A 57,671-nucleotide genomic window follows, 5' to 3' on the forward strand; every position below is an offset into this window, starting at 1 on the left:
AAATTATTGCAGAGTCTTACGCTGATGGGTTTGATGAGAATTCATTGCATTTGGGTTGGTCTATGACCAAAAGTGTGATGAGTACGGTTTACGGTGTGCTAAATGCTCAAGGTAAAATGGATGTAGACCAAAGAGCACCTATTGCAGCATGGAAGAATGATGAACGTGCTGAAATAACCATTAGTAATTTACTTCAAATGAATAGTGGATTGGAATGGGAAGAGGATTATGGCAAAATATCTGATGTGACTAAAATGTTGTTTTTGGAAACAGATATGACAAAAACGGCAATTGATAAACCTTTGGTTGGAAAGCCGAATGAATCATGGTACTATTCTTCTGGTACAAGCAATTTACTTTCAGGCATACTCAGAAATCAGTTTGACTCGCATCAAGCTTATTTAGATTATTGGTATACAGATTTTATAGATAGAATTGGCATGCACTCTATGACTGTTGAAGCCGATTTGGCGGGGAATTATGTAGCATCTTCATATGCTTGGGCTACTGCAAGAGATTGGGCTAAATTTGGATTGTTGTATTTGCATAACGGTAACTGGAATGGTGATCAAGTTTTAACTCCAGAATGGATTACCTATGCTACTACGCCAACTAATGATTCTGATGGTGCCTATGGAGCGCAGTTTTGGTTGAATGATGGTGGTAGCTTACCAGATGCACCCAGAGGGATGTATTATGCTGATGGGTATCAAGGGCAACGGGTGTATGTTATTCCGTCTAAAGAGCTTGTAATTGTGCGCACAGGATTGGCTAATATTGATTTTAATACTGTATTAAAAGAAGTGCTGGCTTCGGTGAAATAAAATCAACTAAAAAAGCCTTAGTTCTCACTAAGGCTTTTTTAGTTGATGCTCTTTTATAGCGTTAAATTTCAAACCCGAGTTTTACACCCAGTTTATTTGCAATTAAATTGGTAATACGTGTTTTAAGCGCAGGAATTTTTATTTTTTCTACAACCTCATTACCAAAGGCATATAGTAAAAGCGCTTTCGCCTCTTTTTCTGGAATTCCTCTTGACTGCATATAGAACAATGCGCTATCGTCTAATTGACCAATAGTACAACCATGCGAACACTTTACATCATCTGCAAAAATTTCTAATTGCGGTTTCGCATTGATAGTAGCTTTCTCTCCAATTAAAATATTGTTGTTTTGTTGGAATGCATTCGTTTTCTGAGCTTCCTTCTCAACTATCACTTTTCCGTTAAATACGCCTGTAGCACTGTCGTCAAAAATACCTTTATACAATTCAAAACTTTCGCAATTTGGGTGCTTGTGATGAATTAAGGTGTGGTTGTCTACGTGCTGTTTTTTATCTAAGATAGAAATACCATTTACATGCGATTCGATATGCTCACCTTCGTGATAAAAATCAACATTGTTTCTTGTAAGTTTCCCACCAAAAGAAAAGGTATTAACCGAGGCAATACTGTTTTCTTTTTGTTGTACGAAAGTACTGTCTATTAACGAAGCTGTTTCAGCATCGTTTTGAATCTTGTAATAATCTACAATAGCTCTCTTGTTACAAAAGATTTCTGTTACTGCATTGGTTAATACTACATTCGATCCTAAACTTTGATGACGCTCAATAATTTGAACATGCGAGTTTTCGCCAACAACAACTAAATTTCTTGGTTGTAATAAAATTTCTTTTTCATTACCTGTATAGAAATTAACGATTTGTATTGGTTTAGGAAGCACCACATTTTTTGGAATGTTGATATAGGCACCTTCCATTGCAAAGGCCGTGTTTAAATTGGTAACACTACTCTTTTTATTGGCAATGGTATTAAAGTAATTGTCTAATACCATTTTGTATTTCGGCATTTTGAATGCTGCAGACATCAAGCAGATATCATATCCATCATGTGTAGTTTCCGACAAGAAAGAACTGTAAACACCATCGATAAATACAACTTTGTAAGACTCAATTTCGTGAATAAAATACTTTTTTACTTCTTTAAACTCAATGGCAGCTTCACTTTCTGGGAACACACTGTAATCGTGTTTTAAAACACTGTTTAACGATGTATATTTCCATTCTTCATCTTTTTTGGTAGGGAAACCTTGTTCTTCAAAAGCGTTTATTGCTTCTGAACGAATTTTATGGAAATTAGAATCTAAGTCTACTCTTCCACGGTTTTCCATCACCATAAATGACGATATTAAATTATCTTTTAAAGACATATATTACTCTTTAATCCAGTCGTAACCTTTTGCTTCTAATTCTAATGCCAATTCTTTTCCTCCAGATTTTACAATTTTACCATCGTGCAATACATGCACATAATCTGGTACAATATAATCTAGTAAACGTTGGTAGTGTGTAATAACAATTACTGCGTTGTCTTCACTGCGTAATTTGTTTACACCGTTGGCAACAATTTTTAATGCGTCAATATCTAAACCAGAATCAGTTTCATCTAAGATGGCTAATTTTGGCTCTAACATCGCCATTTGAAAAATTTCATTACGCTTTTTCTCACCTCCAGAAAACCCTTCGTTTAAAGAGCGTGATAAAAATTTGCGATCCATTTCTAACAAAGCAGACTTTTCACGAATTAATTTCAACATATCCTTTGCAGGAAGCTCTTCCAATCCGTTTGCTTTTCTTTTTTCGTTAATGGCTGTTTTTATAAAATTGGTAGTACTTACACCAGGAATTTCAACAGGATATTGAAAACTTAAAAACACGCCCTTGTGTGCGCGCTCATCTGGAGATAATTCAAGTACAGATTCATCTTCTAAAACAACATCACCTTCTGTAACTTCAAAAGCCTCGTTTCCTGCAATTACAGAAGATAGCGTACTTTTACCAGAACCATTTGGTCCCATAATGGCGTGTACTTCTCCAGCTTTTACATTAAGGTTAATTCCTTTTAGAATTCCCTTATCTTCTACTCCTGCATGTAAATTTTTAATCTCAAGCATTTGCTTATTTATTTATGAGTTGGTTATCCAACCGATCCTTCTAAACTAATTTCTAATAATTTCTGTGCTTCAACAGCAAATTCCATTGGTAATTTATTCAATACCTCTTTGCTAAACCCATTTACAATTAATGCGATTGCTCTTTCAGTATCTATACCGCGTTGGTTACAATAAAACAATTGATCTTCTCCAATTTTACTTGTAGTTGCCTCATGCTCAATTTGAGCTGATTTATTTTTAGACTCGATGTAAGGGAATGTATGTGCGCCACATTGATTTCCCATTAACAGTGAATCACATTGCGAAAAATTTCTCGCATTTTCAGCTCTGCTGTTAATTTGTACCAACCCTCGGTAAGAGTTTTGAGACTTACCAGCAGAAATACCTTTTGAAATAATAGTACTCTTAGTGTTTTTACCAAGGTGTATCATTTTAGTACCAGTATCTGCTTGTTGGTAATTATTTGTTACTGCAATTGAGTAAAATTCACCAACAGAGTTATCTCCTTTTAATACACAACTCGGGTATTTCCAAGTTACTGCACTTCCAGTTTCAACCTGAGTCCAAGAAATTTTTGAATTGGTATGACAAATTCCTCTTTTAGTTACAAAGTTGAATACACCACCTTTACCTTCTTTATCTCCAGGGAACCAATTTTGAACCGTAGAATATTTAATTTCAGCATCGTCTAATGCAATTAGCTCAACCACTGCTGCATGCAACTGATTTTCATCTCTACTTGGTGCTGTACATCCTTCTAGATAACTTACATAACTGCTTTCATCGGCAATTACCAGTGTGCGCTCAAATTGCCCGGTACCACCTTCATTAATTCTAAAGTAAGTAGACAATTCCATAGGACACTGCACTCCTTTTGGTATATAGCAAAAAGAACCATCTGTAAATACAGCTGAATTTAAGGCCGCATAAAAGTTGTCAGTTTTAGGAACCACAGTTCCCATATATTTTTTAACCAATTCTGGGTGCTCTTGAATTGCTTCAGAAATTGGCATAAAGATGATCCCTTTTTCTGCTAATGTCTCTTTAAAAGTAGTGGCTACAGAAACAGAATCTACTACAATATCAACAGCTACACCTTGCAGTCTTTTTTGCTCGTCTACAGAAATACCTAATTTCTTATACATTTCTAACAACTCAGGATCTATATCATCCAGAGATTTGTTAGGATCTGCTTTTTTTGGAGCAGAGTAGTACGAAATATCTTGAAAGTTGGGTTTTTCGTATTGTACGTTTGCCCATTCTGGTTCTTCCATTTGCTCCCAAATTCTAAAAGCATCTAATCGCCATTCTGTCATCCATTCTGGCTCGTTTTTCTTTTTAGAGATTTGGCGTATAATGTCTTCATTCAATCCTTTCGGGAATGTCTCTGCATCTAAATCAGTATAAAACCCATACTCATATTCTTGGGTTTCTAATTCTTCCCTTAAGTCATCTTCTGTATACTTAGACATATATTAAAAATTATAATGAAAATGATTCCCCACATCCACAAGTTCTATTTGCGTTGGGGTTATTGAAAACAAAACCAGTACCATTTAACCCACCTGAATACTCAAGTGTCGTACCTACCAAATACAAGAAGCTCTTTTTATCTACAACAATATTGATGCCGTTGTCTGCAAAAACTTTGTCTTCTTCAGATTTTGTTTTATCGAATTTTAAGTCATAAGAAAGTCCTGAACAACCACCGCTTTTAACACCTACACGAATAAAATCTGTGTTAGCGTCAAATCCGTCATCACTCATTAATTCAACTACTTTCTTCTTTGCTATGTCTGATACTTTGATCATATATTAAAGTATTAGATTAATTCTAAATTGGCTGCAAATATAGTGACAAAAAATGATATTTGTCTTATTTCAGCTATTGATAAAATAGATGTTTAAATAGACGTATTTAATTCTAGGCAACTTACTTAGTGAAACCTATTTTCCCCACTAAGGATTGGGGTTTTGGAAGTTAGGATTGTTTATAAAAGACTCGTCTGATAGCGATAGCAAAAAGGCTTTAAGGGCAGCTTTGTCATCTGGAGTTAACTGAACACCACCTTCATGAACAGATTTCATCAATGGGTCTATGGTTGGACTATTTTGTAAGCCTTCAGAATAGTGGTTGATTACTTCGTCTAATGTAGTAAACCTGCCATCGTGCATGTAAGGCGCTGTAAAAGCGAGATTTCTTAAAGAAGGAGTTCTAAATTTACCGTTATCTTCAGGATTGCCTGTGTGCTCACCTAGACCTAAATCGCTAAAATTACTGTCTAGTCCATTGTTGTGGAATAAGTTGTCAGTCCATAACGGATTGAATTGATTGCCATGGCAATGAAAACAATCGCCTCGAGTTTCATCCATAAAAACGTTGAAACCCTCCATTTCTTCAGCGGATAAATTTAAATCACCTAATAAGTATTGATCAAATCTTGAATTAGCAGAAATAAGTGTTCTTTGAAATTGTGCAAGGGCTTTTGTAACGAGAATAGAATCGATTTCAATTTCTCCAAAAACTTTTCTAAAGAGCTCTGGATATTCCGGGTGCCCGTTTAGTTTATCTGCATTTATTTGCCAATCACTGTGCATTTCTATTGGACTAACTACTGGCTCAAACGCTTGATTTTCTAGACTAAAAGCATGTCCATCCCAAAAGAATAGCTCATCGTAATTCCAAGCTAAATTAAAAATAGGCATAGAGTTTCGAGATCCTAAGAGACCGTCTATTCCTTCTGAGAATCGGTTTTGATCGGAAAAAGCGGCTTCTGGAGCATGACAATCCGAACAAGATTTGGTGTTGTCTCCGGATAATATAGGGTCAAAAAAAAGTTTTCTACCCAATGCAATTCCCTCAACGGTTTGAGGGTTGTCAAAAGGAATGACAGGGTCAATTATGTTGTCTGCAAATAATTGTGGAATTTCTAATGGAGCAGGAGTTGGAGCATACGGTACATAAGTATTTATTCCATTGTCTTCACAGGCAATGATAAAATAACTGAAGGAAACCAGTAAGCACCATTTTTTAATCATCTCCAAATAATCCAAAAACACTAACACCATTATCGTTCATCATTATTTGAGCATCGTAGTTTGGCATTAGGTTAGTATCGTAGGTATTTAAATCCCAAACATGCGGATTTTTGAACCACTCATCAATTCTCATATTAAATGCTAGAGTGCCAGGTCTATCAAAATTGAACTCTTCATTAAAACTAACTTCAAAATAATTTTGTTCAAATACACCATCGCTCACTTTTGCTGTACCCATATGCAGTGCATATGGTTTTTCTTCTGCACCTAATTGATATTTTCCTTCAAATTGCATAAAGTGATATCCACCTCCTAGGTCTACAGGCCAATTCCATAATTCGGCATTTAGAGCTGGATATTCACCATCAATATTATCTTCTTCATCAAAACCAAAGGTAAATTCTACTTTTACATAAGTGTCAAAAGGTATGTTTGCAACGCTTATAAATGTACGATCAAGTTCAATATCTACTAAAAAATAACCGCTAATTTCTATTTGCTCTTCAGCAGAATTGGTAAGTATGATATCTGATATTAAGTATTTTAATTTGGAAATACTCATTAACTCGCCATTAGCATTGGTATAATCAAACCTATTAAAGTCTTCAAAATTTACTTCTTCTCCATCCCAAGTATGGTAAAAAGCAAAACCCATTGCCCCTGAGGTAACTTCTGTGTTATCATTATTTACACAACTGATTAAAATTATGCTCAATAAAAAAAGCCAAACTATATTTTTCATTCTAAAATTATATTCGTGATTAATAAATCTGTAAATCCTCTATTTAAATCAATGTCGCCATCGGCACTATTTGTTTCGCCAATAGCCACAATTTGTCCATTTGCTAATTCAGTAATTCCGTAATAGAAATCTATTTGAGAACCGCCACAAGAAATTTGCCAAACTAAATTTCCATTCATGTCAACTTGCACTATCCAGCCGTCATTTTGCCCTTTATTTTCTGATACATCTAGATCTGAACTTCTAGAGCTTCCTGTTAAAAGAAATCCCTCAGTATTGCTAAGTATTTTTCTTCCAGCGTCAAAACTAGTGCCTCCAATTGATTTTTCCCAAATTAAATTACCTGAATCATCTATTTTAATGAGCCACATATCTGCAGCACCTCTCGGATTGGTAATGTCAAAGTCATTGCTTCTACTATCACCTAGAATTACATAATTTCCGTCATTTGACCGAACTATACTTCTTGCTTCGTCAATTTGGGAGCCACCAAAGTTTCGTTCCCAAACCAAATCGCCATTTGCATTTATTTTAACAATCCAATAATCGTAGTTTCCCTTATTTTCTGATACATCAACATCGGTAGAGTCTGATGATCCCGCAAGTATAAATCCTCCATCTATTGTTGGGGCTATTCCGTAAGGAGTATCAGTAAATGAACCTCCAAAGTATCTACGCCAAATCTTATTGCCATTTCCATCTAATTTTATGGCCCAGTAATCACCGCCTGCATGTCGTGCTGTAAAACGGTCGTTGCCATCACCACCTGAAGCTGTAACATCAAGAACACCAATAATTAACAATTGATTGTCTGAAGTTTCTAATAGACTTAAACCTTGATCGTTACCTGAAAAGCCATGACTCACTTCCCAAATAATATTTCCTTGGTTGTCTGTTTTAACTACCCAAACATCGTTTCCTCCAAAGTTTTCAGATACATCGCCATCGTTACTTTCTGAAAGACCAACGAGTGCAAAACCACCATCTTCGGTTTGTATGCAATCAAAACCTTTATCAGAGGAAGTGCCTCCAAATGTTTTACTCCATTGTAAATTGTGAAAACTGTCAAATTTTAAAAGCCAGTAGTCAAAATCATTCCCAAATCGCCCTGTTAAATCTCCATCCGCACTTTGCGAATAACCAAATACAGCATAGCCACCTTCATTCGTTGTTATTATACTTTGTGCTACTTCGTTACCGCTCCCTCCGTAGGTTGCAACAAGATTGATTTTAGGTTTTAATCCACTTGGTGGGCTATCATTGTCTTTACATTGCCAAAGAAGAAAGCACAATAATAGTACTCCTATTTTTTTGACCATTATTCTCCACTTTTTCTAACAACAAATAATCCTCCTTCTATATCATTAATAATGATGTTACCACTTTCAAAATATGGATATATGTTCCAAACTCCGTTAAACGAAGTGCCGTTATGATTTGGATAAGAATCAAAGAAACCAACTTCGGTAAGGTTGCCTGAGGCTATACCAGAGATGTCTATAAAACGAACACCAGCAGTGTAGTTGGCTAAGTAATAAATATCGTCTTTTACATAACCATTATGATCAATAGCTCCTGTTGGGCCTTCGTAAACCGTATGTAAGGTTGGATTGTCTATGTCTTCAAAATCGAAGACTAACGTTCTAGTATTTCCTCCAAAATCATATTCGTCTAATTCATCGCCAACGATAAAATATCGCATATCATCAGTAAACCAACCTTGATGCGTGTAGCCTTGCTGTGGGTAGGTAAGTCTTTCTATAACAAATGGATTTGATTTATCGGTAACATCTGCTATTACAACTTCGTTTGCTCCATTGCGCTCTCCGTTACTACCAATTAAAAGCTCTCTACCAGTATAGTCAGAATCTGGTCCAGTATAACTTACAACTTGTGCATCATGACTATATCCACCATCGCTCAAACCTCCTGCGGCTACAGGATTTAAAGGGTCTTGAATGTTTATAAAATGTGCGCCTCCTCCAAAGGTACTTGTTCCAACTGCATAGGCAAAGCCAGTATTTTCATTAATAACAATATTGTGCGCATTCCCAAAGCCACTATAGTGGGCGTCTGCAGTAAACGTTTGTGGTGGATTGCTAACATTTCGCAATCTAGTAAGATCAAATACTTGCATACCATGTCCTCCAGCTTCACTAACAATAAAGGCATAATTATTATAAACCTTTATATCTCTCCAAAGACTATTAGAAGTATGTGTTGGCAGGGTACCTAGTAGCACTAAATTTTCTGTATCGCTAATATCTACAAAAGCGGCACCAGTTGTAGTTCCAACTAAAGCATATTCAATACCTGTTTCAGGGTCTGTCCAACCCCAAGAATCATTACCTTCTGCACCAGCTCCACCTAAATCTTCAACAGGTATATGAGCCATTAAGTCATAGTCGTTACAAGGGTATGGACCTGCCATACCGCCTTCACATTTACTGAGAGGTTCCTTATAATCTTCATCACATTCATTACCAATTCCGTCATTGTCGTGGTCTTCTTGGTCTGGGTTTGGTATCAAAGGGCAATTATCATCGACATCTAAAATTCCATCATTGTCATCGTCATCATCGCAGGCATCACCGATTCCATCTAAATCATTATCTGATTGGTCTGGATTAGGTGTTTCTGGACAATTATCTTCAGGATATAAAACTCCATCTCTATCAGGATCTAAGTCTTCACAGGCATCACCTATACCATCACCATCTTCATCTTCTTGACCTGGATTAGGGTGTTCAGGGCAGTTATCTTCAGCATCAGGTATCCCATCATTATCATCATCGTCATCACAAATATCTCCTATACCATCATTATCCGTATCTATTTGATCAGGATTAGGAGTGTCTGGACAATTATCTGCAGTGCCCGTAATGCCGTCACCATCAGGATCTAAACTTATATTATCGTCAAAACAACCTTGATTAATTAGGCCAATAGTTAATATCAATAAAAGTGTGGTTAGCAGTTTTAAAGGGGATTTATAAATTTTCATATGCCATTTATTTGTAAATAAGGGACTCTTTCAAAAAAAATGCGGAATTTTGCATTTTGAACAAATGTATCAATTTCTACCGCAATAAAATATATTTCAGATGTTAAAAGACAAGAACGAACAACGTACCTCATTAGGTGAATTAGGAGAATTTGGGTTAATTAAACATTTAACGAAATATTTTCAAATTCATTGTGAATCAACCGAAAAGGGTGTTGGTGATGATGCAGCTGTATTAGATTTCAATTCTGAAGACCAAGTGTTGGTTACTACAGATTTACTGGTGGAAGGAGTACATTTTAACTTGAGTTATATGCCTCTAAAACATTTAGGATATAAGGCGGTTATGGTCAATTTATCTGACGTATATGCCATGAATGGTAAGGTATCTCAAATTACAGTTTCTATTGCTGTATCTAATAGGTTTCCGTTAGAGGCTTTAGAGGAATTTTATTCAGGAATTCAATTAGCTTGTAACACTTATAAAGTTGATTTAATAGGAGGTGATACGAGTTCTTCTACTAAAGGGATTTTGATTAGTGTGACTGCATTAGGAACTGCAAAAAAAGACAAGGTAGTTTATAGAAATGGAGCAAAACCAAATGATTTATTGATCGTTACAGGTGATCTAGGTGGTGCCTATTTAGGGTTACAAGTATTAGAGAGAGAAAAGCAGGTATTTGAAGTAAATCCAAATGCTCAGCCAGATTTAGAGCCTTATAGTTATATTGTTGAAAGGCAATTGAAACCAGAAGCTAGAAAAGATGTGGTTTCTTTACTAGAACAATTAGATGTTAAACCAACATCTATGATTGATATATCTGATGGTTTATCTTCTGAAATTTTACATTTAACGAGTCAGTCTGGAGTGGGATGTAACATTTTCGAAGATAAAATTCCTTTGGACCCTCAAGTAATTAATACTTGCGAAGAATTTAATATAGATTCTACTACAGTTGCTTTAAGTGGTGGCGAAGATTACGAATTGTTGTTCACTATTTCACAAGACGATTACGATAAGATTAAAGGGAATCCGAGCCTTACAGTTATTGGTCATATGACTGAGCAATCTGAAGGCGTGCACTTAGTAACAAGAGCAAATCAAAAAGTGCCAATTACTGCGCAAGGTTGGAATGCTATGCAGTCTTAATTTTCGGTATCTTTTTTAGGTAAAGGTTTTATTTTACCTTGATAGCTAATAAAGTTTCTATGGCTGCTACTTACGTCTAGATTTGCAGTGCCACTGGCAAAAACAGTAAGCTGAATATTAAATGTTTCTGGTGAATTATTTGCATTGAATTTTATAATTACACTGTGCTTTTTATCGTTGGTTTCAATGGTATAATTGGTTTTTTGCTTTTCAAAAGTTACACCAGTTCTATCGCCATAGCCAGCACTTTGCGAAACTCCAAAATAGGGAAGATCAGCCAAATTTTCGCCGTCTTCAAAAGTCAATGTTCCAGGATTGGTTGTCAAATCTATTCTTCTACCACTTTGCGTATACACAGCATTGGCATCAAAGAAAAAATTACCAGAAGCAATCAATTCTTGAATTTCGGTAAATTCTTTTTCTTTTTTCTGTTCTTTCAGCTCTTTCTTTGATTGAGCATTTGCAGTGATCATTCCAATGCATAAGATACTAAGTACTAAAACGATTCCTTTTTTCATGATATTTCAATTTTATAGATACAGTCGAAACCACATCGATTTTTGTGCAAGTTATAATTCTGCTTTGAAGATATTTATGACATCTTGAGCCGCCTCAATATGGCTCATATGCCCTAAAGGTAATTCATAAAATTTAGTATTGTTACCATCAGCTAATTTTTTGTGTTGTTTTATGGGTAAAATACCATCACCTTTACCTAAAATTAAAATTTTATTCAAATCATCTCTTTCTAAAATAGCGCTTCGATCAGGTCGAATTTTCATGCCTTCTAGAGCAGCAATCACCCCTTGTTGCGATGTTTGTAATGCATCTTTTACAACTTCTTTAATTTCTGATTTATGAATTTCATGACTTTTTATTGAAAATAAAGCAGGTACAGCAACCTTTATAAACGTTTTGTGATTTTCTTTTACAGCTGCAATTGCTCTGTCTCTATTTATTTTCTTTTCGTGCGTATCGGCAAAAGCAGTTGAGTTTAATAAACAAACACCTTTCGTGTTTTTTGGATATAAATCTGCATAAGCTAGCGCTATATATCCTCCCATTGAATGGCCAATTAAGGTGGCTTTGCGAATATCAATACTCTTTAAAAGAGCGCGAACTAAATGTGCCTGCTCTTCCATTGTATGCTTGTATCCAAGATTTTCAGTTTCGCCATGACCTAACAAATCAATACAAACTACCTTTCTTTTTTTTGATAGGTGTGGTATAATCTCATTCCACATAGTTAAGTTTTCTAAAAAACCATGTAAAAAGACCATAGCACTCCCTTTGCCTGAAACTGTGTAATTGATATTGCAATTTTTATAATTGAATGTTGGCATGCAGTATAATTCTAATTTATTGCAAGATACATTTTCGGTAGTTTTATAAGGTGTTTGAAAGGTGTCTTATTATTTATTTAACATCTTATATCTCAATTTTGAATTGATTGTTTATTTTTAATGCGTCATCAACTATGCATGAATAAGACCAAGCAAATTTTCATATTAGGCTTTGCCATCTTTTCACTTTTTTTTGGAGCAGGTAATCTAATCTTACCTCCTAATATGGGTTTTAAAGCAGGTGAAGATTGGTGGTTGGTTACTATTGGTTTTATCTGTACCGCTGTAATTGTGCCAATTCTAGGTATTGTTGCTCATGCAAAACTGCAAGGCACCATGTATGACTTTGGTAAAAAGGTGTCGCATAAATTTAGTTTGCTTTATTGTTTTTTAATGTATGCTATTGCTTTGGCTTTACCAGCACCACGAACTGCATCTGTAACACATGAAATGGCTATTGAACCTTGGTTTCAAACGCCATCTTGGGTAACAAGTAGTTTGTATTTTTTGTTGGTATTTGTTTTTGTAATGAACCGATCTAAAATTCTTGATCTAATTGGCAAATATTTAACGCCTCTTATAGGTATTATTCTTTTGGCAATTATTGGAGTAAGTTTAGCCTCATTTGATGGTTTAGGTGCTTCTGTTGTTTCAGAGGCATCACCCTTTGTTGGTGGTATATTAGAGGGGTACCAAACTTATGATGCAATAGGAGGTGTTGTAGTGGGAGCTGTAATTGTAATTTCTTTAAATATAAAGGGAATTGAATCATATCAGCTCAAAAGAGAGATGATATTAAAGGCAGGTCTTATAGCAGGAGGTGGTTTGTTATTAATTTACACTGGCCTTATTTTTAGTGGAGCTATTTTTTCAGAATCTTTTTTACCGGATAGTGATCGGACATCGGTCTTAATTCAATTAAGCAAATTTACTCTAGGTCTAAGTGGTACAAATTTTTTGAGTGTACTTGTTGCATTGGCTTGTTTTACTACTGCAGTTGGAATTGTAGCAGGGACTGCAGATTATTTTAAAGGTTTATTTCCAAGATCTAAATATGCATTTTTAATAACAACAGTTATAGGATGTGTTTTGGGTGTTGTGATGGGGCAATTAGATGTGCATGATATTATTGTTATTGCGATACCCATATTATTATTTATTTACCCTATAACTATTGTATTAGTATTATTAAATATTTTGCCTAATAAGTATGTTTCTCCAATGGTTTTTAGGGCGGTAACTTTTGTAACAGTTGTTTTTGCAGTATTTGAGCTTTGGTTTAGCTTAAAACCAAATGATACTGCACAAGTAGTATTATTTATTGGATCTTTAGGTACGGGAAATTTGTCTTGGGCAGCACCTGCTTTGTTAGCATTTATAATAGCCCAACTTATTCCTAATAGAGCTAACTCTTCAAACGTTTAATTACAGAAAAAGCTTTGTCAACCAAATAATCTTCTACCAGAATTGTAAACTCGTTGGTAGTAGAAACAACTTCGTATAATGAAATTCCTTCCCAAGCCAATCGTTTAAAAATTTGATAGTATAGGCCTGTGATTTTAGAGTTGCCACTTGGTAAGCTAATGCTAATAGCAGAAAGATTTTCTTGAAGACCAATACGTTGCTCGTTTTTGAAATTTTGATTGATAATCTCCTTTTCAGAACTCGAGACAATAATTGTGCTTTCGTGAATACCTCTTGTAAAGGCGTAAAAGATGTTAGATTTAGCTTTTAGTTGCTCTAATACTCCTGAATGACTATCAATTAATGAAACTGAATTTTGAAAAGTAAAGTCAGTAAGATTTGAACGCACGGTAATATCTCCTAGGTTTTGAAGTACCCGTTTTAGTTTGAGGGAGTTTCCTAAATCTTTTGGTGGGTTATATCTTCTTAAAGCCATCATAATAGCACCAGATTTCACAGGTTTTCTAAGCATCAAGCTCACGGGATCTTGCAATTCCTCTGCCAAAGCAGAGTAATTGATGATACTTCTTGAAAGCGCTTCTTCTAAAAATGGTTGAGCAACTAAAATCTCTTCTACACAAGATGCAATGGTACGCATTGTTAAATATTTAACAGTTTGTGCAAAAGTAGTGTAAATTTTTCATTTATCTGTGCAAACTGCTAAGTCGCTTTACATTTGCTCACAATTAAAATTATATACAATGCTTGTTTTAAAATTTGGAGGTACATCTGTAGGGTCTGTTGAAAATATGATGAATGTAAAAAACATCATTAAAAATGGAGGAAAGAAAATTGTAGTTCTTTCTGCAATGTCCGGAACCACAAATGCATTGGTTGCCCTTTCTGAGCAAATTCGTTTACAAGAAGTAGATGCGGCAAGTGCCGGATTGGATACGTTGTATCAAAAATATCAAGCTACAATTGATGAGTTGTTGAACCAGTCTGATTTAAAGCAAGAAGTTGCAAATTACATCGATCAGGTTTTCGAATTTTTAAGAAGTTGTATTTCTGAAGAACATTCAGTGTTGCTATATAATAAAATTGTATCGCAAGGCGAGCTATTATCTACGTATATTTTTAGCAGATACTTAACTCAAGAAGGCTTGAATGCACGTTTGTTACCTGCATTAGATTTTATGCGAATTGATAGGAATAACGAGCCAGATAATTTTTACATCCAACAAAATTTAAATAGAGTAATCGACGATATTTTACCAGCAGATATTTATATCACTCAAGGATTTATTTGTTTAGATGCAGACGGAAATGTTGCCAACTTGCAACGTGGAGGTTCTGATTACACTGCTACCATTATTGGTGCAGTAATGAATGCAGATGAGGTACAGATATGGACGGATATTGATGGGTTCCATAATAATGATCCTCGTTTTGTAGAAAACACACATGCCATCTCAAATTTATCTTTTGACGAAGCAGCTGAGTTGGCTTATTTTGGAGCAAAAATACTGCATCCACAAACAGTAATGCCAGTGCGTCAGTTTGATATACCTGTGCGCTTAAAAAACACAATGGCTCCTGATGCGCATGGTACTTTGATCAACAGTGAAATTCATGGTGATGGCATTAAAGCTATTGCTGCCAAAGACAATATTACGGCTATCAAAATAAAGTCTGCACGTATGTTATTGGCACATGGTTTCTTGAAGAAAGTCTTTGAAATTTTTGAGAAATACGAAACTGCTATTGATATGATTACAACATCAGAAATTGCAGTATCACTAACTATAGACGACACCACTCATTTAACTTCTATTATTAATGAGTTGGAGAAATTCTCAAATGTTGAGGTTGATAACAATCAGAGTATTGTTTGTTTAGTGGGGCATTCAATTGTATACCACGAAAAAACGCATAAGTTGTTTCAGGTATTGACCGATGTGAATGTTCGTATGATTTCTTATGGAGGAAGTAATAACAATATTTCGTTATTGGTGGCTACAGAAGATAAATTAGCAACTTTAAAGAATTTACATAACTATCTATTTTAGTTACTTATTGATATATTATTTGGTGAAAAAAAGAGGGCATAGCCCTCTTTTTTAGTTATTCATTAATGCTTCGATATCTTCAATTTCAATTGGTATGTTGGCCATTAAGTTTAAAGGCTCTCCTGATTCTTGAATTACATAGTCATCTTCTAATCGAATACCTAAATTTTCATCTGGTATGTAAATTCCTGGTTCAACGGTAAATACCATACCTGCTTGCATAGGTTCAGTTAATATACCATAATCATGGGTGTCAAGTCCCATATGATGTGATGTGCCATGCATAAAGTATTTTTTATATGCAGGCCAATCAGGATTTTCATTTTTTACATCTTCCTCAGTAATTAATCCCAGTCCAATTAATTCTTGAGTCATAATTTTACCGACTTCTACATGATAATCAGCCCAAATTGTTCCGGGTATCAACATTTTTGCTGCTGCATTTTTTACTCTTAAAACGGCGCTATACACTTCTTTTTGGCGTTCGGTAAATTTTCCCGAAACCGGAATACATCTAGTCATGTCGCTAGAATAGTTAGCGTAACTAGCGCCAACATCCATTAAAATAACCTCCCCAGCTTTACATTGCTGATTGTTCTCAATATAGTGCAATACATTGGCATTAAACCCACTGGCAATAATTGGTGTGTAGGCAAATCCACCAGAACGGTTTCTTAAAAACTCATGAGCGTATTCTGCTTCTATTTCATATTCCCAAACATTTGGTTTTGTAAAGCCTAAAACACGCTTGAATCCTTTTTCTGTGATATTGCATGCTTGCTGAATTAAAGCAATTTCCTCTGGTTCTTTTACAGAACGCAAACGCTGCATTATTGGTTGACTTCTCAAATAGGTATGAGCAGGGTATTTCTCTTGACACCATTTTATAAAGCGCGCCTCTCGAGTTTCAGTTTCTACAGATGCTCTATAATGTTCGTTAGTATTGATATAAACGTTTTCAGCTTGTGTGATCAATTCAAATAAAATCTTTTCAAAATCTTGTAACCAATACACCGTTTTAATTCCAGAGGTTTCAAATGCCTTTTCTTTGGTTAATTTTTCACCTTCCCAAATAGCAATATGTTCATTGGTTTCTCTTAAAAACAATATTTCTTTATGCGAGTCTTTTGGTGCATCTGGAAAAATGACTAAAATACTTTCTTCTTGGTCAACCCCACTTAAATAGAATATATCTCTGTGTTGCGCAAAAGGTAAGGTGCTATCTGCACTAACCGGATAAATATCGTTAGAGTTAAAAATCGCTAAAGATTTTGGTTTTAATTGCTTTTTAAATTTAGCTCTATTTTTTGTAAATAATTGATTATCAATAGGAAGGTATTTCATTTTTTAAAAAATTAATTGTACAAATTTATGAAATAAAGGATATACGAGTTAAAAATTATTAACTTTACCCTACTAATATTAAACCTTTTGTTATGTTGAATAAAACTACTTTTCTATTTGCTTTAATATTAATTGCTTTCTGCTGTAATGTTAATGCCCAAATGCATTTAATGTCTGAAGTATCATTAGATGATCAGGTTAGGAATTCGAAAATGATTGTTGAAGGAAAAGTACTTTCAAGTAAATCGATGTGGAACGAAGATCATACACAAATATATTCTGTTTCTGAAATAGACGTTTATAAAGTTTTTAAGGGAGAACCTATAGGGACTGTTGAAGTTGTTACACTTGGAGGAGTTGTTGATTTTGAAGCAGAAATTGTGCACCCAAGTTTAACCCCACATAAAAATGAAGTTGGAGTATTTATCTTAGAAGAAGAGAATGAATTGAGATTCGAAAGTAGTTCAAATAATTCTAAAAAATTTAAACCTTATGCGGGGTCACAAAGCTTTTATAAATACAATAGGTTTGATAAACTGGCAGCAAATGGGTTCTCGATAAAAAATGATATCAATGCATTTTATAATGAATTGAAAGGGTTGTCAGGTGAGACAATTATTGACTTAGGTAATTTTGATTTTGAAACATATTCCGATTTTTCGAATAATATAGCTGTAGCTATATCTAGTATTTCTCCAACCACAATTAGTGCTGGAACAGGGTCTATACTCACAATCTCTGGAAGTGGCTTTGGTACGACTACGGGAACTGTGAGTTTTAGAGATGCAGATACTGGTGGTGCTACATATATTGATGTATTAGATTCACATATTGTCTCATGGAACGATACTCAAATTCAAGTGGTAGTTCCTGCGAGCGCGACCGTGAATGGGGCTGGGAATGCTGGTACAGGAACAGTGAGAGTAACACATGCTTCAGATACAACATTTGCAACCTCTACTACATTAACAATTTCTTGGGCTGTAACTAATGTTCCTTATGATTGGGGTAATGGGTTGGGCTATCAAGACACACCTACACGTCATAGAGATATTGATGATAATGGTGGTTATACGTGGCAAATGTTTACTGATTTTGATGCTGCTTCTAGTCCAAAGGCAACATTTGAAACTGCTTTTGATTCTTGGCGATGCGAGACTGGAATTAATTGGACCTTTGGGGCCGTTACAACAACAGACGCTGTAGCGAGTGATGGCATCAATATTATTCGATTTGATAATGGAGAATTGCCATCAAATGTCTTGGGAAGATGTACAAGTTATTATTCTGCTAACTGTGGATTTACCGATGGCGATTTATATTGGTACGTTGCAGAAATGGATATTAATTTCAATGAAGATATAAGTTGGTACTACAGCAGTGATGGCGGAAGTATTGGGTTCACTGAATACGATTTTGAATCGGTAGCTGTTCATGAGTTAGGACATGGGCATCAATTACCTCATGTGATAAATTCAGGTGCTATAATGCATTATTCAATTGCTAATTCAATTGTAAGTAGGACATTGAGTGTAGGTGATATTGCTGCAGGTAATGATGTTCAAGGGAGAAGTGTTTTAGGTAATCCATGTATAGCAGAACCAGATATGACAGCCTATAATTGTACTGCAAGTTTAGAAGACCAATTGTTGGCATCTGGTTTAGAGATTTACCCTAATCCAACGCGAGGAATTTTACAAATTAGAAATAACTCCGATCAAACACTAAAATCTTATGAAGTCTATGATGTTTCAGGTAGACAGATATTAGAAGGGAAATTTGACGATTCTGTAAGAACTAAAGAGTTCAATATATCTTCATTAGCAACTGGAGTGTATTTCATTAAAATTAATAGTGATATAGCATCTGTAGCAAAACAGTTTGTAAAAGAATAGTTTAGCACTTGTATTATCTTTTTAAAGTCTGTTTTTTAAACTGAGTCTAAATAGTTTAAAAAGCAGACTTTTCATTTTTAGATAATTTCGTTTAGCAGTATATTTGCAGAAGTAAATAAACAACTATTTTAAGATGAGCGGAATATTATCTTCGTCAATTGCTAGAAAGGTTTCAATGGCTCTTTCTGCATTTTTTTTAATGATATTTTTACTCCAACATTTTGCCATCAATATCACTTCTGTATTTAGCGAATCTGCGTTTAATGAGATTTCTCATTTTATGGGTACCAATCCAGCAGTTCAGTTTGTATTGCAGCCAATTTTAATTTTTGGTGTGGTATTTCACTTTGTGATGGGCTTTATTTTGGAATTAAAAAATAAGAAAGCACAAGGTGTTGCATATGCTAAAAATAATGGTGCTGCTAATTCTACTTGGGTAAGTAGAAATATGATTTTATCAGGTTTGGTAATTCTTGCATTTGTTGTATTACACTTTATCGATTTTTGGTTTCCAGAAATTAACACGAAGTTTATTCAAGGTGATTGGACTGGAATGCACAATGGAGAATACAGATATTTTGAGGAGTTACAACATAAGTTTGTAAGTCCTATTCGTGTGGCTGCTTACAGTCTTGCATTTGTGTTTTTAGCTTTACATTTATTGCATGGTTTTAATTCGGCTTTTCAATCTGTTGGAGCAAACAATAAGTATACGAATGGAATAAAAACATTCGGAAAATTATACGCAATTCTAATTCCTTTAGGATTCATTTTTATAGCTATTTATCATCACTTTAATCATTAATATAGAGGTATGACAACATTAAATTCAAAAGTACCTAAAGGCGCTATAGGCGAAAAGTGGTCAAAATATAAAGAACATATTAACTTGGTAAATCCAGCAAATAAACGTCTTATAGATGTTATTGTTGTTGGTACAGGTTTAGCTGGTGGGTCTGCTGCGGCAACCTTAGCTGAGTTAGGGTATAATGTAAAGGCATTTTGCTATCAAGATTCTCCGCGTAGAGCGCACTCAATTGCCGCACAAGGAGGTATTAACGCAGCAAAAAATTATCAAGGAGATGGTGATTCTAACTACCGTTTATTTTATGATACGGTAAAAGGAGGTGATTACCGTTCTCGTGAAGCAAACGTACACCGTTTAGCAGAAGTATCTGGTAATATTATTGATCAATGTGTGGCACAAGGTGTGCCATTTGCACGTGATTATGGTGGATTGCTTGATAACCGTTCTTTTGGTGGGGTATTGGTTTCACGTACTTTTTATGCAAAAGGTCAGACTGGTCAGCAGTTATTGTTAGGAGCCTATTCTTCAATGAACCGTCAGATTGCTCGTGGGAAGATTCAGATGTTTAATAGACACGAAATGTTAGATGTTGTAAAAGTTGATGGTAAAGCCAGAGGAATTATTGCACGTAATTTGGTAACCGGAGAAATTGAACGCCACTCAGCACATGCAGTTGTAATTGCTTCTGGGGGGTATGGTAATGTTTATTTCTTATCTACCAACGCAATGGGTTCTAATGCTACTGCGGCTTGGAAAATTCATAAGAAAGGTGCCTATTTTGCAAACCCATGTTTCACGCAAATTCACCCAACGTGTATTCCGCGTTCTGGAGATTATCAATCGAAATTAACTTTGATGTCTGAGTCATTGCGTAATGATGGTAGAATTTGGGTACCTAAACATTTAGAAGATGTAAAGGCAATTAGAGAAGGGCAATTAAGACCGACTCAAATTGCAGAAGAAAATAGAGATTACTTTTTGGAAAGACGTTATCCTGCATTTGGTAACTTGGTGCCACGTGATGTTGCTTCTAGAGCAGCTAAAGAGCGTTGTGATGCTGGTTATGGTGTAAATGCAACAGGTGAAGCAGTGTATTTAGATTTTGCTTCTGCCATAGAAAGATATGGTAAAGAGCAAGCCTTAATTCACGGTGTTAACAATCCGTCTAAAGAAAAAATTACTGAATTAGGAAAAGGAATTGTAGAAGCTAAATACGGTAACTTATTTCAGATGTACGAAAAGATTGTTGACGACAATCCGTATGAAACTCCTATGATGATTTATCCAGCAACTCACTATACCATGGGAGGTGTTTGGGTAGACTATAACTTAATGACTACTGTAGAAGGTTTGTATTGTATTGGAGAGGCAAACTTCTCTGATCACGGTGCAAATAGATTAGGTGCGTCTGCCTTAATGCAAGGTTTAGCCGATGGTTATTTTGTATTGCCATACACAATTGGTGATTACTTATCAGACGATATTCGTACAGGGCCAATATCTACAGAGTCTCCAGAATTTGACGAGGCAGAGAAAGAAGTTAAGAAACAAATCGACTTCTTTATCAATAATAGCGGAACACATTCTGTAGACTACTACCACAAAAAGTTAGGTCAAATCATGTGGGATAAATGTGGTATGGCACGTAACAAAGAAGGTTTAGAAGAGGCCATGAAAGAAATTAAAGCATTAAGAGATGACTTTTGGAAAAACGTAAAAGTTCCTGGAGATGCCAACGAGCTGAATCCTGAGTTGGAAAAAGCCGGGAGAGTTGCAGATTTCTTAGAGCTTGGAGAGTTGTTTGCTAAAGACGCTTTAAATAGAGAAGAATCTTGTGGTGGTCACTTTAGAGAAGAGCACGTAACAGAAGATGGTGAAGCAAAACGTGACGATAAGAACTTTGCGTATGTGGCAGCTTGGGAATACAAAGGAGAGCCAAGTGATGCTGTATTGCACAAAGAGCAATTAGAATTTAATGATATTGAGTTAAAAACCAGAAGTTATAAATAAGATGAATTTAACACTAAAAATATGGCGTCAAAAAGATGCTAACGATAAAGGAAGAATGGTTGACTACAAGGTCAGCGATATTTCTGAACACATGTCATTTTTAGAAATGTTAGATGTGTTGAATGAGCAATTAGTAAATTCTGGTGATGAGCCTGTGGCTTTTGATCACGATTGTAGAGAAGGTATTTGTGGTATGTGTTCATTGTATATCAATGGTGAGGCACACGGCCCAGATAGACGTGTTACAACATGTCAATTGCACATGCGTATGTTTAACGATGGCGATACTATTTTTATAGAGCCATTTAGAGCGGCTGCATTCCCTGTAATAAAAGATTTAGTAGTAGATAGAACAGCCTTTGATAGAATTCAACAAGCGGGTGGATTTATCTCTGTAAATACTTCAGGTAATACACAAGATGCAAACGCATTGCCTATTGCTAAAGAAGCTGCAGACGAAGCTATGGATGCTGCTACTTGTATTGGTTGTGGTGCTTGTGTTGCTACTTGTAAAAACTCTAGTGCTATGTTATTTGTAGGTGCTAAAGTTTCTCAATACGCACTATTACCTCAAGGTCAAGTTGAGGCTGCAGAGCGTGTAACCAATATGGTAAATCAAATGGATTTAGAAGGATTTGGTAACTGTACAAATACAGGCGCTTGTGAGGTTGAATGTCCTAAAGGTATTTCACTTACAACCATTGCACGTATGAATCGTGAGTATATGAAAGCCGGCTTAAAAGGTTAAGACTATTTTACAAAGAAACATAAAAAGCCCGAACCATTGGTTCGGGCTTTTTATGTTTTTCGTACTTACAAATTAAAAATCTCCCAAATAAAAGCTGTTAATTTCAACTTCATCTCACGAATATCATTATCGGGAACGAACTATGAATGATTGAGTTTTGCATCCCATACATTACCAACAAGACAGTTGGCAACGCAAGATAAATATTAAGATTACTACCAAGACTTTCCAACGTCCTTTCGTAACCGCATACAGTAAGGCAATTTTATCCAAACGTAGTATTGTTTCCTACATATCTATGGCAATACTTTTATTTTTCCAATACTGCATTACGATAAACGAACAAATAATAGAAGAGGCGAGTCCTTCTATTAATAAGGCCACAGACATGAGTGGTGGAGTTAAAGAGGCACCCCATAGTGTAGAGCCTTCTAATACGGTTATAAAACTAGGATCAATATAAAACAAATACACGTTTAAAGATACACTGGTGAGCACCACTGCAATAAAAGAGGTAAAGAACCCTATAAATAGGTTGTGTAAATAGGTACTATTAAAATTTCGTGTAGCATTGTTTTTAATAGCAACATTGATACCCCAAAATACAATTAGAAAATTGAGTATTCTAAGTTCTGTAATTTGTTCTAAATTTAAAAATTTCATCAAAAAGAAGAAGGCTACAATACCTAAATAGATACGAGTAGCGTTGTACAGTACATTTTTTTCTATAGACATAACAAAAAGATTTTAAAATTTGATTGTGGTGTTGTAACAAATTAGACGTCAATAAATTAAAACCTATCAAACGCAACTGATATTTCTTTAAAAGCACCAAGTGAAACAAGGCTAAAGACCTTAATAATAGCGTGAATAATTGGTAATATTTAGATATAAATTTTTCAATTTATAAAAAAATATGAGCAGCACTCTGATGGGTCCTGCTCATATAAGGCAATTGGTTTAGGCTAATAATTAGTACGAGTAAGCTGAATAAGGCCTATTTACATTATTTTTTTATTCAGTTCTTTTGTTTAATTTGAAATACTCTGTACAAGGGCAATCAACTCTTCGGTTGTTCCGTAATCTATATCAACATTAAAGGTATCGTCTCCCATAACTGTAATAGGTAAACTTCCAAATTTTAAATAGCTATCTTCATCTATGGTAATAGCCAATAAAGTAGCACTTAAACCTGTTGGTATAGAATTATCATATGTTTTTAATGCTGTCATAGTATCATTTAAAGATGTAATCATAATTACAGATGGGAAATCGTCGATAACCATCCAAACAACAGTTGAAGAATAATCTGTAACACCAGAAACCATTACTTCAAACTGAGTTGGCGCTTCTCCTACCATATCATATAAAACATCACAATTTGCTAGACCTTGTTCTAAACCAAATATATTAAAGGTTCCTTGGTCTATCCACGATTCGTTGTTTCCGCCTAGATTCCAGTTTACAACTTCTCTACCATCTACTATGGTTGTTTCTCCAACAAAATAGCGCATATCGTTTTCAAAACCAGTAATATCTGTAGCCACTGGAAATTCTGCTTGTAGGCTCCATGGGTCTGCATTTACACTCCCGCCATTTTCATCTTCAAAAGTTAAATTAAAACTACCACCAGTAACTAACAGCTGATTGTTAGAACTTGTTTGTGCATTTGCTAAAAGCATGTCTTCAATCGTTAATTGTTCTCTTAATTTAACTGTTATTGGGGTAGTAATTAAATTACTACTATTATCTGTAAATGCATTTGCAGCAATTGAAATTATCGTTCCATCTTCCCCTGTAACTGTTTGAGCATTTGTGGGGTCTATTGTAAATAATTGGTTCGCAGGCTTTAATTCTTGTACTAAATCGTCAAGAGATTGATAAATGTCTGCATCGTTCATTGGTGGGGGGTTGTTGTTGTCATCGTCATCACAATTAATTGCTAAAAGTGCAAACGAGATACAAGCCATCAGGATTTTTAAGTTTGTTTTAGTCATGACTTTACTTTTTTATAAAGATACATAAATAGTAAAAAGGTTGCGTTTAATACATCGTATCTATTTTTTAGCCAATGAATTACATTGATTTTTTAGTTTCTAAAGTAATGTTTTCGCAGAATAACTCCAGAGTCTTGCATTGCGTACTACAGGAATAACAAGATAGCGATACTTTTTCACGGGTTTTGTTTTACGTTAAAAATGAATGCTAAAAAGTATTGTTGATTCTTAAAGAGATACATAAGAAGCGCAGTGTTAAAAAGGGTTAATAGTTTTGCGTTTTTACTTTATAAAATAACCGCATTACAACTAACAAACTCACCAACCCGATCAAACCGAAAAATAGTAGTATGACAATATCATAAAGATAGATGGGTCTGAGTGATTCTGTAGGCAAATTTTGCGCAATAGCATGGTTAAATTGCTTGTGACTGTATAGTAGCCAAAAAGCACCTATAGTAGACAAGACTATGCATAGTAGCCCAATGCCTAGTTGTATTTTTTGTTTTCTTGTCACAATGAAATAAGAATTTTATTGGTGCGTTTTTATGTATGATTTCGTTTTGTGTTTAAGTACCTGATTTAGCAAATAAAATACAGATAGAAAGTTCGCGAGTACCATGGTAAATTAGCTAATACTAGCAATTAAATTTATACGATGTTAACACTTGTTTTTCTTTTTAATACTTTAATCCCAAGTGATATTAAGATTACTATTAATGCAATAAAAAATATACTTGTTGAAATGCTTTTTATAACTGAAACTATATTAGTTGTATAAACCGCAGTCTCTTTCAATTCGGGATAGTTTTTAAGCATTATGATAATTCCGATATTTTCTAAATAATCCGTAATTCCGGCAATTATTGGTATTAAACAGAGATAAATAAATGGCGATTTTAATTTGTTCAGTTTTTTCAAGAAATACCCTAAAAGCAAACTGTAAGAAAGCCCAAATAGTAATGGGTAAATCATATCGACAGGTATTTGTTTGGTCAGATATGTCATTCGTCCATTTTCTCCAAGCGAAGTAAATAATTCATTTACATAATTAAAATCATATCCTGTAGGCATCATATCCAATAATTTCATTCCGTTAGAGAATTCCATTGTTTTAGGAATTGTAACAGTCAGCATAATGGTGTAAATAAGATTAGTCAAGATGAAAAGTCCTAAAACCTTTTTACCTGAAATATTCTTTTCTATCAATTTTTTTAATTGATTCATTATTTTTCTCAAATGTATTAAGTTCTTGTGAATGATTAGTTGTGGGAAAATCAGTAAGATTTTTCCGCTGTGGCACTAAAGTAATTAATTCTAGTCATACGAGCATTGCGATTTGGTGGAACAATTTCCGGTGAGGAAATTCCACCGCATTTAATTATACACGATGTTATATTGTGTATTTATTCTAGTACAGGTTTCATTTTTTTCTTTCAACTAAGATAACGAGCACTCCAAAAATTAACTCAATAATTCCACCGATGATTCCACCAAAATGAAAAGGTTGGTTTGAAATCAAGCAGAATATCCCAGGTATTATTAAAATTAGTCCTAAAATCCAATATAGCTTCATTCCATAGATTGATTGAAATACAAAATATCTTACGCCAATTATCATAAGCATAACTGGAAAAAACCAAAGTGTTTGTTTTAGGAAAATTGAATAGGCTATAAATAGTCCAATAAACAATATTGCGGTACTTTCAATAGCCAACTTTGCTAGAGGATTATTATTTTGATGTTTGCCACTTCTATTTAATAGCTTTGCAAAAAATACTCCCAAAGGATAAATTAGCATTCCGCCTATAAAAAAGATTAAAATACTAGTTTCTTTGGTAAAGTAAATTCCAGATAATCCCGAAATTAGCCAGATTAAACCTGAAACAAAAATTCCAGTACCTCCGCCTAAATAGGCAATTCGCATATCTTTTTGAAATTCCTTAAAGTTCATCCAATTTTAGTTTCAGTTCGTTTTCTTTGTTGATCTGCATATGGCAAAACGGTATCGTAAATCAGACGCAGCTGATTATTAAGCGCAAAATTTTCGGTTTAAAACAGGCTGTAAATTTACGAAAAAGCCAGAGAATAAGGACGAACTGAGCTATGGCTTATATACATTGTTAGCCACTGACTTTTTTATCTACAGAAATCGGATTGAGCTAATATAAGTCCAAGCAATAAACAGAAATTGTAACGGAATTCTAAACCAGAGGTAGGAAAGACCATTTCCGTCAAATGTTCCTTTTTGATAATCAATATTATGAAATGAAGCATAAATATTTGCAGGCAAAATCAATAAAAGGAAAACAATTAAAGTCCATCCGCTAATCATTTTCAATTTTGGAATAAGCAAACCAATTGCTAGAAGAATTTCAAAAAGTCCTGTTAGATAAACAAGATTTGTTTTGAATGGAATAAATTGTGGTATTATCATTGACATTCCTTTGGTAAATGCGAAATGTCCAATTGCCGTAAAACATAACATTACAGACATCGCAATTCTTGCAGATAATGCAAAATTATGATCCTTATTGATGATTTTTATTACAAAAGTTGCTATCACAAAACTTGATAAAAGTACTACTAATGGTTTCATGTTATTTTCTTTTAATTCTCTTACAAAACTCTTAAATGATTTTCGAGGAGACAATGAACCCAAGTTAAGTAATTCGTTTTCGTATCCTGCTTAAGGCTTGGGGTGTAACACCAATATAGGAGGCAATGTATTTTAATGGAATTTGTTTTAATAATTTGGGGCGTTCCGAGAATAAGTCTAAATAACGTTCTTCGGCTGTTTTGTTTAGTAGAGAAATTTCTCTTTTCGACTTTATTAAGAACATATTTTCCGCCATTCTTCGACCGATTAAATTTCCGTTTTCAGTTTCTTTATAAACCTCTTGAAGGTCTTTGACTGATATTCGCCACAAAGTTGTGTTTGTTAGCGTTTCTATTTGATAGCGAGAAGGGGTTTGTGTGATAAAGGAATCATAAGCAGTAACAAATTCATTTTCAAATAAAAATCCAAAGGTCAGTTCACCTTCTTCTTTTGGGATATAAAGTCTCACTATCCCTTCGGAAATAAAAGATAAGTAGCTCTCAATCTCTCCAATTTTTATTATAGTTGAGCTCTTATTTATTTCTTCCTTACGCAATTTTGAAGAAAAAAAATCCCAGTCAGAATCGCTTAATGGATAAATACTGTCAATAAACTTTTTAATTTCTTCCATCCTGCAGTTTTTCAGCTTCTGGCAAAAGTTTTTGTGTATGATTAGTTGCGAGAAAATCAGCACGATTTTTCCGCTATGGTACTAAGGTAATAATTCGAGTGACACGAGCATTGCGAATTGGTGAAACAATTTCTGCTGAGCAAATTTCTTAGCAATAAATTATACACGTTGTTTCTGTTTCTTTTTTAGTACGAAATTAATAATATTTAGTACATCTAAATATGGTAAATAAAGGAAAACAGAAAGAACTATAAAATAAAAAGTTTCGAACGATGCAGTTGAATGAAAATCAAGTCTATAGACTCTATAAACCAATTCTTCTTCATAAATATCAAATAAAATAATTGATATAGCGCCGACTGCTATTTTTAAACGTATCGACCGATTAATAAATAGACACTACTATTAAGGATTAACTCAAGCTGTTTTTTATTCAATAATGGTATAATAAGTATGGGTATTGCAAAGAGTAAGACAGCAAAAGTACTATTTCAGGGTAATTAAGATCCATTGCATGGTAGCGATCTAGTGTATGAAAAGTAGGCGATTAAAAATTCACAATAATCGGTTAAGCATAAGATCTGAGTTTAGGCAAAAAAAACAAAATGTGTGTATTACGTGTATTTTTATATATATAATTGGTGTTCGTTTTACTTTTGTTTACTTGGTAAGTGCTTCTAATTGCAATTCAACTATGATTTCATTTTTTCGATTAAAAACTTCATAAGGCGCATTATAGCCTAAGAAATAAAATCGGTTAGTATATGCTATTCCTTCAGCATCTAAAGCTGCTTTTAGTTTTTGTTTATGCTTTTCTATTTTTGTATCATTAGCCCAACCGCTAAAGCTTATTGCAGCAACAGTTTTTGCGGGCTCTTTCTTAAATTTTATAATTGATTGATTTGGTTTGGGAAGCATTTCCTTTTTCAAATCCTTTGGAACCATGAACATCATAGTTATAGAATCTTCTAATGTCATAGCTACCGGTGAGGTCATAGATATTTTTTCGTTCCTTTCATTCCCTCCAAAAATATATCCCGCTAAAATCGAGAATCCTTTACTTGAAGAATTTTTATATCCTGAAGTTGAGAGTTTGACTGAAGTAAATAAAGTTTCTTCATATTTTCTTATTTCAAATGTGCTATATTTTTTATTGATTACATAAGAGTAAGTTTCAATATTACTTTGACTCTTGAATGCAAAAAGTTGAATTACTACAAAAGCTATCAATACAACTCCAAGTAGAATTAATAGTATCTTCATTTTAATATTTAAGTGTTTAACTATTTTCATTTGTAACGAACACCAATGTATAGTGTATCATTTGTGGTTGATTCTAAAGTATGGTTAATGATTTAATGAATTAATGATTGCTTCGCGTTCTAGTTACTTAGTCACCTAGTCATTCTAGTTTTCAACTTCTAACTTCTGATCTCTTTGAGCTAATATAGCAATCTAGCTTTGGAGTATGGAGTGCGTATTTAGAGAAATGATTCTGTTGGTACGGGTGATGATCGTTTAATTTAATTTGCGATTTTCTTCCTGCAAAAGTCAACGGCTATAAGCCTCCTTCTTATTTGAACAAGAAGAAAATCGCAAATTGTAATTATTTCTGAATGGAAATGGTCACATGATCAATCGTACCATTGAAGGAATTGGATTTACCGGCCTTATAGTTCTTACTAACTGGACTAGAATCATCCCATCCTACCGAAGCACCCTCCGAAGTGGAGTATACAAAAGGCATAGTTTTCTCCACGCGTCCACTAGCAATAGCCTTATCATTGACTTTTAAGGTAATCATACCTCCTTTTCCAACACCATCTCCATCGTATTCAAATACTGCGGATAATTTTTGAGTACCTAGCGTTAGGGGAGTATTAGAATTAATTTCAAAATACTCACTGCCTAGGTAATTGTAAACAAAACGTAATTTTCCGTCCTTCATATATAAGCTATAACCTCCGAAACGTCCTCCCATAGCGAGCACGACACCTTCAGCTTGCTTATCAATCTGCACCATGGATTCAATGGTAAAGCTCGTGTTTTTGGTATTGATAAAGACATTTTCAAACAAGTGATCCATTCCAGGATATACGGTCAATTCTGTCCTACCAAACATTAAATCAGGTCGACCCGCAATCTCTGGATTAATTCTTTCCACCACCCTGTCATCCAAAGGGTATACATTATTTGCGATAGCTTCTCGATCGAAAAGTTTTTTCATTTCTTCTAACTTTTCTGGATTTTCCTCGGCAAGATCTTTACTCATCGAAAAATCTTCATCCCAATGGTATAACTCCCATATATCTTCCTGAAAAGTTCTTCTCGGTTTCTGTTCCCATGCGGCCTTGTGCACTACTTGTGCAAACCAACCATCATGATAAATCGCACGGTTTCCAAAACCTTCATAATACTGGGTTTTATGATTACTTTCCGCATCCGGATTATCAAAGGAATATGCCATGCTTTTTCCTTGTATCGGAATCTGCTCATACCCATTTACATGAGAGGGTTCTGGTAGCTTTGTAAGCTCTAAAATAGTTGGAGCGACATCGATTACGTGATGGTATTGATGACGCAATTCCCCTTTAGCCTTTATTCCATTTGGATAACTAACAATGGCTCCATCAAGCGTACCACCACCTGAAGCAACTTGCTTCGTCCATTTAAAAGGAGTACAGGCAGCAACAGCCCATCCAGAAGAATAAATTCCATAATATTCTTTACTTCCAAAATCATCTATTTCGTTCACATGTGAAGCGGTATTGTCTAAAACATTATTGTAATAGTAATTCACATTGGTAAGGCCCGTTATCGTACCTTCGGCACTAGCTCCATTATCTCCCATGATGTAGATGATAAATGTATTATCTAATTCCCCCATGGCATCGATAGCATCAATAACCTTCATCACTTGCGCATCGGCATGTTCAATAAATGCTGATCCAACCTCCATTTCTCTTTCGTGCACAATGCGCTCTTCTTCACTCAAGGTTTCCCAATCTACGATATATGGTTCTTTTTGGGCCAAAACGGTGTTTTGATCTACAATGCCTAGTTTCTTTTGATTTTCTAACGTCTTTAATCGCAAGGCATCCCAACCATCACTGAATTTACCTTTGTATTTATCTATATATTCCTTTGGAACATGATGTGGAGCATGGGCAGTTCCCGTAGAAAAATACATAAAGAAGGGCTTATCCGGATTCAATGACTTCTGACTTTGAACCCATTCTACCGCCTCTCGAGCAAAATCTTCTTGTAAATGAAAATTAGGGTCGTTGTAATCGATGTCAACTGTTGAAGTTCCGTCAAATATTGCAGGGTACCACATGTGTTGCTCATCTCCTATAAAGCCGTAGAATTTATCGAATCCGCTCTGAGTTGGCCATAAATCAAAAGGTCCGGCTGCACTAACGGTCCAAGCAGGAGTCTCATGATTTTTCCCAATGTAGGCCGTAGCATAGCCATTCATTTGAAGCATTTCTGCCAACAGTGCAACCGTTTTTGGGCGTTTACCATCATATCCCGGATAAGATGTAGCCACTTCTGATACTGCTCCTTGATGGGCGGTATGTGCATTTCTTCCGGTCATTAATGAAGCTCTTGTAGGCGAGCACATAGGATTCGTAGCAAATTTGGTATACTTGAGACCTTGGTCTGCAATACGTTCTGCTGCTGGCATTTTTACAGGCCCTCCAAAAGTGGAAGATTGACCGTAGCCAACATCGTCAAGCAGAACTATCAAGATATTTGGAGCACCTTCAGGAGCTCTAACATCAAAAGGATCCGGTTGCTTTGTGTTACGCGCATCCAATTCCGTGAATTTTTGAACTGGTGGAGGAGCAATAGGAAGTTTTGTCCTGTCCATTTTCCAATTTATATTGGATCCACCGTTGTCTGAACAGCTCGCAAAGAACAACAAACAACAAATTAATTTAAGTGAATAATACCTCATAATAAAAGAATTTAAGAGTATGTTGGGGTGGATCAGTAATATAATGAAAATTTAAAAAATTACAAAATATTGATTCAAAGCTTGTTAGTGCCCGTGCCTGCGGCAATAGTGTGTTACTTTTTAATAAAGAAGGAGAAATCACTACTTAGCTCAGAAGCTTAGCCTTTAAGGGTATCATCACTTAATTCTAATTGAAACAAAGCGTTAAGCGCAGTGATTACAAAGGTTCCATCGGTAGAACCACCGTCCAAACCAGTACCCATAAATATCTGTTTGTGTATAAAAGACATTAGAAGTTAAAAGTAAAATTGTAATTAAAAAATAAATTTGTTTCATTGTAGAAAATTGTAATTATTTAGTTTTATTGCTCGCTAACTGCCAGATAACAGTAATTGCCATAACTATTTATCTAGTAATTATTGTTAGTTGTTTACATTGGTTTTTTATGGCGGGAGCCATATACTAAAAATAGTAATAAAAAATAATTTTAAAATGGGGTGGCTGCACACAAGATGTGTATCTTTAATCTTTGTATGAAACAGCGTTCTAAATTGCCCTATATAGGTACCACTATTTTTACTACTATGAGTCAAATGGCCGCCGAATACCAAGCCATTAATTTATCACAAGGCTTTCCAGATTTTGCCTGTGATCCGGTGCTGATTGATTTGGTTACCAAGGCTATGAAACAGCAGTACAACCAATATGCGCCTATGCCTGGGGTATTGGCATTGCGAGAAGCGGTAGCTCAAAAAATTGAGGCGTGTTATGGGGCGCAGTACCACCCAGAAACTGAGGTGACCATTACCGCAGGTGCCTCGCAAGCTATTTATACAACCATCAGTACGTTTATTCAACCGGGTGATGAGGTGCTGTTGTTTAAACCCGCTTTTGATATTTACGAACCCGCTATAACAGTGGCAGGAGGTACACCCATAGCCATACAATTGGATGCGCCAAATTATACCATAGATTGGGAGGTAGTAAAAGTCAACATTTCTGCTAAGACCAAGATGATAATTATCAATACACCGCAGAACCCTACAGGAAGTATTTTAACAGCGGCAGATATGCAAATACTAGAGGCGCTTACTGAAAATACCGATATATTAGTGTTGAGTGATGAGGTGTATGAGCATATAATTTTTGACGGACACCAACACGAAAGTGCAAGTACCTATGCAGGTTTAAAAGAGCGCAGTATTGTAACGGCTTCTTTTGGTAAGACCTTTCATGTAACCGGTTGGAAAATGGGTTATTGTGTGGCGCCAGCATCGTTAATGGCAGAGATTAGAAAGGTACACCAGTACGATGTGTTTTGTGTGCACCATCCTACGCAAATTGCCTTGGCCGAATATTTAAAAGAGCCATCACATTACGAACAGCTAAATGCATTTTACCAAGAAAAGCGCGATCTGTTTTTAGATAGTATTAAAGGTTCGCGTTTTCGTTTTACACCTTCTGCGGGCACCTACTTTCAAAACTTAGATTATACGGCTATTTCAGACGAACACGATGTGGCTTTTGCAAAACGATTGGTAGAAGAATTTCGATTGGCAACCATTCCGATATCTGTATTTAATGTGGATGGTAGGAGTGATGGACTGCTGCGCTTTTGTTTTGCCAAAAAAGAGGATACGCTAAGACGTGCTGCTGAGGTGTTAAATAGGATATAGATTTTTATTCTGCATAAAAGGGTTTGCTCTTATTGGTAAACGAATTATAGTGAAGGGTGCTTAAAAAGAAAAAAGGTTAGCACCTTGCGTTTGCAATGCGCTAACCTTTTAATGTATTGTGACTTGTTGTTATTCTTTTTCTACAAAGTTTTCTTGCTTTGGTGTAACCAAAGTCATTTCGTCTATTAAATGTGAGGCACCAGCAAACTTGTCTATAACAAATAAGATGTAGCGAGCATCTACCATAATGTTTCTACAAATATCTGGATCGTAATTAATGTCGCTCATGGTACCTTCCCAAACACGATCAAAATTTAATCCGATTAAATTACCTTCGGCATCAATAGCAGGACTTCCTGAGTTACCACCAGTGGTATGATTGGTTCCGATAAAGCTTACAGGTAATTTACCATTTTTGTCGGCATAAGCTCCGTAGTCTTTAGCTTCGTATAACTCAATTAATTTAGCAGGAACATCAAACTCATAATCACCAGGAACGTATTTTTCTACCACACCATCTAAGTAAGTTACAGGGTTGTAATACACGCCATCTCTTGGGGCGTAACCTTGTACTTGTCCGTATGTTACTCTTAATGTACTATTGGCATCTGGATAATAACGCTCTTCTGGTAGCACCTCCATTAAGGCTTTCATATAGGTCTTTTGAACGGCCGCAATTTCGGTGTTCATTTCGCTATACTCTGGATTGATTTCGTTGTAAAACTCCTCAATAAACGGTTTTGCATACGCATAGGCTGCATCTTTGTTTAAGTATTTCAACACCTTGCCCATGCTATTATTTAATAGATTGAACGCTCCTTTTTTTGAGGTAAAAGCTGTGTTGTTGTAAATGCTTTCATCCACATTATCAGTATACATTGGCATAATGGCTTTGTATACATTACGATCTACAGTTATATTGTAGTTTTTATAGAACTTTTCAAGCGAGTGCATAAAGGCAACTTTGGCATTTTTAAATACTTTCTCGCCTTTGTCAGCAGCCAATTCTACTTTATACAATTTAAACATAAGATTGAGTAGCTCGTTGTTTCTATAGAACACTTCTAAAAAGCTGGCGCGTTTAATTGCTACAGGCTCATAGGCTGTATAGAACTCCTTAAAGTCTGTTAAGATGTTGCCATAGCTGTCTTGCAATTGCTGTCTTTCTACTTCAGCTAAGAACTTCTCTTCAAACTGTTGTTTTTTGGCAATGGCATGGCTCTTTTCGATCCCTTGATTTTCACCAATCCACTTTTTCCAAGAGTTGGCAATACGAGCTTGTTTAGATGCGTATTGAATTCTAATTTGATCGTCTTGCTTCATGTAATTGTTAATTACTTTTAAAGCAGCATCTCTATAAGCTATGTTATTCGGATTGATTTTTTGTGTGATTTGTGCTACGGCTACCGCAGGTAAATACTCGTTTGTTCTACCTGGAAAACCAAACACCATCGTAAAATCGCCTTCTTCTACACCATTTAAAGAAATAGGTAAGTGGTGTGCTGGCTTGTACGGCTTGTTATCTGTACTGTATTTTGCTGGTCGGTTTTGGCTATCTGCATAAATTCTGAATAATGAGAAATCACCAGTATGACGAGGCCATACCCAATTGTCTGTATCAGAACCAAACTTACCAATGCTACTTGGTGGCGCACCAACCAATCTAATGTCTTCAAAACGTTCGTATACAAATAAGAAGTATTGATTGCCTTTGTAAAAGGACTTTACTTTTGCTTTTTGCCAAGTAGGGATGTTAGCCATCTTAACTACCTTAGCCATATTTTGATCTACAATGATTTGTTTTTTCTTGGCAGATTTTACGTTTTCTGTACCTGCTAAAACTTGTGCCGTTACATCGTGAATGCTCTTGATGAAATCGATATACAATCCTTCATTCGGTAATTCTTCATCAAGACTCATAGCCCAAAAGCCATTTTTTAGATAATCATTTTCTAATGATGAATGTGATTGAATTTGACTAAATCCGCAATGGTGGTTGGTTAAAACCAAACCTTTAGGTGAAATAACTTCACTAGTACAGCCTCCGTTAAAATGGCCAATGGCATCTTTTAAACTCGAGTTATTCACATCATAAATGTCTTGGGCTGTTAATTTGCTGCCAAGGGCCTGCATTTCTTGTTCGTTCATCCCGCTTAAAAGCGAAGGAATCCACATACCGCCTTGTTGTGCAACCACTTGAAAAGAAATAAACAACAAAACAAATTTCAAAAACTTCATAAATCTCACTTTTTAAATCGGGCAAAGATAAAAAATTGTAATTTTAAATTATGAAAGAAGTACTCGAAATAGCTTGTATTCAGGCTGATATAGCTTGGGAGCAACCCGAAGCGAATCGAAATCATTACGAAACCTACTTTCAACAATTAGATAAAAACACCGATGTTGTGGTGTTACCCGAAATGTTTACCACTGGTTTTAGCATGAATCCATCGGCCAATGCAGAACCTATGTTTGGCACTACCATGCACTGGATGGAAACACACGCAACTGCTTTAGACGCTTTGATACTCGGTTCCTTAATCATAGAAGAAGAAGGACAGTATTATAACAGGTTGATTGCCATGTATCCGAATGGTACCGTGCGTTACTACGACAAGCGACATTTGTTTACTTTGGCAGGTGAGCATCTTGAATACACAAAAGGTGAGGAGCGATTGGAATTGAATTTTAGAGGGTGGAAAATTTGCCCATTAATCTGTTACGATTTGCGATTCCCAGTATGGTCTAGAAATACTCAAAATTTTGATGTGCTTTTGTATGTAGCGAATTGGCCAGCAAAACGATTGCAAGCTTGGGACGTTCTTTTAAAAGCGAGAGCCATTGAAAATATGTGTTATACCATTGGTGTGAATAGAGTAGGTGCCGATGCGAACAATTTAGATTATGTGGGACATACCCAGGTGATAGATGCTTTGGGTACTGCTATTGCCACTACAAAGGAAGGAGCGCAAGCTTTGCTGCAGTATTCTTTGAGTAAACCTTCTTTAAACAAGGTGAAGAGTGCCTTACAATTTTTAAACGACCGCGATTTCTTTACGATTGAATAATGTCTCTTTTAATTGTAAATTCTACTTCTTCTAATACTGTATCTATCTCTTTATCTTGAGGTGCCACTGGAGCATGTACCTTAAACTGGAGGTGCACTCCAAGTAGCATTGGAAAGCCTTTGTATTTTAAAAATTTATAGGAATTGTTTACCGTAATAGGAACAAGTACTGCAGATGGTGCATGTTTTAACATGGTCTTAAGACCGTTGGTAGAAAAGCGCTTAGGTACACCACCTCTACTACGCGTACCTTCTGGAAAAATTACCGCTGAATAGTTATTCTTTTCTATGTATTTGCCAAACTTCTTAAGTGTTTTTAGAGCATGAGCCGAGTTTTTACGATCAATTAAGGCGCTACCTCCATATTTTAAATTAAAGGAAACGCTTGGGATGCCTTTGCCCAATTCTTTTTTAGATACAAACTTAGGGTGATGAGCTCTTAAGAACCATATCATTGCAGGTATATCATTTAAGCTTTGATGGTTGGCTACAAATATGATTGGTGTATTTTCTGGTAAAGGTGAGGTGATTTTAAAACTCACGTTGGTACCTAAAATATGCAAAGCCCTTACTAGCCCAAGGTTTAGAATGGCTACACTTATTCTATGTGCGTTGTACCCTCCAATTTTTAGGCAAAGCCATTGTATAGGATGGAAGATCACCAGTAATAATGCAAAAACTATGTAATAGAATACTGATATTGGATACGATAATATTTTAAAGAAATACCCCATAAAAAATCCTGTCTAAAGACAGGATGTAATTATTAATTAAACCAGTTAGACCAAGGAATTCTACTTAAAACAAATAGCAAACCTAAGCCATAAAAAATGGCAATTGTTTTAAATTTTGCTGCGTCTTCTGTTTTCTTTTTGTGTTTCGACCAACCCACTGTAATACATGCTATTGCAATAAGCATCATTAACGGGTGCTCAACAGCTAAAAGTCTTGTTGCAGAATTTTTCATAACCTCACCACCATTGCTTGTTAAGGCAGAGAAATACGGACTCATAAAATACCAAATAAACCCAATTACCAATTGAATATGTGTAACGATAAGTGTGAATAAAGAAATGCGTAAATCTTTATCTGTAAAGTCGCGTTTACCTGTTAAACCTGTTACAGCATTAATTGTGGCAATGATTAAAAAGCCTAGGACTAAGTAGGCCCACCAAGAATGAATATTAAGCATCATAGTTATGAAAGTTTAGAATGTAAAAATACAATTTTTGGCATAAAAAAACCTCCTGAATTTTCAGGAGGTTTTGAAAATATAAGTTGATATTTTAGAATTCGAAACGTACAGTAAAGTTCCAAGTTCTACCGAATCCCCAATAGATACGGTTATCAGTTCTAATACCTTTGTATGTGTCGTCACCAGCTTCTGCATGTCTGTTAGTGTCAGATTCTGCCATGTACACTTCGTCAAATACATTATTTACATTTAATCTGAAGTTTAATACTTGTCTATCATCGTTAAATGGAATTCTATAGGTAGCACCAAAATCAACTAAATCGTAGCTTGGTAACTCTAAAGAACCTTGGTGATCTGGATCATCAAAATCAGTAGCATCAATTTCTGCGTATAAGTTGTTCGCATATCTCCAGCTACCATCAATAGTTAAACCATCCATAATTTGGAAATCTGCACCTAAACGCGCTGTAGTTTGTGCAGCATCACCAACTTTTACACCGTCTAAGTATAAAGTAACAGACTCTCCAATTGGGTTTTGATCATCGTCAAATGCTTGCGCAGTAACATCACCTTTGTACTCCCAATTACCTACAGAGAACATACCGGTTAAGCTCAATCTATCTGAAGCTCTAAATCTAGCGTCAAGCTCAATACCTGTGTGAACTTGCTCAATACCATAAAGGTTCGCGTTACCTTGAGTTCCATCATCAGCTGTTAAGCTAACAGACTCGAAACGATCTTGCCATGAAGTTCTATAGAAGTTCACATTTACATCAGCTCTACCATTGTGTAAGCCATAACCAGCTTCTAAACCAAATACTTTTTCGTTTTGTAAGTCAGGGTTTAAATCGTTACGGAAATTTAAATATACAGCATCAAAGAAAGGTTGTCTAGAGAAGTAACCAGAGTTCACAAATACATTGTGGTTCTCGTTAATCTTATAGTTTAAACCAGCTTTAATGTTCCCGCCAGTTCTGCTTTCTTTTTCAGAAGTTTGCTCATCTGGTGTGTAGTTAAAGTAATCTACTCTTTCATAGGTTTGCTGAGAAATAGCACCTTGAACAAAAGCAGAGAATTTATCTGAAGTATATTCTAATTGAGAGAATGCTCCTGCCCAACCAACATTACCATCGTTATAGTATTCGATTTTTTGTTGATCTTTAATGTTTACAAAAGGATTCCAGTTTGGTGTTACACCGTAGTACTCTGTAATCATTCTGTTAGGATTGTTGATGTCTCTGTTATCCATATAACCATCAGCTCCTAAATCAGAGTTTACTATTCTATAGTGAATCCCTTTGTATGTTCTTAAATCAACACCAGCATTAAAGCTTAAGTTCTCGTTAAATCTTGTGTTGTAGTTTGCAATTACCCCATACCAGTTATGAGAGTTCATAGAAGCTCTTCTTGTAAAACCGTTACTTCTATCGTTAATATATGGCTCTGATCTATCTGCACCAAAATCAGGTACACTTTCTCCCATGTTCCAAGCTCTAATATCTTCGAATCTGATTAAACCATTTGCATCTCTAAATTGTGGTCTCCAATCTTGAGCACCGTTAATTCTTCCAATTGGTCCAGATCCACCACCACGACCCCAAGAAGCATAAGCTGCAGTTGAGATGGATGATTCGTCAGATAGTTTCCATTCCCAGTTAACAGTCATAACTGGCTTGTGGTAGAAGTTACGTCTCCAAGTATACTCTTCACCATCTAAATAGCCCCACTGTGCGTTGTATTTTCTATTTGGGTAATCTTCAGAACCACCATAACGCTGGTAATTGTATATTTCAACTGCTCTGGAATTTTGGTTGTGCCATTGTGGAGCACCAGTGTAAATAAACTGTAAGCTGTGGTTGTCATTAATTTCGTAACCAATACCTAAGAAATAGTTATTTGCTAAAAATTTCGTTCCATCAATGTATCCATTACCTTGTGTTTGACTTAAAAGTAAAGAAACAGATAATCCGTTATCTAATTTACCCGTACTATAAGAACCTAACACTTTTAAGTATCCGTCATTACCCATAGAAGTAGAGAAAACTCCACCTTCTCTTGCGTTTGCCGTTTTAGTTACAACGTTAATTGTACCCCCTACAGAAGATACAGCTAATTTTGAAGAACCTAAACCTCTTTGAATTTGGATTGCCTGTGTTACATCTGATAAACCAGCCCAGTTAGACCAATAAACCCATCCGTTCTCCATATCGTTCACAGGAATACCGTTAATCATAACAGCCGTATTACGTTGATCGAAACCACGAACGTTAATTCTAGAATCACCAAAACCACCTCCAGATTTTGTAGCATATACAGAGGGTGTAGCATTTAAAATCTCAGGCAATTCTTGAGATCCTAATTTTGCTTGAATTTCATCTGCTCTTACAGTAGAAACTGCAATCGGTGTTTGACGGTCTTTTACGATGTCGGCAACTCCAACTACTACAATTTCATCTAAAGATTCGTTTGAAACTTCTAATACAATTTGACCTAAGTCAACTGTTTCTCCACTGGCAACAGTATAATCTAGTGTTACAGATTTGTAGCCAATAAATGATACTTGCACAGCACCACTTCCTGAAGCCACATCAATAGAGAAGGCTCCATTAAAATCTGTTGCAGCACCATCAGTAGTTCCTACTACTAACACATCCGCACCAGGTAAAGGTTGGTTTGTTTCGTCTAAAATAGTACCTGTTAATGTTTGACCGATTGCTACACTCGTAAAAAGCATACAAATAGTTACGTACAAAAAAGTAAGTTTTTTCATAAGAATTTTTAAGTTTAATTTTTGGCAAATATGCGACTTATTTACAAGTCGCTACTAAAGTAAATATTAAAAAATTAAGATAACTTTAGCATTTTATCAAAAATACGAATTATAGTAGAAAGGGTTGATATATAGCAAATTAGATGTTAACAGGTTTTAAACAGGCCTATTGACATCAAATTTTTTATGTTAATTTAACATTAAATTATTTGGCCGCATAGATTTTGTGCGCCAATTCCTTACCTAATTCAACTCCAAATTGATCGTAACTGTAGATATTCCAAACAATACCTTGAACAAAAATTTTATGTTCGTACATGGCAATTAAGCTACCTAAATTTTCAGGAGTGAGTTTTTTAATTAAGATGGTATTACTTGGTTTGTTACCTTCAAATACCTTAAATGGTAATAATTTTTCAATTTCATTGAATTTACCAGTTGTTTTTAAATCTAGGTGTGCTTCTTCTTTAGTTTTGCCCTCTGCTAAAGCCTGCGCTTGAGCAAAGTAATTTGCCATTAACTTATCATGATGTTCTTGATTGCCATACAGCGATTCTTCGAAACCAATAAAATCAGCAGGTATTAGTTTAGTGCCTTGATGCACTAATTGCATATAAGCGTGCTGTGAATTGGTACCAGCGCTTCCCCAAATAATGCTTCCTGTTTGATAGTCTACCCTATCTCCATTTCTGTCTACAGACTTCCCATTACTTTCCATGATTGCTTGTTGTAAGTATGCAGACAATTTATTTAAGTATTGGGTGTATGGCAATATTACCTCGGATTCTGAACCGTAGAAATTGTTATACCAAATACCAATCATACCTAATAGCACGGGAATATTGTTTTCGAATTCAGTATTTTTAAAGTGCTCATCCATTTCAAAAGCTCCCTTTAAAAGTTTGTGGAAATTTTCAAATCCAACTGCTAAACTGATTGATAGTCCAACTGTGCTCCATAAAGAGAAGCGACCACCAACCCAATTCCACATTGGAAAGATGTTTTCACTTGCAATACCAAAATTTGAAACCGCTTCAAGATTGGTAGAAACGGCAACAAAGTGTTTTGCAACAGCGCTTTCTTCTGAAGATTCTAAGAACCACTTTCTAATAGTTGTGGCGTTTGTAATAGTTTCTTGAGTGGTAAAAGTTTTAGAAACGATTACAAATAAAGATGTTTCTGGATTTAATGTTTTAATCACTTCTTGAACATGGTCTCCATCAATATTTGAAACAAAGTGAACATTTAAATGATTCTTATAGTATTTTAAGGCATCAACTACCATGTCCGGACCTAAATCAGATCCTCCAATACCAATATTAACAACATCTGTAATGCTTTTTCCTGTATGACCTTTCCAGTTTCCAGAAACTACTTTTTCTGTAAATACCTCAATCTTTTTTAAGGTTAATTGAACTTCTGGAACTATATTTTCACCATCCACATTTATTGCATCGTCAGACTGTGTTCTTAAAGCGGTATGTAACACAGCACGCCCTTCAGTTTCATTAATAATACCACCACCAAAATATTGGTTCATGGCATCTTTTAAATCTACCTGATTCGCTAAATCTACTAATAATGAAATCGTTTCGTCGGTAATTCTGTTTTTAGATAAATCTACCTTAAAGTCGTTAAAAGATTTGGTGAATTTTTCAGCTCGATCTTCTTGCTGATTAAATAAATCTCTTAAATGTGTTTTATTGGTTGCTTTATAATGTTGCGCTAATGTTTGCCAAGCTGCTGTTTCAGTTGGATTAATACTCTTAAGTGCCATGTTGTGTTGTTTTTGATTATTTATCGCGCCGCAATTTCTGAATAATCTTCAGGAAATTCTATTGCGTCGAGTTTTATTTTAATGTCTTCGATTGAATTGAGGTAGACAGGTTTGATTTCCTCTTTCATAGGCTTTGCGGCTGGAAGTTTTTCTTTTAGAGGATCTACTTGTCTGCCGTGTTTCCAAAATCGATAGCAAACATGTGGTCCACCAGTATTTCCTGTCATACCAACATACCCAATGATATCACCTTGTTGTACTACTTGCCCCACTTTAACTGCACGTCTACTCATATGGAGATATTGGGTGCTGTAGGTGCCATTATGCCTAATTTTCACATACTTTCCATTACCTCCGCGCTGTGTAGATTCTGTAACAGTACCGCTTGCAGTTGCAATAATTGGCGTTCCTACAGGGGCTGCAAAGTCGGTGCCTTTATGTGGTCTAACCTTGTTGCCGTAATAGGCTATTCTTCTTTTGAGGTTATACCTTGAAGAAATTCTATAGTTAAATTGAATTGGAGCTTTTAAGAATTGACGCCGTAAAACATTGGTGTTTTCATCGTAATAATCTTCAATCATTTTGGTGGAATCGGCTATAAATTTAAATGCATAAAATGGTTTGCCACCATGCTCAAAATAGGCTGCCTTTATTTGCTCTATTCCTGCAGAAATGGTGTCATCAATGTATCGTTCGTTATAGACAATTTTAAAGCGATCATTCTTTTGCAGTCTAAAGAAATCTATAGTCCAAGCGTAAATAGTGGATAGGTCGTTTGAAATAACAGGGCTCAAACCTTGACTGTCTAAAGCTTCTGAAAGTGAACTTGTAATTACTCCTGCAGCAGTTTTTTCAACTAATTTTACGGGTTTCTTTTTTCTATTTGCAAATACAGAGTCCTGTAAATGAACCACAGTGTATTCAATTTTATTGTGCTGATAAATAAAATATTGCGCTTGCTCAGTAGAATCTTTTTTTGCTAAAATGGTGTATGGTTTACCAGCTCTAATTCTTCTGACATCTAAAGTGTCTTTAATAGTTGCAGCAATTCGATATACATGAGCAGGTAGTATATGATTTCTATCTAAAATTTCACCAAAACTTTCTCCTCTTTGAATAGTATCTTTTACAACTTTAAAATTATCGAGATTAAAACCAAACTCAATTATAGGTTCTGGTTTTTTAAGTGTATCTTTTACAGTTGGCTTATCAGTATCCTCTCCACAAGACCACAACAACATCAAACTAATAAAAAGTGCAAAAAAGTTTTTAAACTGCATTAATTTTTACGGGTTTCTTAAGTGAGCAAAGGTAATTAATTATCTACAATTATTTTAAAAGGATGTGCCAAACCTTTAAATTCATCTAGGTCTGCTTTTAACGATCCAACAGCTAATTCTGCTTTGATTCGAATTGGTATTTTATTTTTATCTGCGGTAATCCACACGGTAAGACTTTCATCTTCTTTAAAAACGCGTCCAGATTGGACTAGCGGTCTAAATTTTAAGCATTTAATTTTTCCAAATTTTGTATTGATTTCGTCAACCCCCAAATATTTCAATCTAAAATCGAATGTTTCATAATCAAAAAACATATCTAATTGAATCTCATCGCCTTTTTCCATAGAAGATAGGTCGTGATTTCTGAGATAGTAGAATGAGGAAATCATATCTTGAACTTCACCAATTTCAAGCATTTTGGTTTTATTCTTTTTATGATCTTCAACAAAGGCTTCCCCATTTAGTTGGTCAAAATAGACATCTCTAGAAATGATGTAACCACCTTCGTTAACTCTACGTCTAAAATGATAAGGTAGCTGAGAATCTTGATAAAACTTTGTTTGATAGTTATCTTTAACTTCAAAGAAAAACTTAATCATGCCGACAGTCCAACCTTTACCAATAACATGAAATGCTGGTTTCCCTTCATCGTTTATTTCATTGATTTGCACACTGGCATATCCTGCATTTATAATTCCATAATGCATGCGATATTTTAAATATTCATCATTTTTGTATGCTGATTTATTTGGCTGCGCAGAACCAATAAGACTAATTAAGAAAATACAGGCAAATATTACTACGCGCATGTTGGATATTTTTATTTTGAATAGACACTACAGCTATTGTGCCAAAAATAATTATTGTACCTCGTTTTAACGTTAAGCTTATGTGAAAATTATAAACTTGTTAGGATTTTGCACGTCTCTAAATTCGTGCTTCCCCAATTGTCTAATTCTTCTTGTTTCCACAGATCTGGAAAGAAAATTCGGCGTTGGTATTTAGGGTGCATATATTTACGCCAATGGCTACCTCCAGTGGCTTCTAATTCTTTTTCTCCTGAACTTAAATATTTGCCCGCAGTTTCGTAGTGAGCCATTACCCACTTAACATTTACAGTATGATCGTAATGACGCATGGCGTTCACCAATTCTAAATTATTGCGCTCTTCTTTTGGTAATTCTTTAAAACGAGACCAAAGATTGGTATTGTTGTACTCTTTCATAAACCTGAGAAATCGCGACTTGTATTTTTTCTCAAATAATTTTAATAGCACTGTTTTTTCACCAGTTTTATGATCTTTACCTGCAGCTTGCCAATACAAGTGCTCAAACGCATTTTCATAAGGTGTATTTCGATCAATACCGTCTCTAAATCTGTAATCTATTAAGTTGATTAACTCTGTAGAGGCAAATTCAATCATTCTATACTGAGCGCTTTGAAATCCGCTTGCAGGAGTTAAGGTGTGTCTGAATTTTAAGTATTGCTCTGGTTCCATACCTTCACCCATAATATCGAAAGAAGTTGTAAGCATATCGAAATATCTGCTTATACGCCCTAATCTTGATGTAAAGAAGACGGTAGTTAAATCTTTTTTGCGAGACACCTGAGTCATTTCCCACAAAATCATTTTAAACAACAATTCATTGATTTGGTGGTACATTATAAAAACCTTTTCGTCTGGTAAGGTGGTTCTTTGCGCTTGCAAAGATAGCAGTGGGCCGGTTTGAATATAGTCCCAATAAGTTATGGGTTTACTATGAAGTAAACCCTCTAACATGGATGCTGTCGGAATGCCTAAATCGTCATACTTCTCGGATATGGCATTGAGCAAATCTTTTTCTTTCATTGCCAATTTTTAGTTTTGGCTTAGCTCAACAACTTCCTCTATTTGAGGAGCATATCTTTTTATGGTAGCTTCTACTCCGTTTTTGAGTGTCATTTGATTTACAGAACACCCAACACAAGCACCTTCTAATTGCACTGTAACTTTATTATTTACAATGTCTATTAAAGAAATATTTCCTCCGTCTGAAACCAAAAATGGTCTGATTTCGTCAAGGGCTAACTCAACTTTTTCTTTTAATTCTTGTGCATTCATAATCGTTATTTTTTAACGGCACTGCAACCACTCATTGTTGTAATTCTTACAACTTCGGTTGGCGGTAAATGTTCATTTCTTTTAATTAATTCGGCAGCCATATTTTTAGTAATTTCATTAAAAGTACTTTCTAATATGGTTCCTTCTTGCAGCGCCGCAGGACTGCCAAAATCCCCAGCCTCTCTAATACTTTGTACCAATGGTACTTCTCCTAAAAAGGCGGTATTTAAATCTGTTGCCAAATTCTTTGCGCCATCTTGCCCAAAGATATAATATTTATTTTCAGGAAGTTCAGCAGGAGTAAAGTAGCTCATGTTTTCAACAATACCCAATACAGGAACATTAATACTTTCTTGTTGGAACATGGCAACTCCTTTTTTAGCATCAGCCAAAGCAATATTTTGTGGTGTACTTACAATTATAGCTCCGGTTATAGGTAATGATTGTACGATTGATAAATGAATATCTCCAGTACCAGGAGGTAAATCAACAATTAAGAAATCTAATTCACCCCAAGCGGCATCAAAGATCATTTGATTTAACGCTTTTGAAGCCATTGGTCCGCGCCAAATAACAGCTTGATTTGGCTGCGTGAAAAAACCTAAAGATAAAATCTTAACGCCATAATTTTCTACGGGTAACATTTTAGAGCGTCCATCAACAGTAATTGCCTTCGGTCTTGCCGTTGCAACATCAAACATTAAATGTGTTGAGGGTCCATAAACATCGGCATCTAAAATACCAACGCTAAAGCCCATTTTAGATAAAGACACTGCCATATTCGCTGTTATGGTAGATTTACCAACACCGCCTTTACCAGAGGCAACAGCAATAATGTTTTTAATCCCTGGAATTTCTTTTCCTCTTAACTGATTTGTAGGTTTTTCTTGAGCAACTGCTTTTACATTGACTTTTACATCTGCTTTTGGGTGAACTTTTTCATGAATGATTTTCATGATATCAACTTCAACTCTTTTTCTAGCTTGTAAAGATGGGTTGCTAATTTCTATATCAACAACGACCTCTTTGTCGAAAATCACAATATTTTTCACAGCATTTCCTTCAATCAAATTCTTTCCTTCTCCTGGTGCTGTAATTAATTCTAGTGCTCCTAAAACATCTTGTTTTGTCATACTTACGTGTCCTAAATTAAAATGATTCTAGATTGCAAAAATACAGCTATTCATCAAATAATTAATGCTTGAAACAATATTATTAATAATGATACTTAAATGTGATTAGATACTATAATTCTTTTGAGGGGTCCCAGAAAACTTCATTAAAATTTTGAATCTGTAAATCTTTTACAACGATGCCCTCGCTTTCTAAAAGCTGCTGCATTAAGTTGGTTCCATCAAAATGGTGTTTGCCTGTAAGAACTCCCTCTCTATTTACAACGCGATGTGCTGGTACTGTATCGTCATTATGAGATGCATTCATCGCCCAGCCAACCATACGTGCTGATCTTGCGGCTCCTAGATATTTGGCAATAGCTCCGTAACTAGTCACCTTACCATAGGGTATTATTCTGGCGATATCGTATACTTTTTGAAAGAAATTTTGGTTAGAAGGTTTCATTAGATAAAATTACAAAATCAATTAGTAATTCAATCTGAACTTAATATAAGTTATTGCTTTACCCGTTTCTAAATATTGACTCTCATAAAAAGTTTGCGTATTGATAACTTCTTTAGGTGAATGCGCATTATTATAGACGTTGTGATGTGCATATAAAACTTCATGACCTTCTCCATGCAATAGGCCTAAAGTGTAACCATGCATAAACTCGCTATCTGTTTTTAAATTAACAATACCATCTGGTTTTAATACTTGATGGTATTTTTTAAGAAAGTCTTGATTGGTAAGTCTGTGTTTTGTTCTTGTATATTTAATCTGTGGATCTGGAAAAGTAATCCAAATTTCATCAACCTCATGTTTGTCAAAACACAAATCTATAAGCTCAATTTGTGTTCTTAAAAAAGCAACATTATACATGTTGTCTTCTAAAGCTGTTTTAGCTCCGCGCCAAAAACGTGCTCCTTTTATATCTACACCTATAAAGTTTTTGTCCGGATTTTTCTCAGCCAAGTCTAAAGTGTACTCACCTTTACCACAGCCTAATTCAAGAATAATTGGGTTATTGTTGCCAAAGTGTTTGTGCCATTTACCTTTTAAGGTAAAGCCGTTTAATACTTCTTCTCTTGTCGGTTGAATTACATTGTCGAAAGTTTCGTTTTCTCGAAACCGTTTCAGCTTATTCTTACTTCCCACAACCCACTAAAATTAAATTGAAATTTGATGCTCGAACCGAGTTTTACTCAGCACCTTCATTTTTGAATATCTTCAATTGACCCATCCAATAAACGAATGCTACAGCAGTAATAATAACAAAAATCCAGCTTATAGAATTTTGTAACCACCAATTGTCGGAAAAACGAATGGCATCAAGTGGTTTAAATGCAACATTTGTGAAAAAATCGCCTATAGCTCTAAAAATATTGTTTGCAATCATTTTGAAATATATTTACTTTGCAAATGTATAAAAAGTAAGAATGATTGCCAATTTTTTTAGTAAAACAAAACCAATTCATGCCGTATTAGTAGGTGGGTTGTTTTTGTTTTTTTTTGTATTGGCAATATTGGTTGTAGAACGACCAGTTTTTAGTTGGAATTTTTTCTTTGAAAAGTTGGGACTATCAATCGCCTTTTTATGCCTGTTTTTTGTTGTTCGGTTTATCAATAGAAAAAATAACTTAACTGATCAGAACTCTTATGTTTTGTTAGTTTTGGCTTTGCTATTTGCAACATATCCTGCAACCATGCAGTACTCTAATGTGTTTGTCGCCCATTTTCTTTTATTGTTAGCCTTTCGCCGTATTTATAGTTTAAGGACTTTTAAAAGTATTAAACAGAAATTATTTGATGCGGGATTTTGGATAGGGATTGCAACTGTATTCTTTAATTGGAGTATCTTGTTTTTTCTGCTTATTCCTGTTGCAACAATTGTTTATAAAAAGCAATCTATAAGACACTTTATTATACCAATAGTTGGATTTGTTACACCATTCTTTTTGTTATTCACCTATTATTATTGGATAGACAATGCAACGCTGATGTATCAATTTTTTTATTTTGAAATTGGTTTTAGTTTAATAGCTTTTGTGCAACCTGCTTATATGATCGCCGCTATAACAATTTCTGCGCTATTGATTATTGGAATTGTTGTGGTATCATTTAGAATAAATAGTCAGTCTAATGAATTTGGGCAATCATGGCTTTTGCTATTGGTTCATTTTGTCTTGGCGTGGGTTGTACTATTATTGAGTGCAAACAAAGAAGGAACTGAAGTTGTGGTAATTTTTTTACCGGCCACATTTATTTTAGCGAATCTTTTACAGCAAATTCCTGGTAAAGTTTTGAAGGAGGTGATGATATTTGGAATGCTAGCATTGGCGATGCATGTTTATCTTACAGCTTAGAGCCATAAGCTAAATCGCCAGCGTCACCAAGACCAGGTACTATGTAACCTTTCGAATTTAGGGAGGGGTCTATTGCTGCAATCCAAAGTTCAGTATTTTCAGGGAGGGATTTTTCTATGTGTTCTATGCCTTCTGTCGCCCCAATAACGGCCAATACATGTAGTTTTTCTGGAGTTCCATTTTGCAATAGAGCATCGTATGTACTTACCAAACTTCTTCCAGTGGCTAGCATTGGGTCTGCTAGTATTAAGGTTTTATTTGTAAATATAGGAGCAGCCAGATACTCTACTTTTATTTCAAAATTTTCAGTATCTAAATGATGTCTGTAAGCAGATATAAATGCATTCTCAGCCTGATCAAAATAACTGAGAATTCCATTATGAAGTGGTAAGCCAGCTCTCAGAATGGAACATATCACAATATTTTGCTGAAGTACATTCATAGATTTAACTCCAAGAGGCGTTGTGATTTCTGAGGGAACTGTTGGTAAAACTTTACTTAGTTCATAACTTAAGATCTCACCAATACGCTCGATGTTTCTGCGAAATCGCATTTGATCTTTTTGAATGTTTACCGATCTAATTTCAGAAATAAAATTTTGAAGTACAGAATTGTCAGCTCCTAAGTGATGAACTTTCATAGTCATTGATTTGAAACAAATATAATTTTTTAAATCGTAATGATATGGCAAATAAGTATCATCTTTGTATTTAAAATTTGTTTTATGAACTCTAGGCTTTTTGCATTATTAGCTGCATTTATTGCAACGTTTATTTACGGCATAAATTATACGATTGCAAAAGACGTTATGCCAAGCTATGTGAAGCCTTATGGGTTTATCATTATTCGTATTTTAGGAGCTCTACCTTTCTTTGTTATCGCTAGTTTGTTTCATAAATGGGAAAAAGTAGCACGAACAGATTACAAATTCATTGTTTTGGCTGCCGTTTTTGGAGCATCACTTAATATGCTCTCCTTTTTTAAGGGGTTAGATTATACAACACCAATTAATGCCTCTGTAATTATGGTAATGGTACCTATAATTGTTTTTGGATTGTCTGTATTATTTTTAAAAGAGAGACTGATTAAACATCGAGTTGCAGGAGTGATTATTGGGTTAATTGGGGCCATTGTTTTAATCACGTATGGTAAATCAACTGGTCAGAACGCACCAGATATATTATTGGGTAATCTTTTAATATTTTGTAATGCCACGCTTTATGCGTTCTATTTGATAGTTGTTAAAAAACTATTGGCTAAATACCATCCGTTGAGTTTTGTAGTGCAAATTTATTTTGTAGGATTCATAGTGGTATTGCCATTTGGTGCAAATGAGTTTTTGGCAATAGAATGGGGCACAATTCCAGAATCTATTTTATACAAAATATTATTTGTGGTAATTGGCACTACATTTCTGACATACATACTCAATTTATTCGCTCTTATAAAACTAAAACCAACTACCGTAAGTTCTTTTGTATATCTACAACCTGTAATAGCAACAGTATATGCGCTTGTTTTAAAAAGTGATGAATTGAGTACTGTTAAGATTGTTGCTGCTGGTTTTATTTTTTTAGGCGTATTCTTGGTGAGTAAACCTGTTAAGAAATCCGCGTAATCTGTTCATTAAAAAGAGTATCTTTGCATAATTTTATTATTTGCTGATGATACAATCAATGACTGGGTATGGTAAAGAAGAACTACAGTTGCCAACCAAAAAAGTAACCATAGAAATTAAATCGCTGAATAGCAAAAATCTTGATTTGAACGTACGTGTTCCTTCCTATTACAAAGAGATGGAAATGAGTGTGCGTAAAAAGATTGCTAAAACTTTAGAAAGGGGTAAAGTAGAGTTTGCTATGTATGTTGAAACTATTGGTCAAAATATTTCATCAGAAATAAATAAAGAGGCGCTTAGAGCTTATATGAGCCAATTAAAAGATGTGACAAATGCATCAGAATTGGAGTTGTTACAAATGGCGATTAAATTACCAGATACATTACAAAATAAGCGAGAGGAATTGAATCAAGAAGAATGGAGTAAGATAGACGCTGCGATTTCAACCTCATTAGAAAAAATTAGAAATTATCGGATTGATGAAGGTAAAGCGCTTGAAGAAGACTTTGTAAAACGCATTGAGTTAATAAGTGAAAATCTTGAAGCTGTAATGGGATTAGACAGGGACAGAATTGAAAATATTAAAGCAAAATTAGTACGTGCTATAGAAGAACTTGGTACCAAAGTAGACGAGAATAGATTTGAGCAAGAATTGATTTATTACCTTGAAAAATTAGATATTACAGAAGAGAAAGTACGCTTAAAAAACCACTTGTCTTATTTCTTACAAGAGTTAGGTACAGCAAAATCTAATGGTAAAAAATTAGGTTTTATTTCTCAAGAAATAGGTAGGGAAATCAACACCATTGGTTCTAAAGCAAATTATGCACCTATGCAAAAGTTGGTAGTTCAAATGAAAGATGAGCTTGAAAAAATTAAAGAGCAAAACTTAAATGTACTTTAATTATGAATGGTAAGTTAATCGTATTTTCAGCGCCATCTGGCTCGGGTAAGACAACTATTGTAAGACATTTATTAGGTCAAAAAGACTTGAATCTAGAGTTTTCTATTTCTGCTACATCTAGAGAAAAAAGAGGTCAAGAAGTGCATGGTAAGGATTATTATTTTATGAATGCAGATGAGTTTAAAAGTCATATCAAGTCTGAAGACTTTTTGGAGTGGGAAGAGGTGTATCGCGATAATTTTTACGGTACGCTAAAAACAGAGGTAGAACGTATTTGGTCTCAAGGGAAACATGTAATTTTTGATATTGATGTTTCCGGTGGATTGCGTATTAAACGTAAATTTCCAAAAGAGACTTTGGCTATATTTGTGAAGCCTCCAAGTATTGATGAGTTAAAAATTCGATTAAAGAAGCGTCAAACAGAATCTGAGGATAAAATTAATATGAGAGTTGCTAAAGCAAGTGCAGAATTGGCAACGGCCCCTCTGTTTGATGAAATTGTATTAAACGAAGATTTAGACGAAGCAAAGGCAGAGGCTCAAAAACTAGTTAAAGATTTTATAGCGTCTTAATCATGAAAATAGGGTTGTACTTCGGAAGTTTTAACCCAGTGCATATTGGGCATCTAATTATAGCCAATTACATGGTGATTCATTCTGATTTAGATGAAATATGGTTTGTGGTTAGCCCGCATAATCCTCATAAGAAAAAGAGTTCTTTATTGGCAGATCACCATAGGTTAAGATTGGTAGAATTGGCTGTAGAACCTTATGGCTATTTGAAAGCTTCTAATATAGAATTCAAATTGTCGCAACCTTCATATACCTCTCATACCTTAGCGCATATTGAAGAAAAATACCCGAACAATCAATTTGGTTTAATTATGGGAGAAGATAACTTAAATAGCTTCCATAAATGGAAAAATTATGAGGTGATTCTTGAGAATCATCAGATTTATGTATATCCGAGAATAGCTGATGGAAAAGCATTGCCGGAACTTTTACAACATAATCACGTGCATAAAATCAATGCTCCTATAGTAGAGATTGCAGCTACCTATATTCGAAAAAGTATTGAAAAGCAATTAGATGTGCGTCCGCTTTTACCGCCAGATGTTTGGCAATATATAGACGAGATGAATTTTTACAAAAATTAACGCTACTATGCAATTAGGCGTACTATTTCGCCCGAAAATACGTTGTATATTTGCTTAGAATTATGGCCCAAAAAAAAGATAAGAAGAGACCCCTTAAAAAGAAGCTAACCTATAAGTATAGGATGGTTGTTTTAAACGAAGATACCTTCGAAGAGAAAATATCGTTTAAATTGAGTAGGCTAAATGTGTATGTGCTTGGAGGTTTGATTTCAATCTTATTAATAGTTGCTACCACAGTATTAATTTCTACTACACCTTTGAAAGAGTATATTCCAGGTTATACTGCGGTTGGTTTAAAAAAGAAAACAACAGATTTAATTTTAAAAATTGACTCACTAGAAAGAGTTATGAAAGTGAATGAGCAGTATATTAATAATGTTCAAGAAGCCTTAACTGGGGATGTTGGCACTTTTGAGTTTGATATAGATTCTGTGCTTGAAACCGTACGTAGTGATTTTGACAATGAAGCTTTAGCGGCCTCAAAAGCAGATTCGCTTTTTAGACTGGAAGTTGATAGGTCAGATCAGTTTAGCTTTTTTGATGAGGCTCAAAAAGATGTGAGGGTGGTGTTTTTTGCTCCAATTACAGGTACCATTACTGCTGGATATAATATTGATGAAAAGCACTTTGCCGTAGATGTAGCTGTTGAAACTGGAACTCCAGTTAAGGCAGCAGCAGATGGTACAGTTATATTTGCAGAATGGACAGCTGCCACAGGACATGTTATAATTTTAGAACATACCAAAGGCTTTATTTCTATATACAAGCACAATGGAGCTTTGCATAAAACGCAAGGAGATTTGGTAAAATCTGGAGAGGTAATTGCAAGTTCCGGCTCCACAGGCGAACTTACTACAGGACCCCATTTACATTTTGAATTATGGAGTGATGGATACCCTGTAGATCCTATTAATTTTATTGACTTTGAATAGGAATGATAAAATCTATTTTAGCTATACCCTATGCTAAGCGCATAGCACGAAGAGTAAAAAAGTGGTCGTTAAAACCATCTGAAACGCAGCATAAGGTTTTAATGAAATTAGTAAAAGATGCAAAACATACGCAATTCGGTAAGGATCATAATTTTTCTAAAATAACTTCATATAAAGATTTTATTTCCAATGTTCCTATCAGAGATTACGAGGGGTTAAGATTTTATGTAGATAGAGTTGTTGCGGGAGAGCCAAATATCTTATGGAAAGGCAAGCCCTTGTACTTTGGAAAAACTTCAGGTACTACATCAGGTACCAAATACATACCGCTAACCAAAGAGTCTATGCCCGAGCATATAAAGGGAGCTCGTAATGCCTTGTTAATGTACATTAATCGTAAGAAGAGAGCTAAGTTTGTTGATGGTAAAATGATCTTTTTACAAGGGAGTCCAGAATTAGGAGAAAAGAATGGTATTAGGGTAGGTCGATTGTCTGGAATTTCAGCGCATTATGTGCCAAAATACCTTCAAAGAAATAGACTGCCCAGTTGGGAAACAAATACCATACAAGATTGGGAAACTAAGGTTGAAAAGGTGATTGATGAAACTTTGGTAGAAGATATGCGTTTAATTGGTGGTATCCCATCTTGGGTACAAATGTATTTTGAGCGTATTGTTGAAAGAACAGGTAAAAAGGTGGGTGAAGTTTTCCCAAATTTTGAAGTATTTGTTTATGGTGGTGTAAACTATGAACCTTACCGTAAAAAGTTTGAAGAATTAATTGGCAGAAGAGTAGATGCTGTAGAATTGTATCCTGCTTCTGAAGGTTTTATTGCCTTTCAAGATACAGACGAAAATGGAATGCTCTTGAATTTAAATGCAGGGATCTTTTATGAGTTTATTCCAGCGGATGAATTTTTTGAAGAAAACCCAAGACGTTTATCTGTTTCTGATGTACAATTAGGGGTAAACTATGTAATTATTTTAAACACGAATGCAGGCCTTTGGGGATATAATATTGGTGACACCGTAGAATTTGTTTCTCTAAAACCACATCGAGTGTTGGTAACAGGCCGCATCAAACATTTTATTTCAGCTTTTGGAGAACATGTGATTGGTAAAGAGGTAGAGCGTGCTATGGAAGAAGCAACTTCTAAATTTGAGGCAAGCGTAACTGAATTTACTGTTGCGCCGATGGTAACTGTTGAAAATGAATTGCCTTACCACGAATGGTTTGTGGAGTTTGAACAAGAACCAAAAGATATGAATGGTTTTACCGCTTGTATTGATAAAGCATTGCAAGAACAGAATTCTTATTATTTGGACTTAATTGAAGGGAAGATTTTACAGCAACTAAAAATTACTTCTGTTGAGCGTGATGGATTCAGATCTTATATGAAATCTCAAGGTAAATTGGGCGGTCAGAATAAAATTCCGAGACTCTCTAATGATCGTAAAATTGCAGATGGATTAATACCACACATTGTAAAATGAAAGTAGTAGCAACAAATATTGGAGAACGCAAAACTGTAGTTTGGAAAAATAAAACCGTTGAAACCGGAATATATAAATTCCCAACTTTGGAGCCTATTGTACTTGGTGAAAAAGATGTGGTTGGTGATGCGGTAATAGACAGAAAACACCACGGTGGAACAGAACAGGCGGTATATGCGTATAGTGCATCTCATTACAATTATTTTAAAGAATTACATCCTGATTTAGATTGGCAGTACGGTATGTTTGGTGAAAATCTAACTTTAGAAGTATTAGAAGAAACTGAGCTTACAGTTGGTAGCACCTATTCATTGGGAGAGTGTATAGTTGAGGTTTCGAAACCGAGGCAACCATGTTATAAATTGGGCATTCGATTTGGGACTCAAAAAATTGTAAAGCAATTCTGGAATTCTACTAAAAGCGGAGTTTATTTTAAAGTGCTTCAAGGAGGAAGAGTACAAGTTGGTGATCAATTGGTGTTAATTGAAAAGAAATTTAGTACACCAACTATAGCCGAAGTTTATGACAGTAAAAAGTAATTCACCACTAGCAACACCATTTAAATTGCCCTGTGGTGTAGTATTGAAAAATCGTATTGTAAAGGCTGCTATGACAGAGCGATTGGCAGATAAAAACAATCATTCAACTCAAGCTTTATGCCGTTTGTATGAACATTGGTCGAGCACAGGTAGTGCTGTGCTGCTCTCTGGAAATATAATGGTTGATGGGCGCTATAAAGAGTCTGGAGGTAATGTGGTAATTGAAGATGAAAGTGGTTTGGATCAGTTAAAACAATGGACGAACTCCGCCACTAAACATGGTAACCAATTTTGGGCACAGCTATCTCATGCGGGAAGACAAGCAACTATTTTTTCAACGTTTAAACCAATCGCACCTTCTGCAGTGCAATTAAAAAAGTTAGGTCTATTCGCAAAACCTAAGGCAATGACTATTGCTCAAATAGAAGATGTTATTGAGCGTTATGTAAATACTGCAGTCATTTGTAAGAAAGCTGGTTTTACGGGTGTGCAATTTCACGGAGCGCACGGATATTTGTTGAGTCAGTTTTTATCGCTAAGAACAAATTGGCGCGAAGATGAATACGGAGGAAGTATTGAAAATAGAAGTAAAGTGCTAGTCACGATTATTAAAAAAGCGCGTGTTGCTTTAGGAGTAGATTTTCCTATTTCTGTGAAATTAAATTCTGCTGATTTTCAACGTGGAGGTTTTGAAGAGAACGATGCTTTTTACGTTATAGAGCAACTGGAAAAGCTTGGAGTTGATTTATTAGAAATATCGGGTGGGACTTATGAAAATATCGCCTTTTTTGAAAAAGCGAACTTGCGAGAATCCACCAGAAAACGTGAAGCTTTTTTTATGGATTTTGCAGATAAGTTGCGTAATAGGTCAAACATTCCTTTAATGGTAACGGGTGGATTTAGAACGAAATCTTTTTGTGAGGACGTTATAGCAAATAAAGAACTAGATATGATTGGTTTTGGTAGACCTTATCTGGCAGATGCTAGCTTTCCGAAATCATTTATTAGTGGTAACAGAACTCAAATAGAAGATCCTGCATTTTCTGTAAAATCAAAACATTTAAAAGATATGGCTGAAGGTGGATTTTACGATTATCAGATTTATAGATTGTCTCAAGGCAAGGAGTTAAAACCTAATTATAGCCCATGGAGTGCTATTTTGAGATTAATTTATAACGAATTTAGAAAAGGGTGGTTATAAAAATACCCTGCTCTTAAAGAACAGGGTATTTGGTAATTAATTCAATTAATAATTACTGTACTTCTACATCAAAAGTAACATCAATATCAGTAGAACCTCCTGCGTCTGCTAGTGTACCATCATTTGGCTTATTTGGCTCATGACGTAATACTACATTTAGAGTACCATCACTTACTACTCCAGCATTAACTGTAAAATCAAGACCAACTGGATTGTTATTAGCATCCATATCTTCGTAATCTACTGTAACATCTAATGTTCCATTAGGAATGTAGAATACTTGGTGCTCATCATCTTCTTCTCCGATTTCAATAGTAATATCTTCTGCTGGGTCTTCCGTTGTGTTCCAGAATTCAACAGTTCCAGAATAAGAAACACCTGCAGCTAAAGGACCAGATACATCATATACTGGTGGGTTTGGTCCTTCTTCACCATCTAAATCAGTGGCAGTCATAGTAACAGTATCTCCAGCTCCAACAGGAACTAATGTTACAATTACTTGTGTAATCAATTCTTCTTCGTTTACTTCATCTGGTGCGTCGTCGTCACACGAAATAAATAAAAGTGAAGCTACTAATGCTAAAGTTAAAAACTTAATTGCTTTCATGTTTGTAATCATTTTGTTTTGATTTAATAATTAATATTCAGTTTTAATAAAAAATTTCTCCCTAACTCATCGGCAAAAAAGCGCATATTGTTAAGGTAGTTTCTGTACGATGTGTTAAACACATTGTTTATAGAGAAGCCAACATTTAAGGTTGACTTTTGAGACATTTTAAAATCGATA

At 35.1% G+C, this 57,671-nt stretch carries 56 protein-coding genes and 1 pseudogene (2 of these 57 running past the window's edge); 19 read left to right on the forward strand and 38 right to left on the reverse strand.

Features of this window, described 5'->3' with window-relative positions; translation table 11 throughout:
- A protein-coding gene (locus tag ACYQ5R_RS06695; RefSeq protein ID WP_460190149.1) for a serine hydrolase domain-containing protein crosses the window boundary here: on the forward strand, positions 1–824 show its 3' portion. 511 nt of this gene lie to the left of the window's left edge; 824 of the gene's 1,335 nt are visible here — the last part of the coding sequence; its start codon lies off the left edge, out of view; its stop codon occupies positions 822–824.
- A 61-nt stretch (positions 825–885) separates the two neighbouring features.
- Here the strand turns inward: ACYQ5R_RS06695 and sufD are convergent, their stop codons facing one another.
- The 9 genes and pseudogenes from sufD to ACYQ5R_RS06740 all read right to left on the reverse strand — a co-directional run.
- A complete protein-coding gene (sufD, locus tag ACYQ5R_RS06700) occupies positions 886–2,208 on the reverse strand; it encodes a Fe-S cluster assembly protein SufD (RefSeq protein ID WP_460190150.1) in 1,323 nt (440 codons plus the stop codon).
- A gap of 3 nt (positions 2,209–2,211) precedes the next feature.
- Positions 2,212–2,952 carry a Fe-S cluster assembly ATPase SufC gene (gene sufC / locus ACYQ5R_RS06705; protein ID WP_460190151.1) on the reverse strand — a complete coding sequence of 247 codons (741 nt, stop codon included), beginning with the start codon at positions 2,950–2,952 and terminating at the stop codon, positions 2,212–2,214.
- Between the two features lie 23 nt (positions 2,953–2,975).
- Positions 2,976–4,424, reverse strand: coding sequence for a Fe-S cluster assembly protein SufB (gene sufB, locus ACYQ5R_RS06710; RefSeq protein WP_460190152.1), 1,449 nt, complete (start codon positions 4,422–4,424; stop codon positions 2,976–2,978).
- 10 nt (positions 4,425–4,434) lie between these two features.
- Positions 4,435–4,764 carry a HesB/IscA family protein gene (locus tag ACYQ5R_RS06715; RefSeq protein WP_460190153.1) on the reverse strand — a complete coding sequence of 110 codons (330 nt, stop codon included), beginning with the start codon at positions 4,762–4,764 and terminating at the stop codon, positions 4,435–4,437.
- Between the two features lie 147 nt (positions 4,765–4,911).
- Positions 4,912–6,021 carry a cytochrome-c peroxidase gene (locus tag ACYQ5R_RS06720; protein WP_460190154.1) on the reverse strand — a complete coding sequence of 370 codons (1,110 nt, stop codon included), beginning with the start codon at positions 6,019–6,021 and terminating at the stop codon, positions 4,912–4,914.
- Positions 5,984–6,733, reverse strand: coding sequence for an MbnP family protein (locus ACYQ5R_RS06725; RefSeq protein WP_460190155.1), 750 nt, complete (start codon positions 6,731–6,733; stop codon positions 5,984–5,986). Before ACYQ5R_RS06725 ends, ACYQ5R_RS06720 begins: the two co-directional genes overlap by 38 nt.
- On the reverse strand, positions 6,730–8,052 hold the full coding sequence (locus tag ACYQ5R_RS06730) for a hypothetical protein (protein ID WP_460190156.1): 1,323 nt from the start codon (positions 8,050–8,052) through the stop codon (positions 6,730–6,732). The genes ACYQ5R_RS06725 and ACYQ5R_RS06730 overlap by 4 nt, the downstream gene beginning before the upstream one ends.
- Entirely contained in the window at positions 8,052–9,569 is a 1,518-nt protein-coding gene (locus ACYQ5R_RS06735) for a choice-of-anchor B family protein (protein ID WP_460190501.1), read from the reverse strand. Before ACYQ5R_RS06735 ends, ACYQ5R_RS06730 begins: the two co-directional genes overlap by 1 nt.
- Before the next feature lie 6 nt (positions 9,570–9,575).
- Positions 9,576–9,737, reverse strand: a pseudogene (locus tag ACYQ5R_RS06740) (hypothetical protein); the annotation flags it as partial.
- A gap of 100 nt (positions 9,738–9,837) precedes the next feature.
- Here ACYQ5R_RS06740 and thiL point away from each other — a divergent pair.
- Complete coding sequence (thiL, locus tag ACYQ5R_RS06745) at positions 9,838–10,887, forward strand: thiamine-phosphate kinase (RefSeq protein WP_460190157.1); 1,050 nt, start codon at positions 9,838–9,840, stop codon at positions 10,885–10,887.
- Here the strand turns inward: thiL and ACYQ5R_RS06750 are convergent.
- Both ACYQ5R_RS06750 and ACYQ5R_RS06755 read right to left on the reverse strand, forming a co-directional pair.
- Complete coding sequence (locus ACYQ5R_RS06750) at positions 10,884–11,405, reverse strand: DUF4251 domain-containing protein (RefSeq protein ID WP_460190158.1); 522 nt, start codon at positions 11,403–11,405, stop codon at positions 10,884–10,886. The genes thiL and ACYQ5R_RS06750 overlap by 4 nt on opposite strands.
- 51 nt (positions 11,406–11,456) lie before the next feature.
- The gene (locus ACYQ5R_RS06755) at positions 11,457–12,230 is read right to left on the reverse strand and encodes an alpha/beta fold hydrolase (protein WP_460190159.1); all 774 of its coding nucleotides are present in this window, start codon (positions 12,228–12,230) and stop codon (positions 11,457–11,459) included.
- 138 nt (positions 12,231–12,368) lie between these two features.
- On the opposite strand from ACYQ5R_RS06755, the gene ACYQ5R_RS06760 reads away from it, so the two are divergent.
- Positions 12,369–13,655 (forward strand): branched-chain amino acid transport system II carrier protein, encoded by a 1,287-nt coding sequence (locus tag ACYQ5R_RS06760; protein WP_460190160.1) that lies wholly within the window; start codon positions 12,369–12,371, stop codon positions 13,653–13,655.
- Here ACYQ5R_RS06760 and ACYQ5R_RS06765 read toward each other — a convergent pair.
- Positions 13,636–14,292, reverse strand: a complete 657-nt coding sequence (locus ACYQ5R_RS06765; protein WP_460190161.1) for a hypothetical protein — start codon at positions 14,290–14,292, stop codon at positions 13,636–13,638. The genes ACYQ5R_RS06760 and ACYQ5R_RS06765 overlap by 20 nt on opposite strands.
- Before the next feature lie 103 nt (positions 14,293–14,395).
- Here ACYQ5R_RS06765 and ACYQ5R_RS06770 point away from each other — a divergent pair, with 103 nt between their 5' ends.
- Positions 14,396–15,703: an aspartate kinase gene (locus tag ACYQ5R_RS06770; protein WP_460190162.1), complete on the forward strand. Its 1,308-nt coding sequence runs from the start codon at positions 14,396–14,398 to the stop codon at positions 15,701–15,703.
- A gap of 51 nt (positions 15,704–15,754) precedes the next feature.
- On the opposite strand, the gene ACYQ5R_RS06775 is transcribed toward ACYQ5R_RS06770, so the two are convergent.
- The gene (locus ACYQ5R_RS06775; RefSeq protein ID WP_460190163.1) at positions 15,755–17,047 is read right to left on the reverse strand and encodes an aminopeptidase P N-terminal domain-containing protein; all 1,293 of its coding nucleotides are present in this window, start codon (positions 17,045–17,047) and stop codon (positions 15,755–15,757) included.
- A gap of 170 nt (positions 17,048–17,217) precedes the next feature.
- On the opposite strand from ACYQ5R_RS06775, the gene ACYQ5R_RS06780 reads away from it, so the two are divergent.
- The 4 genes from ACYQ5R_RS06780 to ACYQ5R_RS06795 all read left to right on the forward strand — a co-directional run bounded on the left by ACYQ5R_RS06780 (position 17,218) and on the right by ACYQ5R_RS06795 (position 22,508).
- Positions 17,218–18,942, forward strand: a complete 1,725-nt coding sequence (locus tag ACYQ5R_RS06780; RefSeq protein ID WP_460190164.1) for a zinc-dependent metalloprotease — start codon at positions 17,218–17,220, stop codon at positions 18,940–18,942.
- 133 nt (positions 18,943–19,075) lie between these two features.
- Entirely contained in the window at positions 19,076–19,747 is a 672-nt protein-coding gene (locus ACYQ5R_RS06785) for a succinate dehydrogenase cytochrome b subunit (protein ID WP_460190165.1), read from the forward strand.
- Positions 19,748–19,756: 9 nt separating this feature from the next.
- On the forward strand, positions 19,757–21,760 hold the full coding sequence (locus ACYQ5R_RS06790) for a fumarate reductase/succinate dehydrogenase flavoprotein subunit (RefSeq protein WP_460190166.1): 2,004 nt from the start codon (positions 19,757–19,759) through the stop codon (positions 21,758–21,760).
- 1 nt (position 21,761) lies between these two features.
- Complete coding sequence (locus ACYQ5R_RS06795; RefSeq protein ID WP_460190167.1) at positions 21,762–22,508, forward strand: succinate dehydrogenase/fumarate reductase iron-sulfur subunit; 747 nt, start codon at positions 21,762–21,764, stop codon at positions 22,506–22,508.
- A gap of 288 nt (positions 22,509–22,796) precedes the next feature.
- Here the strand turns inward: ACYQ5R_RS06795 and ACYQ5R_RS06800 are convergent, their stop codons facing one another.
- The 9 genes from ACYQ5R_RS06800 to ACYQ5R_RS06840 all read right to left on the reverse strand — a co-directional run bounded on the left by ACYQ5R_RS06800 (position 22,797) and on the right by ACYQ5R_RS06840 (position 31,986).
- Entirely contained in the window at positions 22,797–23,243 is a 447-nt protein-coding gene (locus tag ACYQ5R_RS06800; protein ID WP_460190168.1) for a hypothetical protein, read from the reverse strand.
- 296 nt (positions 23,244–23,539) lie between these two features.
- The gene (locus ACYQ5R_RS06805; RefSeq protein WP_460190169.1) at positions 23,540–24,505 is read right to left on the reverse strand and encodes a hypothetical protein; all 966 of its coding nucleotides are present in this window, start codon (positions 24,503–24,505) and stop codon (positions 23,540–23,542) included.
- Between the two features lie 651 nt (positions 24,506–25,156).
- The gene (locus ACYQ5R_RS06810) at positions 25,157–25,732 is read right to left on the reverse strand and encodes a hypothetical protein (RefSeq protein WP_460190170.1); all 576 of its coding nucleotides are present in this window, start codon (positions 25,730–25,732) and stop codon (positions 25,157–25,159) included.
- Between the two features lie 196 nt (positions 25,733–25,928).
- Complete coding sequence (locus ACYQ5R_RS06815) at positions 25,929–26,459, reverse strand: DUF7010 family protein (RefSeq protein ID WP_460190171.1); 531 nt, start codon at positions 26,457–26,459, stop codon at positions 25,929–25,931.
- Positions 26,460–26,648: 189 nt separating this feature from the next.
- Positions 26,649–27,104 (reverse strand): DoxX family protein, encoded by a 456-nt coding sequence (locus ACYQ5R_RS06820; protein ID WP_460190172.1) that lies wholly within the window; start codon positions 27,102–27,104, stop codon positions 26,649–26,651.
- A 64-nt stretch (positions 27,105–27,168) separates the two neighbouring features.
- Positions 27,169–27,735 (reverse strand): Crp/Fnr family transcriptional regulator, encoded by a 567-nt coding sequence (locus ACYQ5R_RS06825; RefSeq protein ID WP_460190173.1) that lies wholly within the window; start codon positions 27,733–27,735, stop codon positions 27,169–27,171.
- A gap of 660 nt (positions 27,736–28,395) precedes the next feature.
- On the reverse strand, positions 28,396–29,028 hold the full coding sequence (locus ACYQ5R_RS06830) for an SOUL family heme-binding protein (RefSeq protein WP_460190174.1): 633 nt from the start codon (positions 29,026–29,028) through the stop codon (positions 28,396–28,398).
- A gap of 313 nt (positions 29,029–29,341) precedes the next feature.
- Positions 29,342–31,696 carry a sulfatase-like hydrolase/transferase gene (locus ACYQ5R_RS06835; protein ID WP_460190175.1) on the reverse strand — a complete coding sequence of 785 codons (2,355 nt, stop codon included), beginning with the start codon at positions 31,694–31,696 and terminating at the stop codon, positions 29,342–29,344.
- A gap of 158 nt (positions 31,697–31,854) precedes the next feature.
- The gene (locus ACYQ5R_RS06840) at positions 31,855–31,986 is read right to left on the reverse strand and encodes a GHMP family kinase ATP-binding protein (protein ID WP_460190176.1); all 132 of its coding nucleotides are present in this window, start codon (positions 31,984–31,986) and stop codon (positions 31,855–31,857) included.
- 243 nt (positions 31,987–32,229) lie between these two features.
- Here ACYQ5R_RS06840 and ACYQ5R_RS06845 point away from each other — a divergent pair, with 243 nt between their 5' ends.
- Complete coding sequence (locus ACYQ5R_RS06845) at positions 32,230–33,372, forward strand: methionine aminotransferase (RefSeq protein ID WP_460190177.1); 1,143 nt, start codon at positions 32,230–32,232, stop codon at positions 33,370–33,372.
- 129 nt (positions 33,373–33,501) lie between these two features.
- Here ACYQ5R_RS06845 and ACYQ5R_RS06850 read toward each other — a convergent pair whose 3' ends face one another.
- Positions 33,502–35,610 (reverse strand): S46 family peptidase, encoded by a 2,109-nt coding sequence (locus ACYQ5R_RS06850; RefSeq protein WP_460190178.1) that lies wholly within the window; start codon positions 35,608–35,610, stop codon positions 33,502–33,504.
- Positions 35,611–35,660: 50 nt separating this feature from the next.
- On the opposite strand from ACYQ5R_RS06850, the gene ACYQ5R_RS06855 reads away from it, so the two are divergent.
- Positions 35,661–36,440 (forward strand): amidohydrolase, encoded by a 780-nt coding sequence (locus ACYQ5R_RS06855; protein ID WP_460190179.1) that lies wholly within the window; start codon positions 35,661–35,663, stop codon positions 36,438–36,440.
- Here the strand turns inward: ACYQ5R_RS06855 and ACYQ5R_RS06860 are convergent.
- From ACYQ5R_RS06860 to ACYQ5R_RS06915, 12 genes are all read right to left on the reverse strand, one after another.
- The gene (locus tag ACYQ5R_RS06860) at positions 36,427–37,173 is read right to left on the reverse strand and encodes a lysophospholipid acyltransferase family protein (RefSeq protein ID WP_460190180.1); all 747 of its coding nucleotides are present in this window, start codon (positions 37,171–37,173) and stop codon (positions 36,427–36,429) included. The genes ACYQ5R_RS06855 and ACYQ5R_RS06860 overlap by 14 nt on opposite strands.
- 32 nt (positions 37,174–37,205) lie before the next feature.
- Positions 37,206–37,631, reverse strand: a complete 426-nt coding sequence (locus ACYQ5R_RS06865) for a hypothetical protein (RefSeq protein WP_460190502.1) — start codon at positions 37,629–37,631, stop codon at positions 37,206–37,208.
- A 94-nt stretch (positions 37,632–37,725) separates the two neighbouring features.
- Complete coding sequence (locus ACYQ5R_RS06870; RefSeq protein ID WP_460190181.1) at positions 37,726–40,404, reverse strand: TonB-dependent receptor; 2,679 nt, start codon at positions 40,402–40,404, stop codon at positions 37,726–37,728.
- Between the two features lie 205 nt (positions 40,405–40,609).
- The gene (gene pgi / locus ACYQ5R_RS06875) at positions 40,610–42,181 is read right to left on the reverse strand and encodes a glucose-6-phosphate isomerase (protein WP_460190182.1); all 1,572 of its coding nucleotides are present in this window, start codon (positions 42,179–42,181) and stop codon (positions 40,610–40,612) included.
- Positions 42,182–42,201: 20 nt separating this feature from the next.
- Complete coding sequence (locus tag ACYQ5R_RS06880) at positions 42,202–43,461, reverse strand: peptidoglycan DD-metalloendopeptidase family protein (RefSeq protein ID WP_460190183.1); 1,260 nt, start codon at positions 43,459–43,461, stop codon at positions 42,202–42,204.
- Between the two features lie 35 nt (positions 43,462–43,496).
- Positions 43,497–44,270: a DUF3108 domain-containing protein gene (locus tag ACYQ5R_RS06885; RefSeq protein WP_460190184.1), complete on the reverse strand. Its 774-nt coding sequence runs from the start codon at positions 44,268–44,270 to the stop codon at positions 43,497–43,499.
- Positions 44,271–44,359: 89 nt separating this feature from the next.
- Positions 44,360–45,310: a tryptophan 2,3-dioxygenase family protein gene (locus tag ACYQ5R_RS06890; RefSeq protein WP_460190185.1), complete on the reverse strand. Its 951-nt coding sequence runs from the start codon at positions 45,308–45,310 to the stop codon at positions 44,360–44,362.
- Between the two features lie 9 nt (positions 45,311–45,319).
- The gene (locus tag ACYQ5R_RS06895; protein WP_460190186.1) at positions 45,320–45,562 is read right to left on the reverse strand and encodes a NifU family protein; all 243 of its coding nucleotides are present in this window, start codon (positions 45,560–45,562) and stop codon (positions 45,320–45,322) included.
- A 5-nt stretch (positions 45,563–45,567) separates the two neighbouring features.
- Positions 45,568–46,695, reverse strand: a complete 1,128-nt coding sequence (locus tag ACYQ5R_RS06900; protein WP_460190187.1) for an Mrp/NBP35 family ATP-binding protein — start codon at positions 46,693–46,695, stop codon at positions 45,568–45,570.
- Positions 46,696–46,807: 112 nt separating this feature from the next.
- Positions 46,808–47,140, reverse strand: a complete 333-nt coding sequence (locus tag ACYQ5R_RS06905) for an MGMT family protein (RefSeq protein ID WP_460190188.1) — start codon at positions 47,138–47,140, stop codon at positions 46,808–46,810.
- A gap of 21 nt (positions 47,141–47,161) precedes the next feature.
- Positions 47,162–47,833 carry a tRNA (guanosine(46)-N7)-methyltransferase TrmB gene (trmB, locus tag ACYQ5R_RS06910; RefSeq protein WP_460190189.1) on the reverse strand — a complete coding sequence of 224 codons (672 nt, stop codon included), beginning with the start codon at positions 47,831–47,833 and terminating at the stop codon, positions 47,162–47,164.
- A gap of 43 nt (positions 47,834–47,876) precedes the next feature.
- Positions 47,877–48,074: a DUF6341 family protein gene (locus ACYQ5R_RS06915; RefSeq protein WP_460190190.1), complete on the reverse strand. Its 198-nt coding sequence runs from the start codon at positions 48,072–48,074 to the stop codon at positions 47,877–47,879.
- A gap of 40 nt (positions 48,075–48,114) precedes the next feature.
- Here ACYQ5R_RS06915 and ACYQ5R_RS06920 point away from each other — a divergent pair, with 40 nt between their 5' ends.
- Positions 48,115–49,041, forward strand: a complete 927-nt coding sequence (locus ACYQ5R_RS06920) for a DUF6427 family protein (RefSeq protein ID WP_460190191.1) — start codon at positions 48,115–48,117, stop codon at positions 49,039–49,041.
- Here ACYQ5R_RS06920 and upp read toward each other — a convergent pair.
- Positions 49,031–49,681: a uracil phosphoribosyltransferase gene (gene upp / locus ACYQ5R_RS06925; RefSeq protein WP_460190192.1), complete on the reverse strand. Its 651-nt coding sequence runs from the start codon at positions 49,679–49,681 to the stop codon at positions 49,031–49,033. The genes ACYQ5R_RS06920 and upp overlap by 11 nt on opposite strands.
- An 84-nt stretch (positions 49,682–49,765) precedes the next feature.
- Here upp and ACYQ5R_RS06930 point away from each other — a divergent pair, with 84 nt between their 5' ends.
- The 8 genes from ACYQ5R_RS06930 (at position 49,766) to ACYQ5R_RS06965 (ending at position 56,884) form a co-directional block, all read left to right on the forward strand.
- Complete coding sequence (locus ACYQ5R_RS06930) at positions 49,766–50,659, forward strand: DMT family transporter (RefSeq protein ID WP_460190193.1); 894 nt, start codon at positions 49,766–49,768, stop codon at positions 50,657–50,659.
- A gap of 46 nt (positions 50,660–50,705) precedes the next feature.
- Complete coding sequence (locus tag ACYQ5R_RS06935) at positions 50,706–51,563, forward strand: YicC/YloC family endoribonuclease (RefSeq protein ID WP_460190194.1); 858 nt, start codon at positions 50,706–50,708, stop codon at positions 51,561–51,563.
- On the forward strand, positions 51,563–52,135 hold the full coding sequence (gmk, locus tag ACYQ5R_RS06940; RefSeq protein WP_460190503.1) for a guanylate kinase: 573 nt from the start codon (positions 51,563–51,565) through the stop codon (positions 52,133–52,135). The genes ACYQ5R_RS06935 and gmk overlap by 1 nt, the downstream gene beginning before the upstream one ends.
- A gap of 2 nt (positions 52,136–52,137) precedes the next feature.
- On the forward strand, positions 52,138–52,719 hold the full coding sequence (nadD, locus tag ACYQ5R_RS06945) for a nicotinate (nicotinamide) nucleotide adenylyltransferase (RefSeq protein WP_460190195.1): 582 nt from the start codon (positions 52,138–52,140) through the stop codon (positions 52,717–52,719).
- A gap of 62 nt (positions 52,720–52,781) precedes the next feature.
- Positions 52,782–53,651, forward strand: coding sequence for a M23 family metallopeptidase (locus ACYQ5R_RS06950; protein ID WP_460190196.1), 870 nt, complete (start codon positions 52,782–52,784; stop codon positions 53,649–53,651).
- A gap of 2 nt (positions 53,652–53,653) precedes the next feature.
- Positions 53,654–55,144, forward strand: coding sequence for a GH3 auxin-responsive promoter family protein (locus ACYQ5R_RS06955; RefSeq protein WP_460190197.1), 1,491 nt, complete (start codon positions 53,654–53,656; stop codon positions 55,142–55,144).
- A complete protein-coding gene (locus tag ACYQ5R_RS06960; protein WP_460190198.1) occupies positions 55,141–55,683 on the forward strand; it encodes an MOSC domain-containing protein in 543 nt (180 codons plus the stop codon). The genes ACYQ5R_RS06955 and ACYQ5R_RS06960 overlap by 4 nt, the downstream gene beginning before the upstream one ends.
- Positions 55,667–56,884, forward strand: coding sequence for an NADH:flavin oxidoreductase/NADH oxidase family protein (locus tag ACYQ5R_RS06965; protein ID WP_460190199.1), 1,218 nt, complete (start codon positions 55,667–55,669; stop codon positions 56,882–56,884). Before ACYQ5R_RS06960 ends, ACYQ5R_RS06965 begins: the two co-directional genes overlap by 17 nt.
- A gap of 52 nt (positions 56,885–56,936) precedes the next feature.
- Here ACYQ5R_RS06965 and ACYQ5R_RS06970 read toward each other — a convergent pair whose 3' ends face one another.
- A complete protein-coding gene (locus ACYQ5R_RS06970; RefSeq protein WP_460190200.1) occupies positions 56,937–57,491 on the reverse strand; it encodes a type 1 periplasmic binding fold superfamily protein in 555 nt (184 codons plus the stop codon).
- Positions 57,492–57,514: 23 nt separating this feature from the next.
- Positions 57,515–57,671: the final stretch of a TonB-dependent receptor gene (locus ACYQ5R_RS06975; protein ID WP_460190201.1), read on the reverse strand. Its footprint extends 2,243 nt past the window's final position; the window shows 157 of its 2,400 coding nt (coding positions 2,244–2,400); its start codon lies beyond the right edge, outside the window; its stop codon occupies positions 57,515–57,517.

It is taken from the genome of Urechidicola sp. KH5, from assembly GCF_054661455.1.

Excerpts from the sequence above, each read along its gene's own strand:
- sufD (WP_460190150.1), bottom strand. The coding sequence starts at position 2,208 with ATGTCTTTAAAAGATAATTTAATATCGTCATTTATGGTGATGGAAAAC.
- sufC (WP_460190151.1), bottom strand. The coding sequence starts at position 2,952 with ATGCTTGAGATTAAAAATTTACATGCAGGAGTAGAAGATAAGGGAATT.
- sufB (WP_460190152.1), bottom strand. The coding sequence starts at position 4,424 with ATGTCTAAGTATACAGAAGATGACTTAAGGGAAGAATTAGAAACCCAA.
- ACYQ5R_RS06715 (WP_460190153.1), bottom strand. The coding sequence starts at position 4,764 with ATGATCAAAGTATCAGACATAGCAAAGAAGAAAGTAGTTGAATTAATG.
- ACYQ5R_RS06720 (WP_460190154.1), bottom strand. The coding sequence starts at position 6,021 with ATGGTGTTAGTGTTTTTGGATTATTTGGAGATGATTAAAAAATGGTGC.
- ACYQ5R_RS06725 (WP_460190155.1), bottom strand. The coding sequence starts at position 6,733 with ATGAAAAATATAGTTTGGCTTTTTTTATTGAGCATAATTTTAATCAGT.
- ACYQ5R_RS06730 (WP_460190156.1), bottom strand. The coding sequence starts at position 8,052 with ATGGTCAAAAAAATAGGAGTACTATTATTGTGCTTTCTTCTTTGGCAA.
- thiL (WP_460190157.1), top strand. The coding sequence starts at position 9,838 with ATGTTAAAAGACAAGAACGAACAACGTACCTCATTAGGTGAATTAGGA.
- ACYQ5R_RS06750 (WP_460190158.1), bottom strand. The coding sequence starts at position 11,405 with ATGAAAAAAGGAATCGTTTTAGTACTTAGTATCTTATGCATTGGAATG.
- ACYQ5R_RS06755 (WP_460190159.1), bottom strand. The coding sequence starts at position 12,230 with ATGCCAACATTCAATTATAAAAATTGCAATATCAATTACACAGTTTCA.
- ACYQ5R_RS06760 (WP_460190160.1), top strand. The coding sequence starts at position 12,369 with ATGAATAAGACCAAGCAAATTTTCATATTAGGCTTTGCCATCTTTTCA.
- ACYQ5R_RS06765 (WP_460190161.1), bottom strand. The coding sequence starts at position 14,292 with ATGCGTACCATTGCATCTTGTGTAGAAGAGATTTTAGTTGCTCAACCA.
- ACYQ5R_RS06770 (WP_460190162.1), top strand. The coding sequence starts at position 14,396 with ATGCTTGTTTTAAAATTTGGAGGTACATCTGTAGGGTCTGTTGAAAAT.
- ACYQ5R_RS06775 (WP_460190163.1), bottom strand. The coding sequence starts at position 17,047 with ATGAAATACCTTCCTATTGATAATCAATTATTTACAAAAAATAGAGCT.
- ACYQ5R_RS06780 (WP_460190164.1), top strand. The coding sequence starts at position 17,218 with ATGTCTGAAGTATCATTAGATGATCAGGTTAGGAATTCGAAAATGATT.
- ACYQ5R_RS06785 (WP_460190165.1), top strand. The coding sequence starts at position 19,076 with ATGAGCGGAATATTATCTTCGTCAATTGCTAGAAAGGTTTCAATGGCT.
- ACYQ5R_RS06790 (WP_460190166.1), top strand. The coding sequence starts at position 19,757 with ATGACAACATTAAATTCAAAAGTACCTAAAGGCGCTATAGGCGAAAAG.
- ACYQ5R_RS06795 (WP_460190167.1), top strand. The coding sequence starts at position 21,762 with ATGAATTTAACACTAAAAATATGGCGTCAAAAAGATGCTAACGATAAA.
- ACYQ5R_RS06800 (WP_460190168.1), bottom strand. The coding sequence starts at position 23,243 with ATGTCTATAGAAAAAAATGTACTGTACAACGCTACTCGTATCTATTTA.
- ACYQ5R_RS06805 (WP_460190169.1), bottom strand. The coding sequence starts at position 24,505 with ATGACTAAAACAAACTTAAAAATCCTGATGGCTTGTATCTCGTTTGCA.
- ACYQ5R_RS06810 (WP_460190170.1), bottom strand. The coding sequence starts at position 25,732 with ATGAATCAATTAAAAAAATTGATAGAAAAGAATATTTCAGGTAAAAAG.
- ACYQ5R_RS06815 (WP_460190171.1), bottom strand. The coding sequence starts at position 26,459 with ATGAACTTTAAGGAATTTCAAAAAGATATGCGAATTGCCTATTTAGGC.
- ACYQ5R_RS06820 (WP_460190172.1), bottom strand. The coding sequence starts at position 27,104 with ATGAAACCATTAGTAGTACTTTTATCAAGTTTTGTGATAGCAACTTTT.
- ACYQ5R_RS06825 (WP_460190173.1), bottom strand. The coding sequence starts at position 27,735 with ATGGAAGAAATTAAAAAGTTTATTGACAGTATTTATCCATTAAGCGAT.
- ACYQ5R_RS06830 (WP_460190174.1), bottom strand. The coding sequence starts at position 29,028 with ATGAAAATAGTTAAACACTTAAATATTAAAATGAAGATACTATTAATT.
- ACYQ5R_RS06835 (WP_460190175.1), bottom strand. The coding sequence starts at position 31,696 with ATGAGGTATTATTCACTTAAATTAATTTGTTGTTTGTTGTTCTTTGCG.
- ACYQ5R_RS06840 (WP_460190176.1), bottom strand. The coding sequence starts at position 31,986 with ATGTCTTTTATACACAAACAGATATTTATGGGTACTGGTTTGGACGGT.
- ACYQ5R_RS06845 (WP_460190177.1), top strand. The coding sequence starts at position 32,230 with ATGAAACAGCGTTCTAAATTGCCCTATATAGGTACCACTATTTTTACT.
- ACYQ5R_RS06850 (WP_460190178.1), bottom strand. The coding sequence starts at position 35,610 with ATGAAGTTTTTGAAATTTGTTTTGTTGTTTATTTCTTTTCAAGTGGTT.
- ACYQ5R_RS06855 (WP_460190179.1), top strand. The coding sequence starts at position 35,661 with ATGAAAGAAGTACTCGAAATAGCTTGTATTCAGGCTGATATAGCTTGG.
- ACYQ5R_RS06860 (WP_460190180.1), bottom strand. The coding sequence starts at position 37,173 with ATGGGGTATTTCTTTAAAATATTATCGTATCCAATATCAGTATTCTAT.
- ACYQ5R_RS06865 (WP_460190502.1), bottom strand. The coding sequence starts at position 37,631 with ATGCTTAATATTCATTCTTGGTGGGCCTACTTAGTCCTAGGCTTTTTA.
- ACYQ5R_RS06870 (WP_460190181.1), bottom strand. The coding sequence starts at position 40,404 with ATGAAAAAACTTACTTTTTTGTACGTAACTATTTGTATGCTTTTTACG.
- pgi (WP_460190182.1), bottom strand. The coding sequence starts at position 42,181 with ATGGCACTTAAGAGTATTAATCCAACTGAAACAGCAGCTTGGCAAACA.
- ACYQ5R_RS06880 (WP_460190183.1), bottom strand. The coding sequence starts at position 43,461 with ATGCAGTTTAAAAACTTTTTTGCACTTTTTATTAGTTTGATGTTGTTG.
- ACYQ5R_RS06885 (WP_460190184.1), bottom strand. The coding sequence starts at position 44,270 with ATGCGCGTAGTAATATTTGCCTGTATTTTCTTAATTAGTCTTATTGGT.
- ACYQ5R_RS06890 (WP_460190185.1), bottom strand. The coding sequence starts at position 45,310 with ATGAAAGAAAAAGATTTGCTCAATGCCATATCCGAGAAGTATGACGAT.
- ACYQ5R_RS06895 (WP_460190186.1), bottom strand. The coding sequence starts at position 45,562 with ATGAATGCACAAGAATTAAAAGAAAAAGTTGAGTTAGCCCTTGACGAA.
- ACYQ5R_RS06900 (WP_460190187.1), bottom strand. The coding sequence starts at position 46,695 with ATGACAAAACAAGATGTTTTAGGAGCACTAGAATTAATTACAGCACCA.
- ACYQ5R_RS06905 (WP_460190188.1), bottom strand. The coding sequence starts at position 47,140 with ATGAAACCTTCTAACCAAAATTTCTTTCAAAAAGTATACGATATCGCC.
- ACYQ5R_RS06915 (WP_460190190.1), bottom strand. The coding sequence starts at position 48,074 with ATGATTGCAAACAATATTTTTAGAGCTATAGGCGATTTTTTCACAAAT.
- ACYQ5R_RS06920 (WP_460190191.1), top strand. The coding sequence starts at position 48,115 with ATGATTGCCAATTTTTTTAGTAAAACAAAACCAATTCATGCCGTATTA.
- upp (WP_460190192.1), bottom strand. The coding sequence starts at position 49,681 with ATGAAAGTTCATCACTTAGGAGCTGACAATTCTGTACTTCAAAATTTT.
- ACYQ5R_RS06930 (WP_460190193.1), top strand. The coding sequence starts at position 49,766 with ATGAACTCTAGGCTTTTTGCATTATTAGCTGCATTTATTGCAACGTTT.
- ACYQ5R_RS06935 (WP_460190194.1), top strand. The coding sequence starts at position 50,706 with ATGATACAATCAATGACTGGGTATGGTAAAGAAGAACTACAGTTGCCA.
- nadD (WP_460190195.1), top strand. The coding sequence starts at position 52,138 with ATGAAAATAGGGTTGTACTTCGGAAGTTTTAACCCAGTGCATATTGGG.
- ACYQ5R_RS06950 (WP_460190196.1), top strand. The coding sequence starts at position 52,782 with ATGGCCCAAAAAAAAGATAAGAAGAGACCCCTTAAAAAGAAGCTAACC.
- ACYQ5R_RS06955 (WP_460190197.1), top strand. The coding sequence starts at position 53,654 with ATGATAAAATCTATTTTAGCTATACCCTATGCTAAGCGCATAGCACGA.
- ACYQ5R_RS06960 (WP_460190198.1), top strand. The coding sequence starts at position 55,141 with ATGAAAGTAGTAGCAACAAATATTGGAGAACGCAAAACTGTAGTTTGG.
- ACYQ5R_RS06965 (WP_460190199.1), top strand. The coding sequence starts at position 55,667 with ATGACAGTAAAAAGTAATTCACCACTAGCAACACCATTTAAATTGCCC.
- ACYQ5R_RS06970 (WP_460190200.1), bottom strand. The coding sequence starts at position 57,491 with ATGAAAGCAATTAAGTTTTTAACTTTAGCATTAGTAGCTTCACTTTTA.